Raw genomic sequence first — 57,671 nt, forward strand, 5'->3', positions numbered from 1 at the left:
GTAACAGACACCATTATAGTTGATCATAGTTTGGTGTTGGGCGACATCCTGTCGACCGCGCAAACACAAAACCCTAATATTGTTCTGGCACAGATCAATAAACGCATTGCTGATATCGGCTTAAAGCAGGCGCAGGCAACCCGTTACCCGGTAGTAAGTCTGGGCGGCGGTTATACGTGGAGCAATAGTAAAACGCCGGCCGGTTTTACCCATACACAAGACACCAGGGGTTTTAATTATGGTTTGACGGCCTCTGTAAACATATTTAATGGTTTTAACCAAAGCCGTATTGAGCGTAACGCGAAAATACAAATCGACAATGCCGAAATTGGAGTTAAAAAAACCCGGCTAAGCGTTGAAAGCCAGGTAAATAACCTGTATGTAAGCTACCTGTCGGGATTGGATCTGATTAAATTAGGGCAATCAAATGTGGTAATAGCCAAAAAGAATCTGGACATATCGTTAGAAAAATATAAAATCGGGACTATCACACCATTGGAGATCAGAGAGGCGCAGCGCAACTATCTGGATGCGCAATCTACCTTCTTTGCCGCTCAGTATCAGTCGAAAGTGGCCGAGGTGACGCTTAAACAAATTACCAATAATTTGAATATCCAATAATGCAGATAAAATTTATTTATTTACATTTGAGGTGTAAATGACTGGATCTTATCATACATGCCTATTAGTGGACGATAATTATATCGATAATTTCGTCACGCGCAGGCTATTGGAAAGCAGCAAGTTTGCAGAGAATATAGTGGTTACCGAGTCGCCTACAGAAGCTATAAGCATGCTTGAAAGCGGAACCATAAAGCCAAACGTTATTTTTCTGGATATAAGGATGCCGCTGATGAGTGGATTTGAGTTTTTAGATGCTTTCGATAAACTTGATATTGACAAGAAGGGTATAAAAGTTTTTCTGCTCTCATCTTCATTTGACCCTACTGATATCCGCAGATCATCAGATAATAAATACATTACGCAGTTTATACACAAACCGCTAACACATAAAATACTCGAAGAACTACCATGATCTTAGTTGCCGATAGCGGATCGACAAAAACAGATTGGTTGCTTAAGCAGCCCGGCCACGAGGCACAGGCTTTCAGAACTCCGGGATTAAACCCCTACTTTTTAACTGATAAAGAGATTGTACGGATACTGCAGGATCAGGCTACAGATTTGATTGCTTACGGCCCGGAGGTAAAAGAGATCTATTTTTTTGGCGCCGGCTGTTCAAGCCCGGACAGGCATGAGATTATCAGCAATGCGTTGAGCCAGCTTTTTACTAAAGCATATATCAGTGTCGACAGCGATTTACTGGCATCTGCATACGCAACCTGCGGGCATGAAAAAGGCCTTTGCTGCATTTTAGGTACCGGCTCAAATATTTCATTTTTTGATGGCGAAGAAATACATACCGGTAAGCATGGTTTAGGTTATATTTTGGGCGATCAGGGCGCGGGTACCTGGTACGGCAAGACGTTGATTACAGATTATCTGTATGGCAACATGCCTGAAGAGGTTAACACCCTTTTTAAAAATACTTACCCAATAACCAAAGAAGAGGTTATCAGAAATGTCTATCAAAAGCCATCGCCTAATTCATACCTCGCATCTTTTGCCAGGTTCCTGAATGTTATTCGTAAAACAGAATATGGCAGCAACCTGATAAAACGCGGCTTGCAGGAATTTATTGATACCAACATCAAATCATACCCTGAATATCACGAATTTAAAAGCCATTTTGTAGGGTCAATAGCTTTTGTGTTTAGTAAAGAGCTGCATGAGCTGGCTGCTACGCAGGATATTCATATCGGTAAGATCATTAAACAGCCCATTAATGATTTGCTGGAATTTATTTTGAAGCGTGAAGGAATAGAGAAGTAATATCACCATCGTTTTATTTCTACTATCCTGTCATCCTGAGCAAAGCGAAGGATCTTATCAAACTGACAGGCTCGCATTATCATTATCGCGCGAATAAGATTCTTCGCTTTGCCCAGGATGACAAATCGGTTAGGCAGTATTTTTTCTCCTAAACCTCACAATTACCCCCAAAAACAAAATCCCTAATACAGCTAAAAAGCTGGTGGTTTTAGGGATATAGTCGCCGTGATCTACGTAAAAAGTAATATCCGAGTTCAGGTTAATGTTTTGTTTCAGGGCCGTGCGCGTCCACCATTTGGTTTGCTGTACAATATCGCCGCGCTCGTTTATAAAGGCCGATATACCGGTGTTGGCCGACCGGCATACCCACCTGCGTGTTTCAATAGCGCGTAATTTAGCATAATCCAGGTGCTGATCTTTACCCGAAGTATTTTCCCACCAGCCATCATTAGTGATAATGGCAATGAACTGCGCACCATTGCGTACTGATTGAGCCACCCACTCACCCCAGATAGATTCATAGCAGATAACCGGCGCAGCCCCTATACCGCTGGCCGCATAAAGCTCTGTAGGATGCTCCTGCCCCCCGTAAGCGCCAACGGCGCCTCCCAGGTGTTCAAACACCGGTTTCAGGAATGACAAGGCATTACCAAATGGCAGCGACTCGGCGCCGGGAACCAGCTTCGACTTGTGGTAAAACTGCACTTCGGCCGAGTTTTCAATGTTTACGGCACTGTTAAAATGGTCCATAAACTGGCTGCTGCCGGGTATCGCATCGGCAGTTTTTGTTTCACGGATGTTATAGAGCTTAGTGGTTTCGGCACCGGTGATGACATTGCCGTTTTTGTACTTTGACAAAAAGCGCTGCACCTGTAAAAAATAATTGCTGCTGCGAATACGATCCTCATCCACATAATCAGGGATAGCAGTTTCCGGCCAGATAAAAAACTCCGTATTAGTTTGCGCCAACGAGTCGGACAGTTTGGTCAGAATAGCTATTTGCTCAGGAGCCGGGATATCACCTTCTTTAGCATAAGGGTCTATATTGGGCTGCACCACCACAATATTTGAAGGATTGACAGCCTCGGTGTAGTGACTATAGCGATATAAGGAATAGCCAATCGGCAGCACAATCACTGCGGCAAGCACGCCTGTAAGTTTTAATCTTAATTGTTTATGCTGTGCTTCGCGCAATCCCACATAAATTAAAAACACCAGGATATTGCTTAGCCATATCCAAACAGTGCCGCCATAAACACCGGTATACTCATACCATTGTACCCATTGGTGCGTTGTAGCAAAGCCGTTACCCAGCGTCATCCAGGGGAAAGCAAGGTCCCAGCTTTGGTGCAGGTATTCATAACCTATCCAAAAACAAACAAGAGCAAAGAGTGCCCGGGGGCGACTGCTAACTATGCGCATCCTGAAATATAACCAGCACGCTGATGACATCAGCAGCGGCCCCAACGAATAAGGGATCAAACTAATAGGGATAGCGGTAACGTCACCAATAATTTTGAGCGCGTTATACACCCAGTAAATGCTGAGCACATTCCAAATAAAGAAGCCTAAAAAAGTTGTCCAGAATACATTTTTACCTTTATGTTTTGAGGGCGATTGAATGATATTCTCTATCACCAGTAACATCGGCACCAAACCAAAAAATAAAAACCAGGCAGTATAATGCATCGGCGGCCAGGCCAGCCAAAGTAATAAGCCTGAGAATATGGATAGGAGGATGTTTTTTTTCATTGTGTTATTTAATAAAATGGGTGTCACCCTGAGGCTCTCGAAGGGTGAGCGCGGGCATTGCCGTACGTTCGTTTTGCCTTACGCTCATGCTTCGAGGGCCTCAGCATGACAGGCCTTTAATTGTTTATTTACCTAAGCTTACCAAACATGTCATCGTTAAACGCCTGCGATTTGCCTTTTGGTATGGTGAGTGACTGCCAGCCCGAAGACCGCATTTTGCCGATAAAAACAATTTGGCCGATGTGACAAGGGTAATGCGCCAATTGGCGATTAATAGCGTCAACGACAGTATGGCGCTCACCGCGGATGTAAACCGGTTTGTCCCAATCTTCAGGTGTAATAGCGTCAAGCGCGTCGAAAAGGCATTGCCACCCGGCGTCCCATTTTTCAATTAGCTCGGATCGCGTATTAATTATCGCCTCAAATTCCTGATCGCGTTGGCGCCATTCCTTTTCGCCGTCAGTAGTTAAAAAGTCGGTCCATCGCGATAGCATGTTGCCCCAAAGATGCTGTACGATCATAGCTACGCTATTGCTTTCGTCGTTATATTGCCAAAAAAGGTCGTTATCCTGCAATTGGGCCATGGTCTTTTCGCCTAATGATTTATAATAGAGAAACTGTTTTTTGGCGCTTTTCAAAAAATCATCCATCATTAATTCTCCTTCCCGGCTACGCAGATTACAAATTCGCCCTTTACGGGATGCGTTTCAAAATAGGTTTTCACTTCGGCGACGGTGCCGCGTACCGTTTCCTCGAACATTTTAGTCAGCTCGCGCGATACTGAGAGTTTCCTGTCTGCTCCAAAATAAGTGATCATTTCGTCCAGTGTTTTTAACAAACGGTGAGGCGACTCATAGAGTATAATTGTCCGCTCTTCCTCAGCTAAAAACTTATAGCGGGTTTGGCGGCCTTTTTTTAAGGGTAAAAATCCTTCATAACAAAACTTATCTGTCGGGAAACCTGAATTAACCAGCGCCGGTACAAAGGCCGTAGCGCCCGGCAGGCACTCGACGGCAATGTCGTGCTTTAGCGCTTCACGTACCAGGTAAAAGCCCGGATCAGATATGGCCGGTGTGCCCGCGTCTGATATCAGAGCGATCTGCTTGCCTTCAAGCAAAAACTTCACAATCTCGTTTGATGACTGATGCTCATTATGTTGATGATGGGCAAATACCTTTTTCTGGATGTCGAAATGTTTGAGCAGCGGCGCCGAGGTGCGGGTGTCTTCGGCCAGGATCAGATCGGCCTCTTTTAAGACGCGGATGGCCCTGAAGGTCATATCCTCCAGGTTGCCTATGGGTGTGGGTACTAAATATAGTTTGCCGGGCTGCGTCATATGGTTAATGGTTCATGGTTAATAGTATGTACTGTATTTTTTCACAATTTGGCCATGAACAATGAACCACAAACTATGAACTAATTATATCTTTGTCGAAAAAATAAAATAATGCTGCAAGTTAGTTATATCCGCGAAAACAGGGAACAGGTTTTAGAGCGTTTGGCTGTAAAAAATTTTAAACAGCCAGAGTTGGTTGACGAAATCCTGCAATTGGACGACAGCCGCCGCCAAACACAGGTAAAGTTGGATAATACATCTGCAGAAGCAAACTCGGCCGCCAAACAAATAGGCGAACTAATGCGCACCGGCAAAAAAGACGAAGCCGAAACCATAAAAGCTAAAACCGGTGTCTGGAAAGAGGACATCAAAAAATACAACGAGGATTTGACCGCTATAGAGGCTGATCTTTATCAAAAACTGGTGCTGCTACCTAATCTGCCACATGCATCTGTCCCTAAAGGCAAAACGCCCGAAGAAAACGAGGTGGTGCTTGAAAACGGCACCAAGCCTGAACTGCCTGCAGATGCCCTGCCCCACTGGGAGCTGGCTGCCAAATATAAACTGATTGACTTTGAGTTAGGGGTTAAGATCACAGGGGCGGGTTTCCCGGTATATACCGGCAAAGGCGCCAAGCTGCAACGTGCGTTAATTAATTTCTTTATTGATGAGGCTGAAAAAGCCGGTTACAAAGAAGTGGGTGTACCCTTGGTAGTTAATGAGGCGTCGGGCTTTGGCACCGGGCAGCTACCGGATAAAGAGGGGCAGATGTATTTTGTAAATGAAGATAACCTGTATCTGATACCAACCGCCGAGGTGCCGATAACCAACCTGTACCGCGACGTTATTTTGAAGGCCGATGAGTTGCCGGTTAAAAACTGCGGGCACACCCCATGTTTCCGCCGCGAAGCTGGCTCATACGGCGCCCATGTGCGTGGGTTGAACCGCTTACACCAGTTTGATAAGGTAGAGATTGTTCAGATTGTTAATCCTGAAACTTCATATGACGCGCTGGAGCAAATGAGTCTGCATGTCCAGGGACTGCTGCAAAAGCTGGGGCTGCCCTATCGGGTATTACGGTTGTGCGGCGGAGACATGGGCTTTACCTCAGCGCTGACCTATGATATGGAAACCTGGAGCGCGGCACAACAACGTTGGTTAGAGGTATCGTCAGTGTCAAATTTTGAGACTTACCAGGCTAACCGCTTAAAGCTACGTTTCCGTAATGCCGAAGGTAAAACGCAACTGGCCCATACACTGAACGGCAGCGCATTAGCTTTACCGCGTATAGTAGCCACCCTACTGGAGAACAACCAAACCGAAAAAGGTATTAAAGTACCTGAAGTGTTGGTGCCTTATATTGGTTTTGAGTGGATAGATTAATTGGCGACGTCAATTAAGCTGCTGCTTACCCCGTCAAACACATAGCCGAGCAGCTTGCCAGCTATGTTTGCTTTTGGCTTTTTAGCTGTATTGCCGTAAATGAAGTGTTGTACGCCAAGCGCGGTAAGCAACCCGTCAACTTTGGTGTGCGGGCGCGATTTGTAACAATAGATCTTAATCTTGCTGTAAAACGGGTTGACGGTTAAGCGTCGAAGAACCTTTTCTGTTTCACCCGAAAGAAAGTCGTGATCTAAAACAATAGCGTAAGGCTGTAACTCATGAATGGAAGGAAAGATACGGTTCAGATTAGTAACTTTCACCACATTTTTAGTAGTGGGTAAAGTGATACTGGAGGTAGTTCGGGTGACTACCAGCAACGGCTTGGAAAGGTTTCGCATTATTAAATTAATTACGGACGTTTCTTTATACGAAAGTTAAAATTAAAAGTTACACCATTTATCGTTCATTGTTGCTCATCTATCACCAAGCTTTAAATAACATATATTTGTGCCTATGGAAACCATTAACTGGAGCGATTTTGAAAAGGTTGAACTGCGCGTAGGCACTGTGCTTGAGGCTTTAGATTTTCCTGAGGCGCGCCGCCCGGCTTTTAAGGTAAAAGTTGATTTCGGCGAGTTTGGCACCAAATGGTCAAGCGCGCAGATCACTAAACACTATACAAAGGACGAACTGATTGGCAGACAGATTGTTGGTGTGATCAATTTTCCTAAAAAGCAAATTGCTAATTTTATGTCTGAGTTTCTGGTAACGGGTTTTGCCGACGAAAACGGCGATATTGTGCTGGCCGCCGTTGACAAACCGGTGCCCAATGGTAGTAAGTTGATATGAATGTAGGTGAGTATATATTCGGTCCGCAATTAATAGGTGCAGTATCTTGCTTGCATCTGGATAAAACATTTAATAATAAGAATGAGATACGTTAATTTCGGCGATGAGTCGGCGCTTTCGCCTGATGATTTCTTTATGGATCAGGCGCTGCACGAAGCCCGCCTGGCTTATGGCGAAGACGAGATACCTATCGGCGCTGTAGTAGTTTGCCAGGGAAAAATTATTGGCCGCGGACATAACTTAACAGAGCGGCTAAACGACGTATCGGCACACGCCGAAATGCAGGCCTTAACCGCTGCTGCTAATTTTATGGGAGGCAAGTATCTTAAAGACTGCACCCTTTATGTTACCCTCGAGCCTTGCGTAATGTGCGCTGGAGCCTCATACTGGTTCCAGATTGGTAAAATTGTATTCGGTGCTTATGATACCCGTATGGGCTTTGGGCGCCTCAACCAAAAAATCACGCATCCTAAGACCATCGTTACCGGCGGAATCCGTGAGAATGAGTGCGCCGAGCTAATGCGCAGCTTTTTTAAAAATAAGCGGTAAGCGCAAAGTGTTTGTTTCACCTGAATGTGAAACAAAATGAAACAAGTGAAACACTTTTTTGGATTAGTATATTGATATTCAATTCAATACAAAAACCGGGTGAAACAAAATGAAACAAAATAAAACAAGAGCGCTGACAATATGTTGCCACCAGATAATTTTATAATTTATATTGTCATCTCGAACGTAGTGAGAAATCTATACACAAGACATTCACACAGAGCTTAGCATATGTATAGATTTCTCCCGTTGGTCGAAATGACAAATTCGATAATAACATCGCCATCCTATGTTTACAGATCACATTAAGGAAGCCACATTAAAAAATCACCAGCAAACAGAAAAAGTGCTTATTGGTAAAATGAAGGCCATGCGCTCTCAGCAGGACTATATCAATCTGTTAAATTTATTTTACGGTTACTTTGGTGCACTTGAGCTACATATAGAACGCTACATTAACGCTTCGAACCTGGCCGATTATGAAGATAGGCGCAAAACATCTGCGATAGCTGACGATATTACAGCTCTTGGCGCTATTATCCCTGCGCTGGCTGCCGATGACAAATTGCCGGTGATTGACAATTACCTGAAAGCTTTCGGGGCGCTATATGTAATAGAAGGGTCGACACTGGGCGGTAAAATCATCAGTAAAATGATACAGCAGCATCTGCATGTTGAGGATGGGCGCGGACTGTCATTTTTTAACAGCTACGGTAAACACACCGAGCAGATGTGGGCCGGTTTTAAAGAAATTTTAAACGATGTTGCCATGAGCCCTGAAGATGAAGAGATCATTACAAGGGCGGCTAATCAAACCTTTGCTAAGTTTGAAGCCTGGTTAGCTAACTAAATATGCCTATCGTATAGCGATGTCGCTGGTATTGGGTCATAGCTTAAATTTCATCCCGGATTAGCGTAAAAATAAAAGCCCCCGGTTACAATCAACCAGGGGCTTTCAATTTCAAATCCAATCAATTATTGGCTGTCAGGAACACTTGCTATACGATATACAACATTACCATTAACATCCGTGGTTTCTTCCAGATAAATATCTTCGGCAGTAACGTAATATTTTTTACCATTCAATGTAACCCGGCGCGCATTTTCAGGCAATTGCTCTACGATGTCGCCTACACGTGGCACCTGGTTAACAGCGCCATTGTCGTCGCCGGTCTGACCATCGCTTTTGTCGGTATTCAATACGCCGTCTTTACCGGCAACTACATAAACTTTATCACCTTTGTCATTAATAATGATTTTGTAATAAACACCGCCAGCTTCAAAAAATTGCTGATTGTCAATCATGATAGCCTTAGCGTTACGTGGCAACGACGGTACTGAGGCACCAACCGGCGGGGCCGTTACTACATACCCGTCATCATACGGACGATAAAATACACCATCATAATAATAAAATAAGGCAGAACCCATATAAAATGGGTAGTAGCCAAATGGCAATGCGTTATAATAAAACCCTAACGACGGATAAAAACCATATCCATAGCCGCCTCTGTAGCCTAAACCTAAACCCAGGCTTACATTATTACGATAACCACCAAAACTTACACCAGTGCGAAAACCGCCACCGCCTACGCTTCCGCCACCACGGCTAAAGGTAGCTCCACCACCGCCGCCGCCACCTGAGTGAGCGCCACCGCGCTGTGCGTCGGCATTTAAAACAACCATTGCAGAAAGCGTTCCGCCCAGCATTAGTGCAGATGCATATTTATTAAACCTTTTCATATTATTATGACGTAAAAAAATATAACTCAATTTATGGCTATGTAGTATGCGGCGTAAAACTTTTACTAACATAACATTAGTTAGACAAATTCAAGTTCAAAGGGTTTAATTAGCCTTCAAAAATATTTGATGTTTTTCCGTTATTTTTTAATTAGCTGAAAAGGAAAGATCAACCTGAAATTACTGCCTACATTTTTAACCGAATCAACCTCAATTTTGATGTCGTGAAACGTAGCAATTGACTTAACAATGGGCAAACCCAAACCAAAGCTATCCTGTTGCATTGACTGCCTAACCTTTTTAAACCTATTGAAAATCAAAGGCATATCTTCAACACTGATACCAGTACCTGTATCTGTAATATTAACAATCAGGCTGCCGCTTTCCAGCTCGGTAGTGATAACTATCTCGCCGTCGGGTTTATTATACTTGATGGCATTGTTTACCAGATTAAAAAATAAATTAAACAGCAGGAAACGGTTTACATTAATTAAAACAACATCTTCAGGCACCAAAATATCAAAAGTTAAATTCTTATCAGTCAGGCGTACACTAATCTCGTCGTAAACTTCCTGCAATAATTGGTTGATAGATATTTGGTCTTCTTTTAAAAACTGCTCGTTTTCAATCTGCGATATCAACAACAATGTTTTGGTGATGCTTTTGAGGCGGTTCAAAATTTTCTGCATTTCCAGCAGGCGCACCTTCAAATCATCAGCCACGTCTTCACGATCAAACATGTTTTCGATTTTTGATTGAAGAATGGATATCGGCGTCATCAACTCGTGCGAGGCATTGGAGATAAATTCGCGCTCCTTCTGGAAGGCTGCCTCAATAGTTTCAATCATTTTATGAATGCTGATATCCAGATACTGAAAATCGGACGTTGAAGTTTTAACTTCTTTGTATGAACCAAAATTGGGGAACTTCTGCCCTATTAGCTTGGTTTTAATAATATGCCCAAGTGGGTTAAGCACCCGGTTGGTATAAAACAAATCGGCCAGGATAGTGAGCAGTATCATCCCTATTAGCACCACAAAAGCAATGTTTTGCAGGGGCGCGCTGGTATCATCCAACGTGGCTACGCTTTTACCTATTTCAAGCAGATATTTATGGTTTCCTACGTTAAAAGTATGGCTCAGTATCCGGTACTCGATGGTATCCTGCTCAACCAGGCGGCGCTCATTTTTAATTGTATCAATTTTATGGCCGGGTATGGTATCTGTTTCAATTGTAAGATACTCCTCTTTAAGGGGCAGGTAATAGCTGCCATAAGTTTCGCCATCAGGTATATAGTTTTTGATACCCTGGGTTTTAACTATCTGCAGAAACTTTTTTTGCTGCTTGATAAGGTTGTTATCTACATAGTTGCGGCTTATACGCTTAATAAGCACGGGCACCAGCAATACAAACAAAACCACGATCACCAGTTTTGAGATGGCATTAAACAGCGTAAGTTTTGTTTTTAGTTTCAATGTGCTAAGTGTTCATTTTTATTTTATAGCCCAGCCCCCGCACCGTTTCCAGCCAGTCGGGTGCTGAATAAACGTTTAGTTTCTTGCGTATGTTTTTGATATGCGCGTCTATGTAGTTTGAGTCGTAATCGTCATTGATAACACTGCCCCAAATGTGCTCGCTTAGCTGGGTGCGGCTCAACGTGCGGTTTTTGTTGAGGATGAGGTAAGCTATCAGATCGAATTCTTTCTTAGTAATGGTGCTCACCGTATCTCCCTGGCAGCTGATGACCCTATCTGTAAGGTTAATCAGAAAATCGCCAAGCTCAACTATATTTTGTTTAAGCCCGAATTTGCGGCGCATAATAGCCTGCATGCGGCTTTGCAGCTCTAACAGCGAGAATGGTTTCGGCAAATAATCGTCTGCCCCCAAATCCAGGCCACGTACCCTGTCATTTATCTCGGCGCGTGCCGTGAGGATAATACAAGCTGCATCCGGGTTGTTTTTTTTTGCTTCTTTTAGCAAATCAAGTCCCTCGTAGTCGGGCAAGCCCAAATCAATCAGTATAAAATCATACAGGCTGGTAGCAATTCTCTCTGACGCTGATGCACCGTTGTAGCAAACATCGGTTACGTAATTATTATTGCCCAGAAAAATTTCAAGCTCATGTGCCAATGCTTCTTCATCCTCAATTATTAAAACATTCATAGCTTAATAGAAAATGTAGAAAAATGATGCGTTTATAAATGATTCATGCTTGTTCTCTAAAGCACCTTCAACATTAACCGGTATTGAATACTTATAGGCCAGCTCAAACGTATAATGCGGGCGGTTATAAGCTATAGGTATTTTAAAGCTATAATTAAGCACGTTAAGCCGGCCATTATTAAAACCAGTGGATTGGCCTGATCCAAACTTATATATATTAATAGCAGCCAACCTTTCCTGGTGGTCTACGGAATAGCGCTGCACAAAGTTTTGCGTACCTACGATAAAACTAAAGCCGGGGTTGAAGGACAGGTAGTCCTTATCGTCAAAAATATTGCCCTTGGTTTCAAAATATTTAGAATGGGTAACGGTCATGAAAAAATCGCTCGATTTACCAAACAGATAATCCAGCGTAACAGTTGATTTCACCGGGCCCCAGTCGTAAGAGTTTTTCCAGTTTACGTCGTTTGAGGTAGCCGATTCAATGATACGTTCTTCTTTATTAAATATAAAACGATTATAAGATACCGCACCCGAAAATTGCCTGGTTGGATGATACAGGTAACCGCCGCCCAGATCAACCTCATCAACCGAAGTATTGTAGCCGATTAAGCGTAACGCCGAACCATATGCAAAAAAACCACTTTTAAAATTATACACTACATCTGCAGAAAAATAGGGATAAGTAATTGGGCCCACCCTACCAAAAAACATGGCATCGCTACCATAATTAACACCTACTGATATAGAACGCTTTCGAACAATGGTGTCTGTATCTCTTACCGTTAACGGGGCAGGGCGAAAAATAAAAGCATGCCGCAGCAGTTCCGCAGCGCTTGCGGGGCTACATACAGCAATTAAAATTAGTATACGCAGGTACTTCATTTGATCGGCTTGTTTTGTTTAGGTTAATTACCATTTCGTCTCGGAATTTCAGGCGGTCTGTCCAAACCTTCAGGCCGGCGTTCGCGCTTAGGTTTCGCTTTTTCATCCCCAATCTTTTCGGGCTTGACCTGGCGCTTTGCCTTTGATATTTCCTTGATCTTTTTTTCCTCTTCTGCCTTTTGTTTTTTGGTAGTATCTAAAGCCAAAACATATCGCATACCACCGCCATAAGCCAGTGAACGGCGGCCCGTACTGGTTTCAGCAAATGATAAGCTAATTGCAAATATCAATAACAATGTAATATATGCAAGCCGCTTTAGCATTGGCGACATGAATTTGGTAAATATTTTTCCAAAAGTCAGTTAATTGCAGGCAGGTGCCGTAGCACCCGCCTAATTTATGGTAATGGACTTAAACTTTATAATTTTTGAGGATTTTTAGCACACCAAGAGGTGCATCCAATTGAAAGGCATTAAAATTCATCAGCGTTTTGCCGCCAATAAATAATCTATATTAAGCGATGACAATACCTTTTGACGGGTATATACGGTTATGATCGTCAATGATGACACAACCTATCTGGTTCAATTGATTAATGAGGTAAATACCTGCGTTAACACCAATAGTCATCACTGGCGTCGCCATAGCATCGGCAAACTCGGCAGTGGGGCTTATAATACTTACGCTTTTAGTCTGGCTCACTGCAAAACCGTTAACTGGCCGGGCAACATTAAGTTTTTTGTCATTAATAATTGCATAGTTCCCGGTGTTTACAGAAGTAGCTATAGCCATATTGCTTATTTCAAGATCGGCAAAAGGTTCATTAGCCTGGCGCGGGTCGGCAGTTGCAACCGTCCAGGGCTCCATATCGGGTTGCAGGCCCCAGGTTAGCAGGTCGCCACCGGCATTGATTACCCCATGGCTTACACCTTCTAATTGCAAGATATATTTTGCACGGTCGGCTGCATATCCTTTGCTGTTAGCAGCAAAACTTATACGCATACCTTTTTCTTTAAGGAAAACAGTGGTTGCTTTAGCATCTAACACTACATCTTTATAATTGATGGTTGTGTAAGTTAGCGTCGCTATATCTTCGTTATCTAAAGCTTTATCATTGTTGTAGTAGGTGATATCAAATGACCCGTAAGTTAGCTCAGAAATTTGCAGTGAACGCTCTATAAGTTTAAAAATCTCAGCGCCAACCTTTACAGGTTTTACCCCGGCATTACGGTTAATGGTATTTACTGCGTTGTCTTCGCCAAAGGTACTTAACAGCTTCTCTACACGATTAATTTCGGCAATGGCGCTGTCTATGCGCTCATGGGCCCAAATCGGATCGTTCCCCACCACACTGATTTCGAACTTATTACCCATCAGCATCACTTCACGTCTGTAGATGGTTGAGTTATTAGTTACTACCTTTTTTAGAGCCAGCATAATCCAGTCTTTTAAATTCAAGAACTAAATTATAGCGGCTTTATGAAAACAAGATGAAAACCGGGGTGACAGAAATTTAAAAAAATGTTAAATGTAAGCTGTTTCAGGAAATTAGCTGCTGTAAGTAACCGTCAGCATGAATAAAAAAAACTAAATCAGCATATGGTAAATTCACCAAAACATAAGCACCAATCTGCGCAGGTTATAAAACAAAAATGCAGATATGCTAATGATTCAACTCATCTGCATACCTGCATCAATTTTTTATTAGAGACAAAACAGCATCTGCACATTTGCACATCTGCCTATTTGCACATTTATGCTACACTTCCTTCTTTCAGCTTTTCTGCATTCTCTGCAAATTGCAAAGCTTCCATAATTTCCTGAATGTTGCCATTCATCACGTCTGCAAGATTGTATATGGTTAAACCAATACGGTGCTCTGTTAAACGCCCCTGCGGGTAGTTGTAAGTACGCACTTTGGCCGAACGGTCGCCGGTGGCTACCATAGTTTTACGTTTTTTAGAAGCTTCTTCCAAGTGTTTTTGCAGCTCAAGCTCATAAACGCGCGAGCGTAACACCTGTAAGGCTTTGTCAAAGTTTTTTAATTGCGATTTCTGATCCTGGCACTGTGCAACCACACCTGTAGGGATGTGTGTTAAACGCACCGCGGAATAAGTAGTATTTACTGATTGCCCGCCCGGCCCTGATGCACAGAACAGATCCTTACGGATATCGGCAGGATTTAACTGAATATCAAACTCGTCAACCTCAGGCAAAACCACAATAGATGCTGCCGATGTATGTACACGGCCCTGTGTTTCAGTTTCAGGAACACGTTGCACACGGTGCACACCTGATTCATATTTCAGCGTACCGTAAGCATCCTCAGCGTTCACGTTAAAAACAATCTCTTTATATCCGCCTGCTGTGCCTTCAGTATAGTCCACCAGTTCGGTTTTCCAACCGCGCTTTTCGCAATAACGCATGTACATCCGGTAAAGGTCGCCGGCAAAAATAGCAGCTTCATCGCCCCCGGTTCCACCCCGTATTTCAACTATCGCGTTCTTAGAATCTTCAGGATCCTTTGGAATCAGCATCAAACGTATCTGCTCCTCTTTCTCCTCTTGCTGAACCAGCAGTTCATCGAGCTCGGTCTTAGCCATCTCGCGAAACTCCTCGTCTTTCTCGGTAGCCAATATTTGCTTGTTAGTGTCAATATTGCTGACGATGTTACGATATATATGGTATTCATCAACAATCTTTGCCAGATCTTTATACTCTTTATTCAGTTGGGCAAAACGCTTCATATCAGCCATGGCATCAGGGCTGCTCAATTCTCCCTCTACTGTTTTCCAGCGTTGATATATTAATTCTAATTTTTCTAACATAGCCTGAATTCCTTCTAATCGGCCACTAATATGCCCGATTTTAAAAATCCCACAAAAGTACGCTTTTTTAGCCGCAAACCATAACGCAAGCCTGTTTAACCTAAAAGGTTTATGATAGGATGACAAATAATTCGTCCGAAGCACTTATTGTATTTGCAAGCATGACAAGCGTAAAAAACAAAGATAGTTTGCGACTGCTTGCAAATGAAAGAGCAACCCCGCTTAACTTTTCGGCTCGAAATATTCCAGCTTTAAATTTTCGCCATCAAACACCGCATACGTATAATAGCTATACCATTCGCCTAAATTAATATACCGGCTTTTTTCATCCAGTTGTATATCTAATGGTAAATGACGATGGCCGAAGATCAAATAGTCGAAATATTTTCGGGTAAGCAATTCTCTGCAATAAACTACCAGCCATTCCTGTTCGACAGATTTACGGGTTTCATTGGATAAACCTGATTTACGACTGTGTCTTGACCAATAATTAGCTATACCTACGCCCAAATTTGGATGCACCCGGGCAAATAACCATTGACAAAACTTACTACGAAAAACTTTTTTTAACGCTTTATAAAAAGCATCCCCCGGGCCCAATCCGTCGCCATGATGAAGGTAAAACTTTTTACCGCTGCGTTCAATCTCAAGTTCATTGCTGATAATTGTGGCGTTCAGCTCGACGGTAAAGTAATCAAACATCCACATGTCGTGGTTACCTTTAAACAGGTAAAGTTTTACGCCATTGTCTACCAAATCGGCAAGTTTACCTAAGAACCTGATGTACCCACGAGGAACCACGGTTTTATATTCAAACCAAAAGTCAAAAACGTCCCCAATTAAAAACAGCTCGGCAGCATCGTCTTTTATAGCGTCAAGCCAGCGCACTATACGGTCCTCGCGCTCGCGGCTGATTTGATAACTACCTCCGCCTAAATGAAAATCAGAAGCAAAATAAATTTTTGTACCTGTGGACATACTGCGTCAAAAATACATTTTTATCACTAACCAGTATCAACAAAAAGAAGCCCTTCAGTGCTGAAGGGCTTCTTTTGTATTAATGATTTAATTTATATTAACGACGATCATCATCATGACCATGGCCGTGTCCATGACCCCGGCCGCGATCATGGCCTTCATTACCGTGGCCTTTATCTTTATACCAACCGTTATGGTTACCGTTGTCATGGCCATTCCAATGGTTACGGTATTTATCTTCGCGGCTATCTCGAATCAGCACCTGATCACGACGACCTCTGTAACCTCTGTATTTAGCACGATAAGTAGTAGCACGTAACCATGGCGATGGCTCATTAATGACTACTTTATAACTGTTATAAGGGTCAAAACGATATCTTGATGGTAAAACTGCCGCGCGCACCCACCGGCCCGACTCTAAATAAACATACTGATGGTTGGGTACATCATAGTAAGTATCAATATCGGGCATATAGTAATATTCTGCGTGATCATATCCTACCGGGCCCCAATCAGGTTGGCTACCAATGTTTAAACCTAAACTGATATGAATTTGGGCTTCGGCTCTGAATGCTAAGCAGCTAATTAAAACCACTGCTGTTAAAAGGATCTTTTTCATAAATTTTAGTATTTGTGTTTGTTGTTGTGAGACGTTCAATTAAGATGATAGTTTAATTTTTTGATTATATTAAAAAACACCGACGTTACCTGAACAAACACACTCACCGAAAGTTTTGATATTATAAAACGATTATATTGACTATATTCAACTAAAAATCAAAATCTTATGCATTTATCTAAGTTCACATTCGTAATTGCATTTTGTTTAATTACCTTAAACTTAAAAGCGCAATTAAAACTTCAGGTATTTTTTGCCGGACACGTTGATTCTCTGAAAGGAACTGTTATTATTTACGGAGATAATCGATTAGACGTTGCGAAAATCAACAAAAAAGACATCGTTACGATGCAACCAAAAGCAAACGACCCATATTATAAAAACAAAAAGGGTATATATCTTGTAGGCGTTAAACCCGGAAGTAAGATTACTATCGGCAATAAAGAAATAATTTTAGGGCCTATCGCAGTAATGGGCGATTGCAGCTGCTGCAGCACCCCACCCTATACCTGTTATGGAAAACGTGCGCATTGCGAAACGATGAGCGGCTGTCATCCTGTTGAAAATTGCAAAGCTTGTATAAACTACTTATAACCTTTATTAAAAAGCTTTTAAAGCAAAAAGCCGCTTAATAGCGGCTTTTTGCTACAGCTTACAGCACTGCAATATTTTATTCTTTTGTGGTTTCTTCCTTTTTGTCGCCAACCGCAGCCAGTACTGGTTTACCTATAACTTTGTAATTTCCATCGCCTTTTAAAATAGCTGCCAGTTGTTGTTTATCCTGCATGGTTTTTACCGCCTGGGCCAGCTCTTTATCGTATTTAAAAAAAGCTTCATAACGTCCTTTTTCAAAATAATAACGGCCGACAATCTCATTCTCTAATGTCTGTTTTATCTCTTCTTTATGCAGCTGCAAGTCGTTTTTCTTATTAGCGGCCATTTTGTTTTTCAGCGCTTCATATTCGGCTTGTATCTGGCTAAATTGTTTTTCTTTGGTAGCTTCTTGTTTCAGTGCTGCCAAAACCTTTTCTGAAGTAGTATTATAAGTGTAATTTTTATCGGCCAGGTATTTCACAAAGTCATCATACTCGGCATCAGTTAAAGCAAAATCTTTAGGGTCGGCAATTTTGGGATGCGACAAACGATATTTGGTAGCATAATCAAAAATGTAAAATTTACTGATAAGCGTTTGTGTAATATTAGCAAACAGATCGCGCTTAATAAAAATATCCGGGTAAATACCGCTGCCGTCGTATACTGACCGGCCGTCTTTAGTTTTAAACTCGTGTAATAACGAATCGGCTACTTTTAGTACCGTGCCATCATCTTTGCGGTGAGTATAGTCAAGCTCCTGGATACAACGGCCCGACGGAATATAATATTTAGCGATGGTGATTTTTACCAAACTGTTATAGGGTAGCGGGAATGTCTGCTGCACCAGGCCCTTACCATAACTACGCTGACCAATGATAATAGCGCGGTCCAGATCTTGCAGCGAGCCGGCAACAATTTCTGAAGCCGAGGCTGAACGGGAGTTAACCAATACTACCAGCGGCATATCGCCAGCCAGCGGAGCAGCTATAGTTTTATAGGTAAAGTTTTTTTCTTTTACTTTTCCTTTTTGCGATACCACCTCAACATCCTTAGGCACAAACAGATTAACTATTTTAACCGCTTCCTGTAAAATACCGCCGCCGTTTGAGCGAAGGTCGAGTATCATACCATTAGGATTGTTTTTTTTCAAGGCAATAAGCGCATCTGTAACCTCTTGGGCAGAGTTTTCCAAAAAGCGATCAAGCTTAATGTAGCCCATATTGCCGGCCACCATGCCATAATAAGAAACATTGGGCTGTTTTATTTCGTCGCGGATCAGGGTTTTCTCTACGGGTTTATCTTCGCCATCGCGTTTAAAAACCATTTTAACACCGGCGCCTTTTGAGCCTTTTAACAATGAGCTAACCTGCTCGCTGTTTTTGCCATCAAGCGTAATATCGTTGATTTTTAACACCTGGTCGCCAGGACGAACGTCTGCCTTCTGGGCCGGGAAGCCCTCAAATACGTTTGATACGTAAACTTTATTATCGCGTGCAAAAACGCCGGCCCCAATACCACCATATTGGGTGCTTACATAATGTAGCTTATAGTCTTCTATTTCAGATTCAGGTACAAACTCGGTGTATGGGTCAAGCCCCTCAAGCATAGCATCGGCACCGGTTTTTAAAAACTTAGCCGAGTTAATATCGTCAACATAATTAATATTAACTTCTTTATATAAGGATGCAAAAACTTCAAGGTTTTTGGATATCTGAAACAAATCATCGCTAAAACTCCAAATACCTGTGGCGAGCACAATTATACCTGCCGATATCAACAAACCTCTATACTTAACTGCTACACCCTTTTTCATCGAATAGATTTTCTTACTTTAAATATAAAGCTACAAAACTGTCAGTAAAATAATTAACTTATTTTACAGGCGATTATTGTCGATATTGACTAAAGCTTTTTTAAGTGTGAAAACCACGTACTCGCGATTTCTGTTTACAAGGTGCATCAAATTGGTAATCAAAGCTTCCTCCTGCCCCTCGGTATAATTTAATTGTGCATCGGTTAAATGATTGTACTTGCGCTGTAATTTAATTTTTACGCGCTCCCAGTCTTTGCTGCTGATGCTTATTTCTGCCATAGTAAAATAGTTTGCGGCAAAAATATAAAAATTATCAAGCATAGCCGAGCCAAAAAAATTGGTACGGCGATTGTTACGCCCATTTAACGGCACCCCTTAAACAAAAAAATGCCGATTATTAATTAAACATCTACATTATGAAAAAGTACTTATTAAGCGCAATGCTTGTTATAGCGGCCACAATTGGGGCTAAAGCGCAATTTAGCCTGGGTGTAAAAGGAGGCGTTAACTATTCCAGAATAAACTCAGACAATTTTCACGACAAATCAGTAGCCGGCTATCAGGCTGGCTTATTTGCCCGCTTTGGTGGCCCATTTTATGTACAACCCGAGCTTTATGTGAGTAGTACAGGCGGCAAATTTGACGCAAGCCAAAACGGTACCGATTACAGCGCCAAAGTTAAATTTACCAACCTTAATGTACCGCTGTTATTTGGTGGTTCATTTGGCGACAAAGACTTGAATTTCAGAATTATGGCCGGCCCTATTTATACTTATGTTATGGACAAAAACCAAAGTTTCTCCAATAACTTTACCGGTGCTTTCAATGATTTTGGTCATTACAGCAACAGCACTTTGGGCTACCAGGCCGGCGCAGGTGTTGATATCGGCCCTATCACTGCCGACTTACGTTACGAAGGTAATTTAACCAAAATTAGTCAAGACTACGGCCAACGCCAAAACCTGTGGGCATTGAGTGTGGGCTTTAAATTCTTTTAATACGTTAGGCGCATAACAGCGTATTAAGTAAGCGGCCATTATGTAACAATAATGGTCGCTTTTTTTGTTTTGAGGCGACATGTTGAATTTTTGGCTAAAATTGTATCATAAATATCACCCTTGCCTCTAATTCATGAGATTACGATTTACATTATCACTATTGTTTTTATCGGCGTTTTTTATGGCTGCCAATGCTCAGCCTGTTGACACGGCAAAAAACGCGGGCCAATTAGACACCTTAAAAATTGTTTATTTCGGGTCGTCAGTACCTTACGGCATTGGGGCTACCAAAAATTTCGGCTACACTTCAATGTTTACCAAAATACTGCAACAGCGTGCAGCCACAGGGGTGGGTAAAAATTGGACTACCGTAAACAAATCAATAGGTGGCGACAATACCATCAAACTTATGAAACGATGGCACCGCGACTTTGTATCTCAACATAGTAAATATGTGTTCATCGCATTATCGCTGGGCAATGAATTTGTTCATGAAAAAGGTTTGAGTATGTATGAGCAGTTTAAGGCTAACCTGCCTAAACTTATTACCATGGCCCGTGATAGCGGCTATGTGCCCGTAATCACCAACTGCTACACCCGTAACGACTTTAATGAAAGAGACTACTACTACACCAAACAAATGGACTTGTGGATACACACGCTGGATGTACCCTCTGTAAACCTATTAGGAAGTATTGATGATGGCAGCGGTAAATGGGCGGCAGGGTATTGGTATAATGATGGGCACCCCAATGATATGGGTCATCGTGAGCTATCGTATGCTATCGTCCCCTCGCTGTTTGACGCATTGAGTAATGGCAAGGCCCAACCAAAATGGATCGACGGTTCATCTGCAGAAATTGGCAAAGATAATAAGGGGGCTATCGTCTTTAAACCGGATAACATGGTACATTCATTTACCACTACCATCGCTGTAAAAGCCGACGGTAAGGGTCAGATCATGCAATTAAAGGATAGTTTAGACCACCTGGGTTTAATTACTATTAGCGATAAAGGTGTTGTTAAATACACCTCGCCGGTAAAAGATCAGATAATAGGTAATATTAAAATATCAGACCGTAAATGGCACAAAATTACGCTCACCCATTTTTATGCCCGCAGCGAAACAGCCTTATACTGCGACAGCCTCTTTCAGGGACATATTGACGAGCGACTGGTAATAAAAGAGCTCTCACTGGGCGGTAAGAAAGACAGTAATATAGAAGCCAAGAACTGGCTGTTTTACCGCGCTGGGATGAATATAGATGAAGTAAGGGCCTTGAATGAAAACACGCTGCTAAAATCAAGCCTTGAACTATATGCCCCGCTGGATGAAAAACATGTGTCATTAAAAGACGAACTGGCTAACATGGCACAAAGTACTGATATGCTGAGCAGGATGATGCAATAAAAGCAATATACACAGCCCTGCAGCCGCACATGGCCTCTATCATTTTTCCTGCTTTCGCCTGAATCTGTCCAGCTGACAGGCCACCGCTCGTTTTTGTCAGAGATTTTTTTTTCCTTTTTCGAGCGAGCAGAAATCGTTAAATCCTGTAATCCTCAAATCAAGGTTCAGACAGTCGCGTAAGCGATATGTTTGCTACTGTTCCAGATTCATCATTCAAAATTTCATGATTTGATATTCCAAAAGTTTTGATCGATTTCTAAACAGGTAAAAATAAGTAAGGCCCTCTGATGGGCAGGGGCCTTTACTAACCAATTATAAACCTAAATTATGAGAAGAGGCTGTAGGAGAAGGGGTCGAACCTTCACGGAGTGGTTATTCTTATTGCTAAGAGTTTCCCAGATTCTCCGCCACCGGGACAAGGAGGTGTGTCTGCCAAAAGTTTCACCATCCTACAGGATTGTATTAAGTCTTTAGTTCTGAGTCTGAAGTCTTGAGTCTTTTATCGACTCTGAACTTGAGACTCTGGACTTTCAGGCTCAATAGCTGTTGGGGAAGGATTCGAACCTCCACAGAGTAGTTAGTCAGTCTTGCGACTGATTTCCTATGATCTCTACCACCGGGACAAGGAGGTGTGTCTGCCAAAAATTTCACCACCCAACAGTGTTGTTGTTAATTGTTTTAAAGAACTTGTTAAGCTTCTTAGGTCCGTTTGCTTGTTACAAACATAATAGACTTATCAATTCCTTGCAAATATTTCAATAAAATAATTTTATTTTTATTTAAATTATAATTATACTTGTATTACAATACAGAAATTTAAATTTATGTCGCACAGAAAAGCTCAAAATTTAGAAATTGATAATCTTGACATCCAGATATTGTCAATATTAATGAAAAACGCTACCACCCCTTACACCGAAATTGCGAAAGAGTTAATCGTTTCAGGCGGAACTATCCATGTGCGGATGAAAAAATTAGAGGAAATGGGTGTAATTAAAGGCGCCAGTCTGGAGGTCGATCCGCAAAAACTGGGCTATGATATTACCGCATTTTTGGGGATATTCCTGGAGAAAGGATCGCAATACAACGACGCTGTTAAACAACTAAAAGCTGTAAAAGAGATTGTGGAGCTACATTATACCACCGGTAGCTACAGTATCTTCGCTAAAATTATTTGCCATGACACCGCTCACCTTCGCGAGGTATTGAACGAGCAAATTCAAGGTGTAAAAGGCATTCAACGTACCGAAACATTTATATCATTAGAAGAAAGCATAAGGAGACAAATCACTTTGGAGTAACTTTTACTTAACACTTTATTATAATGAAAGCCCGGCGTGTTTACGACGGGCTTTTTTGTTTATCGGCTATATCAGTTAGAACAAAATATCATTTCGACCAACGGGAGAAATCCATACATCCGTTGATATGCTGGTGTATAGATCTCTCGCTATGCTCGAGATGACATATTGTAGAATTGGATTGCAATTACTAAGACGTAAAGGCTACCAGCGCCTGCTCTATCCTATTAATAGTTTCATCCTTACCTAACAGTGCTGCGATATCAAACACATGCGGGCCAAACTTACCCCCCACCAGCATAATGCGGAATGGCAGCATTACGTCGCCAATTTTAAAACCCTTCTCTTCGGTCAGGGCTTTGAAGGCAGTTTCAGTATCGGCTGCAATCAGGGTTGGCGTTGCTTTTAGCTGTTCGATGAATGATTTGAAAAACGCTGTTTTCTCTTCCGTCCATTTTGGTGTTACGGCGTTGAGGTCGTATGCTGCCGGGATATGGAAGAAATATGATGATTGCTGATAGAAGTCAGGCAACAACACGCAACGATCTTTTATCAGATCGATGATAGTTAACAAGCGAGCATCGTCTGTTACATTAATACCTTTACCTGATAGTATTTCTTTAACTTTTGGTTGCAGGCTTTCGGCAGTTGCCTTTTTGATCCACTCTGCGTTGTACCATTTGGCTTTTTCGAAATCGAATCTCGCGCCCGATTTATTGATACGCTCGACAGAGAATTTCTCCACCAGTTCTTCCAGCGTAAATATCTCCTGGCCCGAGCCATCGTTCCAGCCCAACAGCGCCAGGAAGTTTACAAAAGCCTCCGGCAGGAAACCCATCCCATTGAAGCCCTGCGTTCCGTCCCAATCCAAAGCAAACACCGGGAAGCCCAGGCGGGCGCCATCGCGCTTGCTAAGTTTGCCGTGGCCATCGGGTTTCAATATCAGTGGCAAGTGAGCCCATTGTGGCATATCGGCTTTCCAGCCCAGGTACTCCCACAATAATAAATGTATAGGGGCTGATGGTAACCACTCCTCGCCCCGAAAGGCATGGGTAATCTTCATCAGATAATCATCAACCACAACCGCCAGATGGTAAGTCGGCATACCATCGGCCTTTAATAGAACTTTATCGTCAACTGTATTAGTTTCAAAAGTAACACGGCCACGAATCATATCAGTAAAACCAACACTTTGGTCGGCCGGTATTTTTATGCGGATAACATGCGGGGTATGATCGGCCAATAATTGGTCTACCTCATGCTGCGGTAATGACAGCGAGTTACGCAGTCCGTCGCGATATACCTGACCATATTGAAAATTGGGGATGTCTTTACGATATTTCTCCAGCTCTTCGGCGGTGTCAAAAGCATAGTAAGCGTGTCCCTGCATTACCAATTGCTCGGCATACTGGCGGTACAGGCTTTTGCGTTCGCTTTGGCGGTACGGAGCGTATTGACCAGGGTTAACCGGGCTTTCGTCAGGAGTAATGCCGCACCAGTTCAGGCAGTCAATAATGTATTGCTCGGCACCCTCAACGTAGCGGTTTTGGTCGGTATCCTCAATCCGTAACACAAACTCGCCGCCGTTTTGCTTAGCAAACAGGTAATTGAACAATGCGGTACGCACACCGCCTAAGTGCAAGCCACCGGTTGGGCTTGGTGCAAATCTTACTCTAACTCTTTTATCTGACATTTGCGGCAAAGATAGTATTAACGAGCAGAAAGCTAAAAGCAGAAAGGTTAAAGCTTTGTCATGTTTAAGACAGCGCTTAAATGCCAAGCTAAAAGACTAAAAATTTTAATTCCATTTAGCCTGCTTTCTGCTTTAGTCTTTCAGCATTTAGCTTATATTACTTTAAGCTTTAGACTTTCAGCGCAAAAAATGCGTTATTTGAGGCTGAGATGATTAATACCTACGAGAATAAACGGTTCTGGAAATACATTTTGCTTGCTTTTGCATTGGTTATAGCCGCCGGGTCGCTTATTTATACTAATTACCTGGTGCGAAATATTGCCCGTGCAGAGCGTACCCGCGCGCAGTTATGGGCACTGAGCATCAGGCAAAGCTTAACGTCAGACGATAATGATTTCCTTCCTTATGTATTAACCGTTAGGGACAGCCTGGCAGTACCGGCTATTGTAACTGACGAAAAAGGCGATATCAAGACCGTTCGCGGCTTAGATACCACCAAAACATATATTGATCTTCCTCCTGATATGCCCACTAATGGCAAAGCGCCGAAATACGACCCCGCATATTTTAAAGGCGAACTGGAGATCATGAAATCGCAGCATGAGCCTATTATTATTAATCTGCCGGGCCTGGGGCATGGTAATAATCTGGTCTATTACAAAGACTCGTCATTGCTAACGCAGTTAAAAATGTTCCCTTATGTGCAGCTTTCGGTAATTGCCGTGTTCCTAACCTTGGCTTACAGCACTTTTAACTCGTCGCGAAAATCTGAGCAAAACCAGGTTTGGGTGGGTTTGGCTAAGGAGACAGCACATCAACTGGGTACACCAATATCCTCGCTTATGGCCTGGCTTGAATTGCTGAAAGATAAATTTAACGCGGAGGAAGATCCGCTGGTGCTCGAAATGGAGAACGACGTGAAACGCCTGGAAATAGTGGCCGACCGTTTCTCAAAAATCGGTGCAAAACCAAAGCTGGAAGAACACTATGTCTATGACGTAGTGAAAGATTTTGTTGACTATTTTAAAGTGCGCGTAAGTGCAGCTATTAACTTTGAAGTAACCGGCGATAAAAATTTGGTTGCAGGACTTAACATCCCGCTGTTTGATTGGGTTATTGAAAACCTGCTTAAAAATGCAGTAAATGCTATTGAGGGTAAGGGTAGCATCAGGATAAATATTTCTGATAACAAAACAAAGGATTTAGTTTACATTGATGTTACAGACACTGGTAAAGGCATACCACGCTCTAAATTTGCTACCGTTTTTCAACCCGGTTATACTACGCGTAAGCGCGGCTGGGGTTTGGGCTTGTCGCTTACTAAACGTATTATGGAAAGTTACCATAACGGAAAGGTTTTTGTGCGCGACTCAGAAATAGGCAAGGGTACTACCTTTAGGATTATATTAAAAAGTATTAACGACCATGCATAAACCAGAACCGGCTGCTTACGAACACTATTATCGCGCGTATATTGAACTGGTTGATCAGGAACCTATTTTAGAAAAATTGGAAAGCCTGAAAAATTCAACATTTAAACTGCTGAGCAATTTGACGGATGAGCAAGCTAACCACGCTTATGCCCCGGGCAAATGGACGGTTAAGCAGCTTGCCGGCCACTTAATTGACGCTGAGCGCACATTTGCCTATCGTGCGTTTGCCTTTTCGCGCGGCCAGGCAGAACTGCCGGGCTTTGAAGAAAATATATATGTAGAACGTGCAAACTCAAACGACCGCCCGATACAAGATCTGGCGGCCGAACTTAAAACCCTGCGCGAAGCTAACTTGTACATGCTGCGCGCTATGACGCCCCAACAAATCGAAACTCACGGTATAGCTAACGGCCACCCCATACAGGTTAATACCATAGTTTATCAAATGGCCGGCCATGAGGTACATCACCTTAATTTATTGAGAGACCGTTACGGTATATACTAAAAAAGGCGCTCCTACCAACGGAGCGCCTTTTTAGGTATTAGGTAAATTTATTCGCCTGCCTGTCTCCTGTTTTCTTTAGTTTGGATATGATAGGCAAGATATAGTCCGGCACCGCCAAAAATCGCTATTAAAGAAAAGTAAATAGCCGGGAAATCGTCGTTATTTCTCGCAAATGGCAGCGTATTATCTAAAATGTACGCTATAAACAGCCCCAGGCCCGCCCCTATTAACAGAAGCCCCCAGGTAAGTATATTATTATGATTAATTTTCTTGTATTCGCCTGTACGCGGGTCCATGCCACGCTCTATCATGGCCATGCGTTCGCGGTTGCGCAGATAAAAGATACCGAATATCATAGCAAACATCCCGGTACATACTACCATGGGTATCATTACGGCTAATTGTTGTTGATCCATTTTTATTTAATTTTTAGTTAGTCAAAATTGTTGATACGTCTGTTACATCGATGTATTTGCAGGTTATGACTACTCTATTTTAAATGAGGTTACAGGTAATTTTGATTTTTTTATTTCGAGATTAATATTACAAAAATGCTATCATTCTGAGCGATAGCGAAGAATCTTATATTATAGAAAAGCCATGCGTTCATATCGCGCGCATAAGATTCTTCGCTTTCGCTCAGAATGACAGGCTTGGAAAAACGGGGTGACAAAGGAGTAAATTAATTATCTTTACATATCATGTAACCTAATCCTGGTTTGTGTAGTCAGAGGGCTAGTAACAATGCAGAGCAAGCTCACAGATATAGAACTGATCACCAAAATTATGGCGGGCGATCAGTCGGCTTACGCCGACCTGGTGAAACGGCACCAGCGTTTTGTGTTTACGCTGGCTCTTCGTTTTACTAAAAACCGCGAAGATGCTGAAGAAGTTGCGCAGGATTGTTTTATTAAAGCCTACCGGTCGCTGCATTCTTTTAAGAAAGAGTCCAAGTTTAGCACCTGGTTATATACTATAGTGTATACAACAGCCATGACGTCGTTACGCAAAAAGCGATTGGATACAGCGTCTATCGATGACGAGGGTACACATATACAGTTGGCGCAAGTCTCATCAGGTTATGAAGTTAATAACGCAGAGAACCGGTCCAGGTCGTTTTACCTTAACCAGGCCATTGAACAATTATCCGGGGATGATGCAGCTATCATCACCTTGTTTTATAAAGGAGAGCAATCTATCGAGGAGATAGCGCAAACACTAAATATTGAAACTAATAGCGTAAAAGTAAGATTATTCAGAGCGCGCCAGCGTTTAAAAGAAAAGCTGGAGCGTAATTTAAAACACGAAGTTAAAGAACTGATATGAGCAGCATTGAAGAAAAACTTTGGAACTATATTGACGGCACCTGCACGGCCGCCGACCGCGAGACTATAGAAAAACAAATAGCTGTTGACGACACCTTGCGCCTAAAATATGAAGAGCTACTGGCCATAAACTATGACATAGTGGCACATATTGAATTAGACGAGCCGCCTATGGCTTTCACTTATAATGTAATGGAGGTTATTGGTAAAGAATATGCCATTGAACATCCGCTCAAAACAAGGGTAAATAAAACGTTGATGGGTGCCATAGGGGGCTTCTTTACATTGAGTTTATTAGCAATCGCGATTATTTTTTTGGGAAACATACATTGGTCGGCCAATGTGTCAGCTGTTCAAAATACAACACAATTGCCCAACTTTAAAAACCTATTGTCAGGTAATGCGCTGAAGGCATTTTTATTTTTTGATACCGTGTTAATGTTGTTCCTGGTAGGCGAGTTTATGCGAAAACGCATTTCTTATAAACAATCGTAATTTATATTATACACTTTGATTTCTAAAAAGGACAATCGATTGTGTCAAACTGATGTCACTTCAGTATAAAAATTATATTTTTTAAAAAGTGTAGTAAAAGACCGGCAATATTGGTATAGTGTTTGCGTTAATGATTACAAGCTGGCAAACTTGCCAGTTTAATTGTGATAAGGTTTAGGTTGAATGCCCCCAAGAAGCAAGTTCGAAGGGGCATTTATTTTTTATACACTTTTCACCTTTTCACGTATCAATGGATTGACCAATAGCCCTAATAAAATTACCAGCAAACACCCTATTGGATTTAGCCATAAATAAGCCACCCAACCAAAATAACCCATTATACAAATTATAATTTCTGACACTACTGCAGCTATAAAAACTGCGGTGCCGCTTACTTTTTTTACATAAAACGCCACCACAAACACACCCAAAATAGTTCCGTAGATGTAAGAACCCAGTTGGTTTACGGCTTCCAGTAAATTCCCCATTTTGCCCGCGTAAAGTGCCATAGCAATACAAACCACCCCCCAAAAAATTGTAGCTAATCTTGAAACGAGTAAATATTTTTTATCAGAAGCCTCAGGGTTTACGCTGCGCTTATAAATATCCACTACCGTGGTTGAGGCCAGTGAATTTAAGGCGCTGGCTGTTGAGCCCATAGAGGCCAGGAACACTATCGCTATTAACAAGCCAATCAATCCCCGTGGCAAATAATGCGTCACAAAATTAAGGAACACATAATTGGTGTCGTCGGTATCGGCCTGTAAATTATTTTTTTTCATGAGGCCAATGCCTTCCTTACGGATATCAATAGTTGCGGCGTCGGCTTGTTTTAGGTTGGTTTGCGCTTGCGCGATGCGAGTTTGGTCGTGGCTGTCGAAGGCGGTCATTAACTCCCCTGCTTTTATTTTGCGTTGCTCAAAAGCATCAGCATATCTATTTTCCAGCGATTTATATTGGCCGGCATATTGGCTTTTTTGAACCTGCTTAACCTCGTACTGATTAAAAAACATAGGCGGTCGGTTAAACTGATAAAATGCAAAAACCAGGATACCGATTAAAAGGATACAAAATTGCATGGGTATTTTGATCAAACCATTCATGATCAAACCCATACGGCTCTGCCCTACCGAGCTGCCCGTCAAATACCGCCCTACCTGGCTTTGGTCTGTACCGAAATAGGAAAGCTGCAGAAAAAAGCCCCCGATAATACCGCTCCAGATGTTATAACGGTTAGACGGATCAAACTTCCAGTCGATGACGTTCATTTTGCCCATTTTGCCAGCCAGCTTCACGGCATGCATAAAACCTACATGATGCGGCAGCAACACCACTACTAAAACCCCGGCGGCAGACATTCCTAAAAAAATAATGCTCATTTGCAGCAGTTGGGTGTATGATACGGCTTTGGTACCGCCCAATACCGTATAAAAGGTAACCAATGCACCAATAAATATCGTAGTATAGGCGGTGTTAATATTCAGGATGATAGACAAGATGATAGCCGGCGCATAAATAGCAATGCCCGTAGACAGGCCGCGCTGCACCAGGAAAAGAGTGGCGGTCAAGGCACGCGTCTTTAAGTCAAACCGCTGCTCAAGAAACTCATAAGCAGTATAAACCTTCAGCTTATGAAATATGGGCACAAAGGTGATGCAAAGTACAATCATCGCCGGCGGCAAACCAAAATAAAACTGTACAAAGCGCATCCCGTCGCCGTAGGCCTGGCCCGGAGCTGAAAGAAAAGTAATGGCGCTGGCCTGTGTAGCCATTACCGAAAAGCCGATATGGTACCAGGATAAAGAGCGGCTGCCCACCAAATACTGGTCGATATTTTTATTGCTGCCGCTTTTCCAGAGCCCGTATACCACAATAAGCAGAATGGTAGCGGCAAGAACGATCCAGTCGGTTAAGCTCATTTAAAATAACTTGTAATGAGCGAAAAGATTATAATTAAAAAAACCAGCCATACGGCTACTATGCCGTAAAACTGGTTCCAGTTTTTTATAAATGAAGGTAGCTCAGAATCAGGCCTCTTCACTGCTCTTAGCCAATACATTTACAAAGAAGGCCGCAGTCAAAAATCCTAAAATAGCACCAACAATAACCCATTTAAAACCAACGCCTATAACAGCGCCAACAAAAATGCCGCTCAAAATAGCTACCAGGTAATAAATGTAGTTTAAGTCTTTATCTGATTGTGGGTGTTTGCTCATGATCTTTTTATGTTCAGTGACTGCAAAAGTAATTGATTATATAATGCATAGCAATAGGTTCGTGAAATATTGTGGCCGCATGGTTGATACAATTGTTCTTAAGTACATCATTAATTAATAGCGATAGTTAATTATGGTAATATTTTCTCTGCCAGCTCTGTCCAATTGCTCAAATCTTAGTCGTCATTAAAACAATACTTAAACACTATTGTTATTTTGATTAAATCAATCGATTGATTAATTTTTTATACTTGAATATCAATGAGTTACAAATTTAACACAAAAATAATTTTTAAATAATCAATCGATTGATTAATTTTGTGGTGTTAAAAGATTATGGACAAAGATAAAATTGATAAGAAGGACCACATTCTGGATGTAGCAGAGCGCGTATTTTCAGAAAAAGGCTTTGACGGCGCATCAACCCGATTGATATCAGGTGAGGCCGGCGTAAATATGGCCATGCTCAACTATTATTTCGGCTCGAAAGAAGGTTTGTTCCTGGCAGTGTTTCAACGTAAGATCGCGTCTTTTCAAAATATTCTGCAAAACCTGGGCAATGATGAAACTATAAGCGCCTGGGCCAAAATGGAACAATATATTGAAATGTATGGCGATAAGGTGGTGAATAACAACTGTTTCCAAAAACTTTTATACCAGGAAATGGGTATGAATAGAGGGAACGATCTGTCAGACAAACTGCGCGACATGTTATTAAAAAACGTTACCGAGCTTACTAAAATACTGAATGAAGGTGTAGCCAGCGGCGAGTTTAAAAAAGATATCGACATAGCCATGGTAATAGCTACCCTTTACGGGACGAAAAATTATATCATTAACACGCCTATGATGGCAGAGCCTTTACTGGGTTACGACATCACCGACGAAAAAATGATAGAAACCAGATTGAAGCCGCAGATTAAAAGCTTCATGAAAACTCTATTAAAAGCATACCTAATCAACTAAGCAACTATGAATATACAATTTAATACATCTCACAAACTACATCTTTGCAAGATCCCGGTTTTAGCCATCGTGTTATCGATATTGCTGATGTCGTTGGTTTCAAAAAGAGCATCGGCTCAGGACAGACCAATTACATTGGACGAGGCTATTAAGCTTGGTATTGCAAACAGTAAGAACTTAAAACTTGCACAATCAAAAATTGACGAAGCGGTTTCGCAGTATAACCAGGTTAAAGACAACGTATTGCCAACCGGTTCAGTAAGTCTGGCTTACAATCGTGCCGAGATTCCGTACAACCATCTTAATTTTGGTAAAGACGGCATTAACCTGCCAAGCAGTGCTAACGCCTACTTAGGTATTGCCTCACTGAATGAAACTATCTTTGCAGGTGGTAAACTCAGGTATGCGCAGCAATCAAACCAGATATTAACAGATATTTCTCGTTTAGATGCTGATAAAGACCGCGACCAGATTACTTACGAGATCATTAGTGCTTATTATAACCTGTACAAGGTATTACAAAGCCAAAAGGTAATTAAGCAAAATCTGGAGACTATTGATGCGCAGATACACCAGTCGCAGCGCTTTTTTGAGCAGGGTTTGGTTACCAAAAATGACGTATTGCGTTTTCAATTGCAACGTTCAAATGTCGAGCTGACCGGCATTGACCTGGAAAACAACCGCAAGGTGATTAATTTTGACCTGAACATTTTGTTGGGCCTGCCTGAAACCACGCAACTGTCAATCGCAGAAATAAATGGTAGCAATACAGAATTAGCGCCGCTTAACAACTACATTGAAACCGCGCTGGCTAATCGTCAGGAAATTAAGCAGCTTGATCTTCGCGACAAATATGCCGAAACCAACATTAAAAACATCAATGCTAATATCAAACCAACTTTGGCAGCATCGTTAGGTGGTTATTATGTTGACGTTTCAGGCAACCCGATACCTAAGGTTGGTAACTTTATTACACCGGTAACTATTGGCTTAACCGCTTCATGGAAATTCAGCAACCTGTGGACCAATAAAAACAAAGTATCTGAGGCACGCATTCAGCGAGATGAGGTAGCTATAAACAAAGGTATCGCCATTGACAATATTAAAAACGAGGTGAACCAAAACTACCACGCTTACCAAACGGCTTTAGATAAAATCAGGCTGTTGCAAACATCAATTGAGCAAGCAGGCGAAAACAATAACATTTTAGCATCTAAATACAAAAGCAATATCGCATCAGCTACTGACAGAGCGGATGCCGAGACCCTACTCTACCAGGCACAAATTAATTTGGAATTGGCTAAAGCCGATGCCGGATTAGCGTACTACACCCTACTGAAATCAACCGGAAAACTTAACAAATAACACTACAACACTTACATAAAATGGCAAAGCAAGACACAAACGAAACACCAGCAAAAAAACCTAACAAAGTACTTCCTATTATATTAGGCGTACTGCTTTTAGGCGGCTTAATTTTTGGTGTAAAAGAATACATATACTACGGCAAACACGTTGATACTGACGACGCTCAGGTTGACGGCGACATTAGCCCGGTAGTAGCACGCGTAGGCGGCTATGTTGACAGCATTTACTTTGAAGATAACCAGCATGTTAACAAAGACCAGGTACTGGTTAAAATTGACCCACGCGACTATAAAGTAAAATTAGAACAGGCATTAGCAGCGCAGGTTGGCGCCAACGCGAGCACCAGCGTTACACAGTCGCAAATATCAAGCACTGCTTCAAACTCTGCAGTGGCAAGGGCGGGCGTTGTATCGGCTCAGGCCCGTTTAGACAAAGTTCAAAAAGACTACCAGCGTTATGCTAACCTGGTGAAAGACGGTTCTATTACCCAACAACAGTTTGATCAGGCTAAATCTGACCTGGAAGTTGCTCAGGCTAACCTGGCCGCAGCGAAAGACCAATATCAGGCAGCTTTACAACAGGTAGGTACTACCCGCGACCAGTTAAAGGTGAGCAACACCGGTGTTAACCAGCGCCAGGTTGATGTTGACTACGCCAAACTGCAACTAAGCTATACTGACGTAAAGGCTCCTGCAAGCGGTGTTGCATCTAAAAAGAATGTACAGTTGGGCCAATTGGTACAGGCAGGTCAAACCCTGTTTTCAATTGTTAATGACAACAGTATTTATATAACAGCTAATTTTAAAGAAACTCAGTTAGAGAAAATTAAAAACGGTTTGAAAGTTAATGTGGAGGTTGATGCTTACCCTGATCTGAAAGTTGAGGGCACAGTTTACAACTTCTCTCCTGCTACCGGCGCTAAATTTTCATTACTACCTCCGGATAACGCAACCGGTAACTTTGTAAAAGTAGTACAACGGGTACCTGTTAAAATTAAGATCAACGCTTCAAAAGACGTTTTAGATAAACTGCGCCCGGGTATGAGCGTAAACGTATCGGTTATAACTCAGGACTAATTTAGTCTTTGAGTCCTGAGTCTCGAGCCTGGGAGTCTGAAGTCTTTGGTAAAACTTATGTTTTCTCGAGACTTTGGACTCAAGACTCCCGACTAAAAGAGACTATCCTAAAATAAAACATTAATTAAAATGGCTGAAACTGGCTTTAAAAAATGGATCATTACAATCACGGTTATCGTAGCTTCATTACTGGAGCTTATTGATACCACGATTGTAAACGTATCCCTGCCAACCATACAAGGTAATCTGGGCGCCACCCTCACTGACGTGGCCTGGGTAGTTACCGGTTATGCGGTGGCAAACGTAATTATATTGCCCATGTCGGGCTGGTTAGGCAGCCGGTTTGGGCGTAAACAATATTTCATAGCATCTATCATTATTTTTACCATAGCCTCGTTTTTATGCGGTAACGCCACAGGCTTAAGCGAATTGGTGGTATTTCGTATTCTGCAAGGTTTGGCAGGTGGTGGTTTGATTTCAACCTCACAGGCTATCCTGGTTGAAACCTGGCCGCGTGAGCAAATAGGTACTGCAACAGCACTTTTTGGCTTAGGCGCCGTTGTTGGTCCTACCGTAGGCCCTACCATTGGCGGTTACATTACCGATCACTTTTCATGGCGCTGGATATTTTATGTAAACATTCCGGTAGGTGCATTAGCGGCCTTCTTTGCTTACACTTTTGTTAGAGAAACGCCTAAGGAGGCTAAGGGTAAGCCTATAGATTGGTGGGGCATTTTACTACTGGCTATTGCCGTAGGTAGTTTGCAAACCATTCTGGAAAAAGGCGAGGACGAAGATTGGTTTGCCAAAACCTACATCCTGGTGCTTACCATCACCGCAATATTGGGTGTGTTGCTGTTCATATGGCGAGAATTGAGCATTGATTACCCGATAGTAAACTTTGGTATCCTGCGTCACCGTAGTTTTTCGGTGGGTATGTTTACCTCGTTTGTTTTGGGTTTTGGTTTATATGGTTCAGTATTTGTGTTCCCGGTGTTTTGTCAAAACCTGCTTGGGTTTTCGGCCCAGCAAACGGGCGAGCTGCTGTTCCCGGGCGGTATGTGCACCATTGTGATGATGCCTTTTATCGGCAAGATGCTTAACAAAGGTATTCCGGCGCAATTTATGGCCACGGCGGGCATGTTCTTGTTCTTTGTGTTTACTACCATGCTGAGCAACTCAACGCTGGGTACGGGCCAAAAAGATGTGTTGATACCGCTGCTAATCCGTGGTGTAGGTATGGCTTTATTGTTCGTACCGCTAACCACATTGGCTATCGCCGACCTTAAAGGCCCGGAACTAGGCCAGGGTACCGGTTTAAATAATATGATGCGTCAATTAGGCGGTTCGTTCGGTATTGCGGTATTAACTACCATTATACATATTCGTACAGCTACGCACCGCAACAATTTGCTGAATTATATCAACCCTTACAATAATGCCTTTAATGAGCGGCTTCATATGTTGGAGCAAGCGTTTTTGGCTAAAGGTAAATCAGCTATTGATGCCTTGCATATGGCCTATGCTGCAATTGAAGGTACCGTTACCCGCCAATCGTTATTATTAACTTATGATGACGCCTACTATATATCGGGCCTGGTGATGCTATTTTCGATACCGTTGCTTTATCTGCAGCCATTTAAAAAGAATGTAAAAGCGCCAACTGACGTGCACTAAAAAACAAAAGCCGTCCCTCAATGAGGGGCGGCTTTCTTTTCACAAAAAAAATTAACAATTAAAATTTTGGTATTGCACCTTCGCTTGCAGCAACCAGCACTATAAAAGTGCATCCGGCAATACCTGTTTAAATCTTAGCCATAAATTTAGGAGTTTTTGATTAACAAAACCTAACTTAATTTACCTTAAATGAAAATTAAATGAATTTTTATTCATTTAATTAAAAAAACAATCGTCTTAAAAGCACAGTAAGGCAGTTTTCGAAACATCAAAAAATCACTAAGCTTAGTGGTTTTTTTATATTTGGCAAATGGTAATAATACACGAGCTGCAATTATGGTGGCAACAGCAATCCCTCTGGGAGATTATTGGCGTTATTAGTGGCTTGCTATGCGTGTATCTTGCCGCCAAAAATATTATCTGGAACTGGCCCTTTGCTATCATCAGCGTAACCATTTACATCTTCATTTTTTACGAAAAGCATTTGTTTGCCGACATGGGCCTGCAGGTATATTTTTTAGCGACAAACATTTACGGCTGGTACTTTTGGAGCAAGACACCACCGGCCAAAGAGAAAACTCCGGTTAAGCTTATTGTTAAAAAAGAAATTGTCATATCGGTGATTGCTATAGCTCTGTTTACTTTGTTCCTGGGCTCAGTACTCAAATATACCACGGCTTCGTTCCCTTACCTGGATAGCTTTTGCGCTGCCTGTAGTTTAGTAGCGCAGGTGCTGCTGGCCCGTAAGGTAGTTGAGAACTGGCTAATCTGGATTTTTGTTGATATTATTTACGTTGCTATTTATATCTTAAAAGGCCTGAACGCAACTGCAGTAATGTACGCCATTTATATTCCAATAGCTTTGCTGGGCTATCTCGACTGGCGAAAAGACTGGCGAAAAGACTGGCGCAAACAAAACAACCTAATCCCCGACAAATAAATGAACCAACCCGTAAAAATAGCCGTTGTAGGGCCTGAATCGACAGGTAAATCAACAATGTCTGCTTATCTGGCCAATCATTACCAAACGGTATGGGTGCCTGAGTATGCCAGGGGCTATTGCGAAAAGCTAACCGGGCCCCCTACCTGGCAGGACGAGATCAATATGTTTTACGGGCAGGTGGAACTGGAAAAATCAATGCTGCCGCAAGCCAATAAGATCCTGATCTGCGATACCACTTTTATCACAGTAAAGATCTGGAGCGATGAGATTTTTGGCAAATCGCCCCAGGAGGTTTTGGACGCCCTGCCCCAGCATAAATACGACTTATACCTTTTATTAAACATTGACCTCCCCTGGCAGGATGACCCGCTGCGCGACTTTCCGCACATGCGCGAGCATTTTATGCAGGTATGGCACCATGAACTGAAAGCTTTGGATGCTAATTATGTAGTAATTAGCGGCACCGGGGATGACCGATATGAAAGCGCGGTGAAGGTTATAGATCAGTTTTTAGCAAAGCATTAACACTGTAAATTACTATCACATTCTCCCCACAACGTCGTTGCGAGCCACGAAGCAATCTCTACACTGCTTGGCGGTCATCTCGCTCGTATAGCGCTCAGTGCCGAAGGCTTTGTTCTATGTGTTAATACAAAGAACCAAAAATCAAGTCATCTCCTAACAGCCCTGCAGCCGCACTAAGCTAGCATTGTTTTACCCGCTTTCGTCCAAAGCTGCGCGTCTGACGCCCCACTGCTCTTTTGCTTTTCAGCTTCTCCCGCAAAATCCTAAAAATCAAGGTTAAGACATTTGCGTTAGGGATTGTAGCGGATACCGGCCCTGAGCATAAGGCCTTGCAGGCGTATGAGCGAAAAGCACGGCCCGTAGGGAAACGCCCATATATCCATTAGCGTTATTACCAATTATTCGATACAACATTTTATCTTCATATCATTCTATTACCCAACTACCTTTTACACAAATCCTTAAATTCACATTTATTTCACAAAATTTTCATTTAGGTGCAACGTACGCCAAATAACGCTGTCTTATACTCTGAAAGCTAAACAAAACTTGGATACCTTATTCGTCGATAAACACTACCATTTGGTAGTTGAATGCAAGCAGGGCAGCAAAAAGGCTTGCTTTGAGCTGTACAAATTGTACGCTAAAGCGATGCTGAACGTCGCCTTCAGGATTGTGGGCAATGTTGCCGAGGCTGAGGACGTGATACAGGAATCATTTTTAGATGCTTTTAAACGTATACACGACTTTAGACAGGAAACCACTTTCGGTTTATGGCTGAAACAGATCGTGGTGAGCCGGTCGATAAATTTATTACGCAAACGTAAGGTTGAGCTGGTTGAGTTAGGTGACGATGCCGATAACCTGGCCGACGAGGAACAGTATGACGACCAGGAAACACATTATAAAGTGGCACAAATAAAAGAAGCCATGAACGAACTGCCCGAGGGTTATAAACAAGTGATATCGCTTTACTTGATTGAAGGTTATGATCACGAAGAGATCGGGCAAATATTAAACATAACAGAAAACACGTCGCGCACACAATTTTTAAGAGCGAAAAGAAAACTGAGCGAGATTTTAAGCAGAAAGGGAATAACACAATGAGCAAGCGATTAGAGGATTTTATAAAAGATAACCGCGAAGAGTTTAATGATATTGAACCACGCGCCAACCTTTGGGGGCGCATTGAGGCTGAGCTGCCTGAACATTTTAAAGAGAAAAAAAAAGAAGTTAAGACTTTTTCTTTAGCGTTTGTATTGCGCGTTGCCGCTTTGGTAGTAATGGCTATGGGCACAGGTTTCTTTGTTTATCTGAACAGAAAGCCCGCCACCGTTAACCTGGCGGCTATTAACCCCGAATACGCACAGCAGCAAATCAAATATGCATCGCTGGTAGCAGAGAGGCGTAACGAGCTTAAAAGCGTGGCCAAGACAGATCCGCAACTATACCATGAATTTAGCAGCGAGATTGCCAAAATGGATTCTACCTACAGAAAATTAAATAAAGACTTATTAACTAGCCCCAATCAGGAAGCTGTGCTGCGTGCAATGATCCGGAACTTGCAGGTACAATCAGAAGTACTGAACCAACAACTTAATGTTATTGAACAGTTTAACGAATTTAAAAATCAACAAAAAAATGAGATCAAAAGTATATAAAACCGCTTTTGCAACCCTTGTAGCCATTGCGGCTTTTGGCGCTGCCTATGCACAAAGCATTGCGCCGGTACCAGCCGTGCCGCCAGCAGCACCAGCGCCTGCTGTTGGAGTGGTAACTACAGACACTTATATACCATCCACCGGGCAGTATTATGCTGTGGCACCAACTTATAGCTATGGCGGTGGTAATGTTTATGTGCTGGGCCGTGGCGATAGCGTTTACCGCAACAAAATGCGCAAGTTGCAAGAACAAATGCGTGCGCTGAGCAAAGAGATGTCGCAACTTAGCGCCGAAGAAAGCAAAAAGAATAACCAGTTGTTTCAGGAAAAGTTGGAAATATTACGCAAAAATAACAGCGCACGTTTTGATTCGCTCATCAGCAGAAACTTTAGCCGCACATTTGCCTACCGTTTTGATAACAGCCAGGCTAATGCCAACCTTGAGAAACAGGTACAAAGCGGCGAGGTGAAAGAAAAGGCAAAGACCTTTAGCAAGAGTTATTCGCTGGATAATAATGACATGATCCAGATTGACAATAACTACGGTAAGGTAAGCGTAAACACCTGGAACAAAAAAGAGGTTAAGGTTGATGTCGACATTAAAGCTTATGCCCTTGAAGACGACGATGCGCAAAAACTGCTTGACCAAACTACCATTAACAGCGGCAAAGACGGCAACACGGTATCTTTTAAAACAGATATTAACCGGGAAAGCAACAGTTGGTGGGGTACCATGACACAAAATGGCAAAACGGTAAAAATGCGTAAGGTAGTGATTAACTATACCGTTTACATGCCAGCCAAAGCGGCCCTGACTTTGAACAATAAATATGGAGCGGTAATTTTACCAGATCTGGATGGAAAGTTAAACATCAAAACCAGCTACGGTGGCCTGGTGGCCAAAACACTAAGCAACGCCGATAACGTGATAGTGGTTAACTATGGCGATGCCAATATAGGCAGCGTTACCGGCAGCCAGGTAAATGTGGCTTATGGCAGTTTGGCTTTAGATGAAGCTGACAACCTGAACGCTACCGTAAAATACAGTCCGGTAAAAATTGGCAAGCTCAACTCATCGGGCGTTATTGATTTGAAATATGGTGGCGGTTTGGTGATCAATGACCTGGGCAAGGGCCTCAAAACCCTGAGCATAAACTCAAGCTATGCGCCGGTTAAATTAAGCTCGGTAAGCAATACCAATGCCGATTTTGATGTAACTACCCATTACGGCGATTTTATTTACGATAACTCTGCCAGCATAACCAGCAAAACACCCGATAATCAGCGTGGATATACGTCAACCAAAAATTACAAGGGCCACGTAGGCAAAGGCAGTGCCGACAAAACCATCACCATAAAATCAAACTACAGCAATATTAAGTTTGACTAAGTGCCGACCCTATTAAACAAAAAAGCCATTGCGTTTGCAATGGCTTTTTTGTTTTTATTTTTTCTCAGAACAAACCGTTATAATCATTTTACAATAGCCACATAACCTGAAAGTTTTGAACCGGTATCATTACCAAGGCTGATCACATAATAGTAACTCCCGAAAGGTAAAGGCTGGTTATTATAAGTACCATTCCAGGGATGGCCATATCCGTGTGAGTAATACAATTGCTCACCGTTTCTGTTGTAAATCTTAACAGTACAATTAGGATAGTTTTTTAAATATTTAATATCCCATAAATCGTTAATACCATCACCATTAGGGGTAAAAGTATTAGGTATTAAAGCCGCGCCCTCTGTATCGCCATTATTATTTTGCACAGAACAATCTTTGACATTGATCAGTACAGAGCTCTGTGCGCTTTTACCTGCGCTATGAATGGTCACATTTACGGTATGATTGCCAGCTGTGGCAAATATATAGTTGGGCGCGCTTCCTTCAATTGCTCCTTCAACACCGTCAACGGTCCATGTTTCAGAATCGATATCGTATGGCGCGCTTAAGTTTAGTTTAGTAATTTCCTGAGCGCACGTGCCTGTAAAGCTTATAACAGGATTGCTAAGCGGCGGGAAATTTACTTTACGGATACGATAGTTCTGATAGCAATCACCTATAAACATATCGCCGTTAGGATTAAACACCACTGTTGATGGATTCATACTGGCATTAATGGGATCGCCGCCATCACCGCTAAACCCTGGCTTTCCATTACCGGCAACTGTGGTGATAATACCGGTAGAAACATTCACCTTGAAAACCCTATAAGATAAAGTATTGTTAGTACCGGCACAGATATAAACATTACCTTCAGCATCTAACGTCAACCACATCGGAGCATATACCTGTGCAGCCGTTGCAGGGCCACCATTGCCATTGAATCCCTCTTGCCCATTTCCTGCTATGGTGTTGATTATGCCAGTCTGCGCATCAATTTTTCGAACACGACTATTAACAAAATCAGCAAAAATAATATCACCTTGCTTATTTATTACCAAACTTGAAGGTGCGTATAGCTTTGCATCTACAGCGGGCCCTCCATCACCACTAAATCCGGCGTAACCAGGCGGTTCGCTACTGCTATCTTAGTTATTATACCAGTTTGAGCGTCAATGCGACGAATACAGTTATTATTAAAATCTGTAAAAAACAGGTTGTCATTTTTGTCAAATGCAATAGCATAAGGTTCAAATAATAATGCATCTTTAGCGGGGCCGCCATTACCTGTGTAGCCATTTAACTGTCCACCTGCCCCGGCAATAGTATTAATAATGCCCGTTACAGCATCAACCCTACGAATACAATTATTCCAATAGTCAGCTATATACAGATTATCGTGTGAGTCAAAGGCAATACCGCGGGGCTCATTAAGCCGGGCCGATGTAGCCGGGCCTCCATCGCCGCTAAAACCTTGATGACTGTTACCGGCAACAGTAGTAAGAATACCGGTTTTAGCATCAATTTTTCGGACGGTATAATAAGCTGAGCCTTGAGAAATATAAATATTACCTTTTGAATCAGATGCCAAGTAAAGCGGTGCTATTTGCGCCTGCAAAGCGGGGCCGCCGTCGCCACTATAAAATGGATTACCGTTATTACCGAAACCGTCATAGCCATTTCCAGCATAGGTAGTTATTATTTGCGCTTTTATAAAGCCACAAATAAACATAAGTATTAAGATAAGAGTTGCTTTAGTTTTAATCATAAACTATTGCGGACAAGATAAGGTTTAGCAAAAAAGAATTATTGGACCTAAAACACCCTGCACAACAACCCTTTCAAATACTCTCCCTCGGGAAAAGAAGAGCGTACCGGATGGTCCTCCGGCTGGCAAAACTGGCCGATAAACTGCACCTGCTTGCTTGCATCCAAAGCGGCCCAGGCCAGCACTTGTTTAAAGGTTTCCAAATCCATAGCGCCTGAGCAGGAAAAGGTAGCCAGCAGGCCGCCCTTGTTGAGCAGCAGCATACCAATACGATTCAGATCTTTATAAGCGCGCGATGCCCTGTCTAAAGCCGAACGCGACGGCGCATATTTTGGCGGATCAAGCACAATAATGTCAAACGTTTCGCCGGTTTCTTTAAAAGCGCGCAGTTGTTTATTGACATCCGATTGTATGGCGCGATGTTTTGAAGCATCCAGTTTATTGAGTTTGATATTTTCTTTCAGGGTTTCAATGGCCAGAGCCGAACTGTCGACACTGGTTACCGAGGTGGCGCCATTGTAAAGCGCGTTCAGTGTAAAGCCGCCGGTATAGCTAAAGCAGTCCAATACTTTTTTGCCTTTGGCGTGGGCGGCTACAATGCGCCGGTTATCGCGCTGGTCGCAGTAAAAACCAGATTTTTGGCCTTCGGCGATATTAATATTATAACGCACGCCGTTTTCGGTTACCTCCACCGATTCAGGAGGATTATCGCCAAACAAAACCACATTTTCGGTGTCCATACCCTCATGCTGGCGCGACGAGGCATCGCTTTTATCGAAGATACTTTTAGGGTTGAGCAGTTTGCGCAATTCGTCAATCACTACCGGCATCATCCTTTCCATGCCGGAGGTTAAAACCTGCACCGCCAGATGATCGGCATAACGGTCGACGATGAGGCCCGGCAGGTAATCGGCTTCGCTAAAAATTAAGCGGCAGGTATTGGTCTCGCCGGTACTTAAAATATTTTTGCGGCCATCAACAGCCTCGGCAACCCTGGTGCGAAACCATGTTTCATCCACGGCTTTGTTTTCATCCCACTCCAGCAGTCGCAGCGCTACGCGCGATTGATCGTTATAAAAACCATAAGCCATAAAATCGCCCCCGGCATTTACCAGTCGCACGATATCGCCATTGGCCGGTTTGCCTTTCACCCGGTCAATGGCCCCCGAAAAAACCCACGGATGGCGCTGATGAACTGCTTTTTCTTTGCCTTTTTTTAGTATAACATCAATCATGAAGCAAAGGTAGTAAGGTTTTTGGATAATGAGCATGTGGGGGACTCACCCGGTCTGCGCGGCCCTAAAACAAAAAACCCGGCTCATTGCCGGGTTTTTCATTATCTAATTTCAGATAGCTTATTCTTCTACCGAAAATGTATTGTTGAATTTTGTACCATCAGGATAGTAACCGCTTATGGTCATTAAGCCATTTTTCAAGTTGGTTACCGCCTTGTCAATATCGTTAGTATTATTGATAGGCATTTTGTTAATGCTGGTAATCACAGTACCGGTAGGTAGTTCGGCTTCATCAATGATACCACCTTCGCGCACCTGGGTTACCATCACACCATTGTTTACATGGAACTTAGCTTTTTGATTTGCATTTAATGGCATAAAGCTTGCGCCCAACTTGTTATACAACTCGCTTGATGATCTTGAAGCAGCAGTGCGTACCGGAGCTGTTTCAGGTTTTAAAGTCACTGTAACATTTTTTTCAGCGTTGCCACGAGCTATGGTAAGGTTTATTTTGTCGCCGGGTTGTAAGCGGGCAACACGTTCCTGCAAATCAGACGACTCATAAACCGTATTACCCTCAACTTTGGTAATAATATCGCCTTCTTTCAATCCAGCGGCTTCGCCTGCACTATTAGGTAATACGCCGGTTACGTACAAACCGTTGGTTTTATCAGTATTGATACCTTGAGTTTTGTCGGTTTCGCTTAAGTCGGCAAAAGTAACGCCAATCATACCGCGTTTAACTGCACCGTATTTTTTAATATCGTTCAATACTTTTTTTGCCAGGTTGATAGGAATCGCAAAACCGTAACCTTCGTATGAACCGGTGTGTGAAGCTATGGCAGAATTAATACCAATCAGCTCGCCACGGGTATTTACCAGGGCACCGCCGCTGTTACCCGGGTTAATAGCCGCATCTGTTTGAATAAATGATTCAATACCGGCTCTGGCTTTTGGCTGACCTGAATTACGGGTTGGACCGAAAGGGTTATCGTCATCGTTATTATCCTGCCCAATTATACCAATACCCCGGCCTTTGGCGCTTACAATACCAGCTGTAACTGTTGAAGTAAGGTTGAAAGGATTACCAACAGCCAACACCCATTCGCCTACTCTGGCATCGTCAGAGTTACCTAATTTCACAATAGGCAGGTTATCCGCGTCGATCTTGATCAACGCCAGGTCGGTATTAGGGTCGGTACCTATTACCTTAGCTTTAAAACGACGGTGATCATTAGTAGTAATCTCAATTTTGTCGGCTTTAGCCACCACGTGATTGTTGGTTACGATATATCCATCGGGCGAAATAATTACGCCAGAACCTGATGCCATCTGTGGCTGACTGCGCTGTGGCATACGCTGGCCAAACATGTCGCCAAACATCCGTTGTAATTGATCCTCACGTGGATCTGACGTGTTTGATGAGTAAGTAGTACGTATATATACCACTGCCGGGGTAACGGCAGCAGCAGCCTGGGTCAAATCAACCTCGCCGGCAGACGACGTAATGTTAGGCGTCATGTGATTACTTGCAAAGTATACCTGTTGCTTATCATCAAAACTCATATTATCAGCATACTTATTTTCAATCACTTTATAGGTACCAAGCGCCATGGCGCCGCCTACAAAAGCAGTTAATAATGTTAAACCAATTTTTTTCATCTCTATATCCTTTTATTAATCTGTTTGATAATTGCTAAATTTGTTATTCAAATTTAATACCATATAGACGGTAGAAACAACTGTAAGTTATATGGTTTTATGTTAAAAAATGTTAAAGTTAAATCTACGCTTAGTTTACACTGTTTGGCCGCGCGTTTGTTAACATTGCATATTGTAAATATACAGCATCGTGAAAATACATTTCTACAAATACCAGGGCGCAGGCAATGACTTTATTATGGTGGATAATCGGGACAACACCATAAATCATAGTAATCCAAATATAATCAGCTCGTTATGTGATCGCCGCTTTGGTATAGGAGGGGATGGTATGATGTTCCTTCAACAAAAAGAGGGATACGATTTTGAGATGGTTTATTACAATGCCGATGGTAAACCAAGCAGCATGTGTGGTAACGGTGGCCGTTGTATTGTGGCTTTTGCCAAATTTTTGGGTATAATAGACACAGAAACAGATTTTCTGGCAGTTGACGGCCCTCATCATGCCAAAATTTCAGAAAGCGGCGACTGGGTGAGCCTGCAAATGATTGATGTAGATACTATTACCCGCGATAACGCGGCGTACGTTTTAAATACCGGCTCGCCGCACTACGTAACTTTCGCTAACAATCTGGCCAGTAAAAATGTATATGCTGACGGTCACGCCATCCGCAATAATGATACCTACAAAGCCAACGGCATCAACGTAAACTTTGTTGAACCTGCCGAAAAAGGCGGCTACTTTGTGCGCACATTTGAACGCGGCGTTGAGGACGAAACCTTTGCCTGCGGCACCGGTGTTACCGCCGTAGCTTTAGCCATGGCCAAACATCACAACCAAACCGGCAGCAACAACACACCAATTAAAGTTTTAGGCGGTGATATGAATATCCGCTTTAACTATAACGGTAATAGCTTTACCGATATTTTCCTTGAAGGCCCTGCTAAACAGGTTTTTGAGGGTGATGTGATAATTAGTGATTAGAGACTGGAGATCAGCGATTAATTTTTTGCAGCCTTTTGTCATGCTGAGGCTACAAAGCATTTGCCGGGCGACTTTAACACTTGTTATACATGGCTAGTAGATTCTTCGCTACGCTCAGAATGCCAAATTCTTAATAAAATACGTTATTAACATCATCTGCTGTTAATAATTATTTAACGGCATTCGTTTCCAATTCAAACATTTTCTGTTTAGGTTTGAATTTTTTCTTCATCGTAGCTTCAGTTAATTTTTTACCTGAAGCATCTATGTTACGCGTTGATAGTTCAAAACCCTGCCAAATTATTTATGCCGTCGCCCGACATGAGTATCTAGGCTATGTCATTGAACCTCACGTAGTTCAGCTAAACCCCAACGGCGAGTTTTCATTAACCCATCAGCGTCTTTTCTCAAACACTGCTACCGAGTTTTCAAGCTGTATGGATGAAACCGACACCAGGCTTATTAAGCTCCTGGAAGAAATGGAGCAGGGTAATGTCATTAAAAAGTTTTATAAAAAGCCCATTCGTCCGTCTGAGTTTTTTGCCAAGATATTTACCGATCAGCTGTTCGAAACCATCCGCCCAAAAATTGAAAAGCGCATGGCAGAGGCGCTGAACCTGCTGGGCGACCGCCCGGTTTACCTCATGAGCAAAGAGGGCTACCCTGCCGAGCGTAAACTTAAAATAGCCGAAGAGCAGGCGTCGGTACTGTTCCATTTTCGGCGCAATGAGGAAGAGATACGCTATTTCCCTACCATAAAGTACCAGGGCATGCGCATTGAGTTCATGTTCAAAAATGCCGAGATCATTTGTAATCATCCGGCCTGGATGCTAATGGACGATACGCTTTACCATTTTGAAAAAGAGATAGAGGGTAAAAAGCTGCTCCCGTTTTTGAATAAGCGCTATATTGCCATCCCTAAATCGTCAGAGCACTCTTATTTTGAAAAGTTTGTAGCGCCACTTATCGAAAAGCAAAACGTTTACGCCGAAGGCTTCACTATTGATACCGAAAAGCACGAGGCCGTGCCCATGCTTAAACCTATCTATGTAGAAGGCGGCACCTCACAACTGCAGCTATATTTTAAATATGCCGGTTATATTTTCCCTTACGGGGATGGCAGACATATCTCGGTACGCATGGAGCGCAATGGCGATAACTACACCTTCCACCGCATAAAACGCTCAGTAGCCTGGGAAAAAAGCAAACTTGCACAGTTAGAAAGCTGGGGGTTAAAAACGGCATCATCACTTTTTCAAAACCTTGAAGTGGACAATATAGAGGATGATAGCAACCAGGCGCATTCCATTTTTGAGTGGCTCAACCAGCATCACGACGTACTGAAGCGCGAAGGCTTTGACATTGAGCAGCCTGAAGGCCAGAAACGCTACGTATTTGGCACCAGCAAGATCGACCTGGAGGTTAAAGAAGATAACGACTGGTTTGATATCAATGCCTTTGTTTATTTTGGCCCGTATAAAATTCCTTTTATCCAGTTAAAAAATCATATCCTTAACCATAAAAAGGAATTCACCCTGCCATCGGGCGAAATTGCGGTAATCCCGGAGCAGTGGTTCTCGCAATATGGTAATCTATTGCACTTTAGCGAGCCGGGCGACCAGATCAAACTGCGCCGCCATCATCTGGGCCTAGTGAACGACCTTGCCGACGGCGAGATGGCCGAGGTAACTATGAACCGAAAATTGCAAAAGCTAATGGATTTTGACCAGTTGGAAGATGTAGAACAACCGAAGCATTTTTCAGGCAGTTTAAGACCATATCAGCAGGCGGGTTATAATTGGTTCCACTTTTTGAAGCACTTTCATTTTGGCGGCTGTTTAGCCGATGATATGGGTTTGGGTAAAACCATACAAACGCTGGCCCTGTTGCAAAAACATAAAGAGGTAACTGAGGCTGAAGGGGGCAAAAGCACATCGTTGGTTATTATGCCAACGTCGCTTATTTACAACTGGCTCAACGAGGCAAAAAAGTTTGCGCCAAAGTTACGGCTAATGGTGCATACCGGCACTTTCCGTTATAAATCGGCAGAGGTATTTGCCAATTACGACGTGGTAATTACTACCTATGGCATCACGCGTATTGATGTTGAGCTGTTTAAAAATTATTTTTTTGATTATGTAATTTTGGACGAAAGCCAGAATATTAAAAATCCATCTTCAAAATCATACCAATCGGTTAAACAATTAAAATCTCGTTTTAAACTGATATTGAGCGGTACGCCGGTTGAGAACTCAGTAAATGACCTATGGACACAGATGTCATTCATCAATCCGGGCCTGCTGGGTTCGCAGCAGTATTTTGTTAACGAGTTTGTGACGCCTATCGAAAAAAAGAAAGACGAAGAAAAGGCGCGTAAGCTGCAGGCTTTGATCAAACCTTTTGTGCTGCGCCGTACCAAAGAGCAAGTGGCAACCGAGCTTCCGCCAAAAACAGAAAACTTGTTTTACTGCCAGATGAGCGAAGAACAGGCTTCAGTTTATGAAGAAGTGAAGTCTGAATACCGTAATGAGTTACTGCGCAGTCTGGAAGATGGCACCTTTGCCAAAACACAGATACAGGTTTTGCAGGGCCTGACCAAATTACGTCAGATTGCCAATCACCCTTACATGATAGACCAAAACTATGAGGGCGATTCGGGTAAATTCGAGAACGTTACGCATACCCTGAGCACCGTTTTGGATGGCGGCCACAAGGTATTGATATTTTCACAATTTGTAAAGCAACTGGGCATATACCGCAATTATTTCGAAGAGCAGAAAATCCCCTATGTTTACCTTGACGGGGCCACTCAAAACCGCGGCGACGTAGTAAAACAGTTTCAGGAAGACAAGAATACGCGCGTGTTCCTGATTTCGATAAAAGCCGGCGGCGTAGGCCTTAACCTAACCGAAGCCGATTATGTGTTTATACTCGACCCGTGGTGGAACCCGGCTGTTGAACAGCAGGCTATTGACCGCACCCACCGCATTGGCCAAACCAAAAATGTGTTTATTTATAAGTTTATTACCAAGGATACGGTGGAGGAAAAGATACTGGCGCTGCAACAACGTAAATTAAGCATGTCACGTGCTTTGATTACTACTGAGGAGAGCTTTATCAAGTCGCTTTCTGCTGATGATATCAAGGAGATTTTGGGGTAGAAAATTATATAGGATTATTGTCATCCTGAGCGTAGCGAAGGATCTTATGCGCTTTGATAAGATCCTTCGCTACGCTCAGGATGACAATTCTATAAAATACAAAGGCTTCTTTCAAACACGCAACTGCCTTTACTGTTATTACCCACAATGAGCAAGCACATATTACTAACCGGCGGCACAGGCTTGATTGGCCGTAAGCTGACCGATCTTTTAATAAGCAAAGGTTACCAGGTTAATCACTTAAGTCGTAAGCAAGGTACTAATCCAGAGGTTAGTACTTTTTTGTGGGACGTAAATAAAGGACAGATCGATGAACGCTGCATCGATGGCGTCGATACCATAGTACATTTGGCAGGGGCCAACGTGGCCGACGGGCGGTGGACAGACAAACGCAAAAAAGAGATTATTGAAAGCCGTACCAAATCTATAGGCTTAATTTATAAGCTACTCAAGGCCAAACCGCAACATACCGTTAAATCAGTCATATCGGCATCAGCAGTTGGTTATTATGGCGACCGGGGCGATAACTTATTAACTGAAACCAGCGCGCCGGGTACAGACTTTCTGGCCAATGTCTGCCTGCAATGGGAGCATGCTGTTGACGCAGGCTCGAGCCTTGGTTTACGTTTAGCAAAATTACGTACCGGTGTTGTGCTTGACGCAAAGGGCGGAGCTTTAGCCGCCATAGCCAAACCCGTAAAATTTGGTTTGGGCTCTCCCTTGGGTACCGGCAAACAATGGGTATCATGGATACATGAGGATGATGTCACGGAGATGTATCTGTATGCAATAGAAAACGAAAGGATTACCGGCGATTATAATATGGTTGCGCCAAACCCGGTAACCAACAGGCAGCTTACTAAGGCGGTAGCCAAAGAGCTGCACCGCCCTTTATGGTTGCCACGCGTCCCGGGCTTTGCTTTAGAATTAGCACTCGGCGAAATGGCGAGCATGGTACTAAGCAGCCAAAAGGCGTCGGCACAAAAAATTGAAGACACCGGTTTTAAATTTAAATATCCTACCTTAACCTGGGCTTTGAAGGAGATTTATAGATAAGCCCCATCCAACCCTCCCCGGCAGGGAGGGCTTCAATCATTTAAACAAGTCTCACCTGCCGGGGGAGATTTAGAGGGGGCTAATGCAACAAAAAATTACCATATTCTGGTTCCGTCGCGATTTGCGGTTGGACGACAACACCGGGCTTTACCACGCCCTTAAAAGCGGCAACCCGGTGTTGTGCCTGTTTATTTTTGACCCGGCAATATTAGGTAAGCTGGATGATAAGCACGACACCCGCGTAACTTTTATTTACGACACCATTAAAGCCTTACAACAGGAACTGGAAGAGCATAGCAGCAGTTTGCTCGTAATTTATGACGATGTTGAGAAAGCCTGGCACAAGGTTTTAAAAGATCATGATGTGACCGCTGTGTATACTAATCACGATTACGAGCCCTATGCCAAAACCCGCGACGAGGCCATAGCCAAATTTTTAAAAAAGAACGATATCGAATTTAAAACTTATAAAGATCAGGTAATATTTGAAAAAAGTGAGGTAACCAAAGACGATGGTAAACCTTACACCGTATTTACGCCTTACAGCAAAAAATGGAAACAAAAACTTAATGATTTTTACCTGAAATCATATCCCACAAAAAAATACCTCAAAAATCTGCTCGAAATAAATCCTTTGCCCATCCCTGATTTAAAAGAAATGGGCTTTGAGCGTAGTGAACAGGAAATTCCGGCCAAAAGTTATAAAACCGTTATTGATCACTATGCTGAAACACGCGATTACCCGGCTATCAAAGGCACGTCACATATTGGCATACATTTACGCTTTGGCACGCTAAGCGTTCGCAAAGTAGCGACTGACGCTAACGAAGCTCATGAAAAAACTTGGCTTAATGAGTTGATTTGGCGAGAATTTTATTCCATGATCCTGTATCATTTCCCAGAGACGGTTACACACGCTTTCAAGCCCGAGTTTGACCGGATAAAATGGATTAACGACGAAAAGCAATTTAAAGCCTGGTGCAACGGCCAAACCGGCTATCCTTTAGTTGACGCCGGTATGCGCGAGCTAAATGCTACGGGTTTTATGCATAATCGTATACGTATGTTAACCGCTAGTTTTTTAACTAAAGATTTGCTGATAGACTGGCGGTGGGGCGAGCACTATTTTGCTTCTAAACTTTTAGATTACGAAATGGCAAGCAATGTTGGCGGCTGGCAATGGGCAGCAGGTTCAGGCACAGATGCCGCGCCTTATTTCAGAATATTTAGTCCGGATGCACAAACCAAACGTTTTGATCCGGATTTGAAATACATAAAAAAATGGGTTCCGGAATATGCTGACTTCAGCAAATATCCAAAACCCATCGTAGATCATGCTTTTGCACGCGAACGCTGTTTAAAAGCCTTTAAACAAGCGCTTGACAGTTAATTAATCAGGGCGATACGCTAAGAACGCGTACATCATATCTGACTACGCTGTTTGGCGGAATACTGGTAGTTTGTTTACCGTAAGCCAAACGCGACGGAAATAAGAATGTCATTAAAGCACCGGCTCTGCCATATTTCTTTAAACCCATTTGTACACCCGGTATCAAATCAGGTATATCAAACCCGGTACCGTTGGCAGAGTTATACTGGCTGGCTATATAACCATTAAGTAACGTAGTAGTGTAAGTTACAATCACTGTACTTTGATAAGTAATCGGAACGGTGCCTGGCCCTGCTTCAGTGATTGAATACCAGTACCCCGCAGGATCTTTTTGCATGCTGGTTAAACTGTTTGTATTGATATAGTTTTTAATCACCATATCGTCATAAGCTTCCTGTGCAACAGTATCGCCAATCAGGTGCACATAGTAATCCAGACTTTGGTTTCCGGCGATACGTCCGCTGGTATTTGAAATACTGCCCGAACCGGCGCCTGAAACGCCATAAGCTAATTTTGACGGAACGATAATACGGGCGATTGCTCCATTACGTTTAACAATATTATGAATTGCCTGCTGTAAGCCTACCACGTCTAAACCCAATGGCGAAGTCGTTGTAGAGATATGGCCCAAATAACCATCATAGTGGTTGGAAATAGTATCCAGTGAGCTGTATTTACCATCTACACTTTTCACGGTAAAAACCATAGACACATTGCTGGTATATTGCAAAGCCGTATCACGGCCGGGATTTATCAGCTGATAATAAATACCCGAAGTATCGCGGGTAAAACCAGTAAGGCTATTTGAAGACATGTAAGCTTTTATCTGGTCTTCATCGTACTGGGTGATTGTTGGTGAATATTGATCACGACGGCAGGCCACCATGGCTAATAAACCAAAAAATAAAAGCGTATAAGTGTATCGTCTCATTTGTTTTATACTGCCTCATTGCGGGGCAGTTTTTTTTAATTAATAATGTCGTATAACGTAATTTCAAAGTCAAGTACTGCATTAGCAGGCAAGCCTCCTTTTAGTCCGTACTGCGTACCTACTAAAGGCTGTGCATTAGGCCCATATGCATAACGCGACGGAATAAACAATCGTATTTTACCACCTTTTTGCCCATAGGGAATTCCCAGCTGCCAACCCAATATCACCTGCGACAACACAAATGTCGGGTGAAAATCCTGACCTTTCGACGGATCGTCTGACCGTGCGAAAACCTGCTCGCTAAGGTCTTTATTAATCACCTTCCCTACATAGCCAACCGACACCTGCGTTGAGGCGGTAAACAAGTCGGTACCTGTACCTGGCTGTTCGATAATGTAATACACCCCCGATGTATCAGCCTTTGTTGCCTGCAGCGAATTAGCTTTCAGATAACTCTGCACCAGTTCATCGTCTTTTCCGGCTTGTGCTTCATAAGCTGCTCTGCTACCCAGTAAATCTTTTTTACAGGAGGTTAAACCGGCTAATAAAAACAATATGATTACTAAAGCCCTGTACATTACTTTTCCAGGGGGCAAATTTATTCTTTTAAAATTCAAAAACGGCAGGTTAACACTTTTTAACATTTAAAAATCTGTTGCGTATGATTCTCGTAACGTCAAAAATTATTTTTCAGTGTTTTCCGGCTTGTAATTTAATGTAAGCTGATTGATCTTTTTCAGCATATCGTTAAGGTATTGTCTGTCGGCTTCTTTAATGTGGCTGTTCAGATAATTATTGAACTGCTTAACCGTTACACGCGCCAGGTGGCGTTTCTCCTTCCCAAGCGGCGTAAGATATATTTTAACCGAACGCTTGTCTCCTTTATTTGATTCGCGGTATATGAGCCCCGTCTCTTCCAACTGATTGAGCATGCGCGAAAGACTGGTAGATTTTAGTCCCAGCAACGCGGCTGCTTGCGATACGGTAGTTCCCTCCTCTTCGTCAATATTGATGAGCAGATACCCTATAGATTGCGTAATTCCAAAATCGGCAACAATAGCATTATAGCGGTTTGCCATTGTTTGCCAAACTATTTTTAAATAGTAATCGATGGTTTCCTGAGGGGGGGGATTTGACGGCATCTGAGAAAAATAAATACTGTTTGGATACACAAGTGTAAGTAAATTTTATGAAATACGGTTTAATCCCAATTGCTGCGTGCCTGTTAAACCAATCGATTTTTTATGGGTCAATGCCATAAAAATAAATTTACTCCGTTATACTAACATGAAAAACACAACTCACACTCTACTTATTGCAGTCGCTTTATTATTTTTTGCCAGCCGCTCAAAAGCACAGGATTACACCGTTGCCGCCGGCTTAAAGTTTGGCGGATACGAAAACGGCATTTCGGGTAAGTATTTTATGGACAAAAATATCTCGTTAGAGGGTATTTTAGGGCTCAGGCAGCATGGAGCGGTTTTTAGCGGGCTTTATGAAATTAATCAGGAAGCGTTTAATGTGCCTGAGTTAAAATTTTACTATGGCTTTGGCGCTCACATCGGCTCGGTAGGCGCAGGCCAGTATAAAACATTTAATGGCGATTACCGATATTACAACGACTCCCAATTATTCTTAGGTGTCGATGGCGTCGTCGGCCTGGAGTATATCATTCCTCAATCTCCAATAGCCGTGAGCCTTGACCTTAACCCGCGTATAGAGCTGGCCGCCGGGCCGTTTGTTGATTTGGCGCCGGGCCTTGGGATAAAGTATGTATTTAAGTAAACTATTATTAACCCTTTTATAATTAAAAAGAACAAAAAAACCGCATAAAGCGGTTTTTTTGTTTTGTATCGATACTATCGCACTATCAAAATCTTTTTACCATAAACTTTAGTTCCCAATTTTGTCCGCAGCACATAAGTACCCGGTGCAAGATTAGCTACGTTGATAGTAGTACTGAAATTACCAGCAGCTATTGCTTGTGTTTTGGTATAAGCGACAGCTCCTTTACTGTTAATCAGCGACAGCGTCAAATTATCGGGCGCGGTAGCTTTAAATAACACGTTCAGAAACTTGTCGGCGGGGTCAGGGAAAGAAACAAGCCCTATATCAGTATCCTTACCCGGATGAAGAGCTATCAAAGCATAAGCATAATTGTCAGACTGTACCATGCAACCGGTATTTAAGGTAGCAATTACATAGTAGGCACCGCTTTGCTGCGCAGCAAATGTTTGGCCGGTTGCTCCCTGTATAGGCTTACCATCCAGATACCACTGGTTGCCGGTTGTAAAACTCGACGTTAAAGTAACTCCGGTTTGTGTAATTACCGGCTTAGCCACATTAACTGCCACCCTGCTACCCGAGGTACAGCCGGCACTTTTAATTTTCATGTCATACAGGTAATAATAAAATCCTTTGTAATAAGCGGTATCAGTACCAGTAGTTGGAGTAGCGTCATTACCTGTAATTTTGAAAATACCCGATGCATTAAACGGATATCCACTTACGCCAATATTGCTTCTGTATAGCGTAACATTAGCATCATAAACGGGGGTTATTGTGTAATTGCCGGCATGAGGCAATAAAAGATTCAAAGTATATACACGCCCCTGATCATTAGGATCGTCGGCGGTAGCGCCCGCAGCGGGGGTGGTCCTGGTGGCCGTTGTGTTAATAGATACAGTTGAGGTTATCTGCCCGTTGTCATCTGTAACATTAAACTGAACAACGCCCGGGTTACCAATATACAAACGTGCGCTTTGAATTATAGACGGCACTGCGGTGTAAACTTTTATTGACGGGGTGAATTGATTATAGCTTCCGCCCGAAAAAATGTTTTTAGTAGCTGGGCCTACTGATGCACTAAAGTCGTTTAGCCCGGCATAAAAAGTATTGTTTACAGGCACCTGGTTTGAAATTGCCGGGGTGCCATAAGCAATCGGTTGCGTATCATTAGCATTTTTATACCAAAACAAGGTACCATCGCCTGTGCCTGACAATTGGTATGCTTTCAGGTTAGTACAATAAATCGCACTCAAAGCAGCAGGCTCGCCCGGTGTAGAAATCACCGTGGTTGCAGTTATTGCATTATTACCAGCAATCGGGTCATTCGGGTAAGCTGTTGAAGCAGTTATAGTATAAGTTGTACCGGCCAAAAAATTAAAAGTACCGCTCAACGTAAAATTATCTTCTTGCAGCGGGGCGAGTGTAGCGGCATAGATATCGGTAAAGTTTGTTACGGTGTTATCGGGCGCTTTAACAGACACCGTAACCGAAATATTGGAAATTGGCCCGCCACCATAATTTTTTAGTGTGACAGTAATATTATTAACACCGTTACAGGTACCTGAAGCAGCAGGGCTAACAATTGCTTTCAATCCGGCATCGCTTTGTGATTGTATGAAGTTAACACGATAATCCTGCGTCTCACCTTTACCATAAGTACCGCATGGGGTGATTACTGATGCATCGCTGGTTTCAGTCATCACTACCCGCATCAGGCTATAATTTCCCGGCAGTACCGTAACCGGCACCGTTATGAAAGTGTTATAAGTGCCGGTAGCATTGATAACCCCTGTTGTAGCTACCAACTCATCGGCATCAAACAAGCCATTGCCGTTCCAATCAATAAATACCTTGGCTATTTTATTAAAATTAGCACCGCAGGTGCCCAAAGTTAAACTTAATGGATAGGTTTTACCTTGTTCAAGTTGCGCCGTCAGGTTGGTATAATCGCTGTAAGAAGTACAACCCGGGCCAGGCGTATTATTAATATTAGCCACAGTGAGGTTATTAATGCGCGAATCTGCTGAAGATACGGGAGCTGACGCACAATAGACAGCACCGCCCATGCCGGTAACAATGAGCGAATAAGGTTGCGCACCTGATTGCAAAACGCCTTTATGGGTAACTGTTATGGTATATGTTTTCCCGGGAGTAGCAGTACCGATGTATACTTGTTCGATGTTATCCACCACATTATCGCCTTTTGACGCGGGTGCACCGGGATTTGACACATCTAAAACCCATGGCATGTAGGTGCTGGTACCGTCGCTTACGCGGATATCAAGATCGTTCACCAGTTTTGGCGTACGGTTATTGACTACGCCATCTGTTGTCGCGGGGCCCTGTGGGTCTGTCCATGAAATAGTTGCAATCAGCGGGCCGTTACCTGATGCAATCACTGTCTGGGTTTGGGTTTGGCCCTGGGCAAGCGCATTTTCTTTAATTAATGACTTAAGGTTATTATCAGTTATAGCCTGGGTTGCAGCAACCATATTTAGCAATCCCCAACCATAAATATAATCCGGTCCAACATTCCCGGCATCAATGGCAGTATGACAGGCAAGGCCTTTCAACGTAGCCGCTTTCATGAAAGCGCCGCTGTTTTTTTTAGCATAATACTCCTGCAACAAAAGTAAGGAGCCGGTAACATTGGGGGCCGAAAACGAAGTACCGTCTTCTGAGCTGTACGCTTGAGGGCCATTACTGGAGGTGGACAATATATTTACGCCATCGCCCACTATATCGGGTTTTATACGGCCATCATCAGTAGGCCCAAAGCTGCTAAAGGAGGCTACTTTTATATCAGCACTACTTGACGGCCCGTTTGGCAAGGGATTTACCGCGCCCACAGTCAGGATATTTTTTGCAGTGCCAGTAGTGGCAATAACATCATAACCATTATTACTGCTTATAGTTGCAGGGCGGGGCCCCTTATTTATAATAGTCGGGTTAGTACGGCTTGTGTAGCCATAATAAGTGGAACCAACCGCCGGGCCCGGGTATCCGTGACTGTTACCGGCCGATTCAACGATCAGGTAATACGGTGCGTTATACGCAATTTTATCCCAGGCCGCCGTACGGCTATCGTAAAAGCCAAATGTGTAATCGACGGTATCTCCCGGCAAACCGTACCATTCCCATCGGTTTTGGACATCGTTGTAATCCCAACCTGCAACATCGCCATACGAGTGATTAGAAATTAAGAGACCAGACGCAGCCCGACTCATTTCAGCCACGTCGTTATTAAAATCATAAGATATTAATGTACTCATATCGAAAGCCATGCCCCTAGAGGGAGCATAAATACCTTTAGCGAGTAAAGTACCCGCAACA

General features: G+C 42.7%; 56 protein-coding genes and 1 tRNA gene (2 of these 57 running past the window's edge). 29 read left to right on the forward strand and 28 right to left on the reverse strand.

The features are described from left to right. From ACFS5N_RS17840 to ACFS5N_RS17850, 3 genes are all read left to right on the forward strand, one after another. Window positions 1-621, forward strand: partial view of a TolC family protein gene (locus tag ACFS5N_RS17840; RefSeq protein WP_377188863.1) — the 3' portion only. 708 nt of this gene lie to the left of the window's left edge; the window shows 621 of its 1,329 coding nt (coding positions 709-1,329); the start codon falls outside the window, past its left edge; it ends in the stop codon at window positions 619-621. Window positions 622-688: 67 nt separating this feature from the next. Further along, entirely contained in the window at window positions 689-1,036 is a 348-nt protein-coding gene (locus tag ACFS5N_RS17845; RefSeq protein ID WP_377188866.1) for a response regulator, read from the forward strand. Continuing rightward, window positions 1,033-1,893 (forward strand): N-acetylglucosamine kinase, encoded by an 861-nt coding sequence (locus tag ACFS5N_RS17850; RefSeq protein WP_377188869.1) that lies wholly within the window; start codon window positions 1,033-1,035, stop codon window positions 1,891-1,893. The genes ACFS5N_RS17845 and ACFS5N_RS17850 overlap by 4 nt, the downstream gene beginning before the upstream one ends. A gap of 129 nt (window positions 1,894-2,022) precedes the next feature. Here ACFS5N_RS17850 and lnt read toward each other — a convergent pair whose 3' ends face one another. The 3 genes from lnt to rsmI form a co-directional block, all read right to left on the reverse strand. Beyond that, on the reverse strand, window positions 2,023-3,645 hold the full coding sequence (lnt, locus tag ACFS5N_RS17855; protein WP_377188871.1) for an apolipoprotein N-acyltransferase: 1,623 nt from the start codon (window positions 3,643-3,645) through the stop codon (window positions 2,023-2,025). Between the two features lie 128 nt (window positions 3,646-3,773). Further along, window positions 3,774-4,298 carry a DUF1572 family protein gene (locus tag ACFS5N_RS17860; RefSeq protein ID WP_377188874.1) on the reverse strand — a complete coding sequence of 175 codons (525 nt, stop codon included), beginning with the start codon at window positions 4,296-4,298 and terminating at the stop codon, window positions 3,774-3,776. Beyond that, entirely contained in the window at window positions 4,298-4,981 is a 684-nt protein-coding gene (gene rsmI / locus ACFS5N_RS17865; RefSeq protein WP_377188876.1) for a 16S rRNA (cytidine(1402)-2'-O)-methyltransferase, read from the reverse strand. The genes ACFS5N_RS17860 and rsmI overlap by 1 nt, the downstream gene beginning before the upstream one ends. Before the next feature lie 111 nt (window positions 4,982-5,092). Here rsmI and serS point away from each other — a divergent pair, with 111 nt between their 5' ends. Continuing rightward, on the forward strand, window positions 5,093-6,364 hold the full coding sequence (gene serS, locus ACFS5N_RS17870; RefSeq protein WP_377188878.1) for a serine--tRNA ligase: 1,272 nt from the start codon (window positions 5,093-5,095) through the stop codon (window positions 6,362-6,364). Here serS and ACFS5N_RS17875 read toward each other — a convergent pair. Beyond that, a complete protein-coding gene (locus tag ACFS5N_RS17875; RefSeq protein WP_377188881.1) occupies window positions 6,361-6,762 on the reverse strand; it encodes a hypothetical protein in 402 nt (133 codons plus the stop codon). The two genes, serS and ACFS5N_RS17875, sit on opposite strands and share 4 nt — an antisense overlap. Window positions 6,763-6,877: 115 nt before the next feature. Here ACFS5N_RS17875 and ACFS5N_RS17880 point away from each other — a divergent pair, with 115 nt between their 5' ends. The 3 genes from ACFS5N_RS17880 (at window position 6,878) to ACFS5N_RS17890 (ending at window position 8,612) form a co-directional block, all read left to right on the forward strand. Further along, window positions 6,878-7,213, forward strand: a complete 336-nt coding sequence (locus tag ACFS5N_RS17880; RefSeq protein ID WP_377188884.1) for a tRNA-binding protein — start codon at window positions 6,878-6,880, stop codon at window positions 7,211-7,213. An 81-nt stretch (window positions 7,214-7,294) separates the two neighbouring features. Continuing rightward, window positions 7,295-7,762, forward strand: a complete 468-nt coding sequence (locus tag ACFS5N_RS17885) for a nucleoside deaminase (protein ID WP_377188887.1) — start codon at window positions 7,295-7,297, stop codon at window positions 7,760-7,762. A gap of 289 nt (window positions 7,763-8,051) precedes the next feature. After that, the gene (locus ACFS5N_RS17890; protein WP_377188890.1) at window positions 8,052-8,612 is read left to right on the forward strand and encodes a biliverdin-producing heme oxygenase; all 561 of its coding nucleotides are present in this window, start codon (window positions 8,052-8,054) and stop codon (window positions 8,610-8,612) included. A 125-nt stretch (window positions 8,613-8,737) separates the two neighbouring features. On the opposite strand, the gene ACFS5N_RS17895 is transcribed toward ACFS5N_RS17890, so the two are convergent. From ACFS5N_RS17895 to ACFS5N_RS17935, 9 genes are all read right to left on the reverse strand, one after another. Further along, window positions 8,738-9,505 (reverse strand): DUF6515 family protein, encoded by a 768-nt coding sequence (locus ACFS5N_RS17895; protein ID WP_377188892.1) that lies wholly within the window; start codon window positions 9,503-9,505, stop codon window positions 8,738-8,740. Between the two features lie 140 nt (window positions 9,506-9,645). Further along, a complete protein-coding gene (locus ACFS5N_RS17900) occupies window positions 9,646-10,980 on the reverse strand; it encodes a sensor histidine kinase (RefSeq protein WP_377188895.1) in 1,335 nt (444 codons plus the stop codon). Window positions 10,981-10,984: 4 nt separating this feature from the next. Beyond that, window positions 10,985-11,668, reverse strand: a complete 684-nt coding sequence (locus ACFS5N_RS17905) for a response regulator transcription factor (protein WP_377188898.1) — start codon at window positions 11,666-11,668, stop codon at window positions 10,985-10,987. A gap of 3 nt (window positions 11,669-11,671) precedes the next feature. Continuing rightward, the gene (locus ACFS5N_RS17910; RefSeq protein ID WP_377188901.1) at window positions 11,672-12,553 is read right to left on the reverse strand and encodes a hypothetical protein; all 882 of its coding nucleotides are present in this window, start codon (window positions 12,551-12,553) and stop codon (window positions 11,672-11,674) included. Window positions 12,554-12,576: 23 nt separating this feature from the next. Beyond that, window positions 12,577-12,843: a hypothetical protein gene (locus tag ACFS5N_RS17915; protein ID WP_377188904.1), complete on the reverse strand. Its 267-nt coding sequence runs from the start codon at window positions 12,841-12,843 to the stop codon at window positions 12,577-12,579. A 223-nt stretch (window positions 12,844-13,066) separates the two neighbouring features. Further along, window positions 13,067-14,011 (reverse strand): FAD:protein FMN transferase, encoded by a 945-nt coding sequence (locus ACFS5N_RS17920; RefSeq protein WP_377188910.1) that lies wholly within the window; start codon window positions 14,009-14,011, stop codon window positions 13,067-13,069. Between the two features lie 296 nt (window positions 14,012-14,307). Further along, on the reverse strand, window positions 14,308-15,381 hold the full coding sequence (gene prfA / locus ACFS5N_RS17925; protein WP_377188913.1) for a peptide chain release factor 1: 1,074 nt from the start codon (window positions 15,379-15,381) through the stop codon (window positions 14,308-14,310). Between the two features lie 222 nt (window positions 15,382-15,603). Next, entirely contained in the window at window positions 15,604-16,359 is a 756-nt protein-coding gene (locus ACFS5N_RS17930) for a UDP-2,3-diacylglucosamine diphosphatase (protein WP_377188916.1), read from the reverse strand. Between the two features lie 97 nt (window positions 16,360-16,456). Then, window positions 16,457-16,978: a hypothetical protein gene (locus tag ACFS5N_RS17935; protein ID WP_377188919.1), complete on the reverse strand. Its 522-nt coding sequence runs from the start codon at window positions 16,976-16,978 to the stop codon at window positions 16,457-16,459. Window positions 16,979-17,146: 168 nt separating this feature from the next. Here ACFS5N_RS17935 and ACFS5N_RS17940 point away from each other — a divergent pair, with 168 nt between their 5' ends. Further along, entirely contained in the window at window positions 17,147-17,572 is a 426-nt protein-coding gene (locus ACFS5N_RS17940) for a hypothetical protein (protein WP_377188922.1), read from the forward strand. Between the two features lie 76 nt (window positions 17,573-17,648). On the opposite strand, the gene ACFS5N_RS17945 is transcribed toward ACFS5N_RS17940, so the two are convergent. Then, window positions 17,649-19,385 carry a S41 family peptidase gene (locus ACFS5N_RS17945; RefSeq protein WP_377188925.1) on the reverse strand — a complete coding sequence of 579 codons (1,737 nt, stop codon included), beginning with the start codon at window positions 19,383-19,385 and terminating at the stop codon, window positions 17,649-17,651. 63 nt (window positions 19,386-19,448) lie between these two features. Beyond that, the gene (locus ACFS5N_RS17950) at window positions 19,449-19,664 is read right to left on the reverse strand and encodes a hypothetical protein (protein ID WP_377188928.1); all 216 of its coding nucleotides are present in this window, start codon (window positions 19,662-19,664) and stop codon (window positions 19,449-19,451) included. Window positions 19,665-19,801: 137 nt separating this feature from the next. Between ACFS5N_RS17950 and ACFS5N_RS17955 the strand changes: the two genes are divergently transcribed. After that, entirely contained in the window at window positions 19,802-20,383 is a 582-nt protein-coding gene (locus ACFS5N_RS17955; RefSeq protein ID WP_377188930.1) for a porin family protein, read from the forward strand. A gap of 133 nt (window positions 20,384-20,516) precedes the next feature. Then, window positions 20,517-21,794 (forward strand): SGNH/GDSL hydrolase family protein, encoded by a 1,278-nt coding sequence (locus ACFS5N_RS17960; RefSeq protein WP_377188933.1) that lies wholly within the window; start codon window positions 20,517-20,519, stop codon window positions 21,792-21,794. 543 nt (window positions 21,795-22,337) lie between these two features. On the opposite strand, the gene ACFS5N_RS17965 is transcribed toward ACFS5N_RS17960, so the two are convergent. Then, window positions 22,338-22,454 (reverse strand) — tRNA-Asp (locus ACFS5N_RS17965). Window positions 22,455-22,618: 164 nt separating this feature from the next. Here ACFS5N_RS17965 and ACFS5N_RS17970 point away from each other — a divergent pair. Continuing rightward, on the forward strand, window positions 22,619-23,095 hold the full coding sequence (locus ACFS5N_RS17970; protein ID WP_144248404.1) for an Lrp/AsnC ligand binding domain-containing protein: 477 nt from the start codon (window positions 22,619-22,621) through the stop codon (window positions 23,093-23,095). Window positions 23,096-23,285: 190 nt separating this feature from the next. Here the strand turns inward: ACFS5N_RS17970 and gltX are convergent, their stop codons facing one another. Beyond that, window positions 23,286-24,788 (reverse strand): glutamate--tRNA ligase, encoded by a 1,503-nt coding sequence (gene gltX / locus ACFS5N_RS17975; RefSeq protein WP_377188937.1) that lies wholly within the window; start codon window positions 24,786-24,788, stop codon window positions 23,286-23,288. 212 nt (window positions 24,789-25,000) lie between these two features. On the opposite strand from gltX, the gene ACFS5N_RS17980 reads away from it, so the two are divergent. Further along, window positions 25,001-26,221 carry a sensor histidine kinase gene (locus ACFS5N_RS17980; RefSeq protein WP_377189883.1) on the forward strand — a complete coding sequence of 407 codons (1,221 nt, stop codon included), beginning with the start codon at window positions 25,001-25,003 and terminating at the stop codon, window positions 26,219-26,221. After that, the gene (locus ACFS5N_RS17985) at window positions 26,214-26,726 is read left to right on the forward strand and encodes a DinB family protein (protein ID WP_377188940.1); all 513 of its coding nucleotides are present in this window, start codon (window positions 26,214-26,216) and stop codon (window positions 26,724-26,726) included. The genes ACFS5N_RS17980 and ACFS5N_RS17985 overlap by 8 nt, the downstream gene beginning before the upstream one ends. Before the next feature lie 47 nt (window positions 26,727-26,773). Here ACFS5N_RS17985 and ACFS5N_RS17990 read toward each other — a convergent pair whose 3' ends face one another. Further along, on the reverse strand, window positions 26,774-27,142 hold the full coding sequence (locus ACFS5N_RS17990) for a DUF6249 domain-containing protein (RefSeq protein WP_377188943.1): 369 nt from the start codon (window positions 27,140-27,142) through the stop codon (window positions 26,774-26,776). 328 nt (window positions 27,143-27,470) lie between these two features. On the opposite strand from ACFS5N_RS17990, the gene ACFS5N_RS17995 reads away from it, so the two are divergent. Continuing rightward, window positions 27,471-28,052: an RNA polymerase sigma factor gene (locus tag ACFS5N_RS17995; protein WP_377188946.1), complete on the forward strand. Its 582-nt coding sequence runs from the start codon at window positions 27,471-27,473 to the stop codon at window positions 28,050-28,052. Then, window positions 28,049-28,546 carry a hypothetical protein gene (locus tag ACFS5N_RS18000; protein WP_377188949.1) on the forward strand — a complete coding sequence of 166 codons (498 nt, stop codon included), beginning with the start codon at window positions 28,049-28,051 and terminating at the stop codon, window positions 28,544-28,546. The genes ACFS5N_RS17995 and ACFS5N_RS18000 overlap by 4 nt, the downstream gene beginning before the upstream one ends. A 221-nt stretch (window positions 28,547-28,767) precedes the next feature. On the opposite strand, the gene ACFS5N_RS18005 is transcribed toward ACFS5N_RS18000, so the two are convergent. Beyond that, window positions 28,768-30,465: a sodium:solute symporter gene (locus ACFS5N_RS18005; RefSeq protein ID WP_377188952.1), complete on the reverse strand. Its 1,698-nt coding sequence runs from the start codon at window positions 30,463-30,465 to the stop codon at window positions 28,768-28,770. Window positions 30,466-30,573: 108 nt separating this feature from the next. Continuing rightward, window positions 30,574-30,762, reverse strand: coding sequence for a hypothetical protein (locus ACFS5N_RS18010; RefSeq protein ID WP_377188955.1), 189 nt, complete (start codon window positions 30,760-30,762; stop codon window positions 30,574-30,576). A gap of 336 nt (window positions 30,763-31,098) precedes the next feature. Here ACFS5N_RS18010 and ACFS5N_RS18015 point away from each other — a divergent pair, with 336 nt between their 5' ends. From ACFS5N_RS18015 to ACFS5N_RS18055, 9 genes are all read left to right on the forward strand, one after another. Then, a complete protein-coding gene (locus ACFS5N_RS18015; protein WP_377188958.1) occupies window positions 31,099-31,728 on the forward strand; it encodes a TetR/AcrR family transcriptional regulator in 630 nt (209 codons plus the stop codon). A 6-nt stretch (window positions 31,729-31,734) separates the two neighbouring features. Continuing rightward, on the forward strand, window positions 31,735-33,093 hold the full coding sequence (locus ACFS5N_RS18020; protein WP_377188961.1) for a TolC family protein: 1,359 nt from the start codon (window positions 31,735-31,737) through the stop codon (window positions 33,091-33,093). A 20-nt stretch (window positions 33,094-33,113) separates the two neighbouring features. Then, complete coding sequence (locus tag ACFS5N_RS18025; protein WP_377188964.1) at window positions 33,114-34,172, forward strand: HlyD family secretion protein; 1,059 nt, start codon at window positions 33,114-33,116, stop codon at window positions 34,170-34,172. 129 nt (window positions 34,173-34,301) lie between these two features. Then, window positions 34,302-35,849, forward strand: coding sequence for a DHA2 family efflux MFS transporter permease subunit (locus tag ACFS5N_RS18030; RefSeq protein ID WP_377188967.1), 1,548 nt, complete (start codon window positions 34,302-34,304; stop codon window positions 35,847-35,849). A gap of 310 nt (window positions 35,850-36,159) precedes the next feature. Continuing rightward, a complete protein-coding gene (gene pnuC, locus ACFS5N_RS18035) occupies window positions 36,160-36,789 on the forward strand; it encodes a nicotinamide riboside transporter PnuC (protein ID WP_377188970.1) in 630 nt (209 codons plus the stop codon). Next, window positions 36,790-37,317 carry an AAA family ATPase gene (locus ACFS5N_RS18040; RefSeq protein WP_377188973.1) on the forward strand — a complete coding sequence of 176 codons (528 nt, stop codon included), beginning with the start codon at window positions 36,790-36,792 and terminating at the stop codon, window positions 37,315-37,317. A 549-nt stretch (window positions 37,318-37,866) separates the two neighbouring features. Beyond that, a complete protein-coding gene (locus ACFS5N_RS18045; protein ID WP_377188976.1) occupies window positions 37,867-38,424 on the forward strand; it encodes an RNA polymerase sigma factor in 558 nt (185 codons plus the stop codon). Continuing rightward, window positions 38,421-38,978: a hypothetical protein gene (locus ACFS5N_RS18050; RefSeq protein WP_377188979.1), complete on the forward strand. Its 558-nt coding sequence runs from the start codon at window positions 38,421-38,423 to the stop codon at window positions 38,976-38,978. The genes ACFS5N_RS18045 and ACFS5N_RS18050 overlap by 4 nt, the downstream gene beginning before the upstream one ends. Then, window positions 38,959-40,368, forward strand: coding sequence for a hypothetical protein (locus ACFS5N_RS18055; RefSeq protein WP_377188982.1), 1,410 nt, complete (start codon window positions 38,959-38,961; stop codon window positions 40,366-40,368). The genes ACFS5N_RS18050 and ACFS5N_RS18055 overlap by 20 nt, the downstream gene beginning before the upstream one ends. Before the next feature lie 83 nt (window positions 40,369-40,451). Here ACFS5N_RS18055 and ACFS5N_RS18060 read toward each other — a convergent pair whose 3' ends face one another. The 4 genes from ACFS5N_RS18060 to ACFS5N_RS18075 form a co-directional block, all read right to left on the reverse strand. Beyond that, a complete protein-coding gene (locus tag ACFS5N_RS18060) occupies window positions 40,452-41,423 on the reverse strand; it encodes a T9SS type B sorting domain-containing protein (protein ID WP_377188985.1) in 972 nt (323 codons plus the stop codon). Between the two features lie 26 nt (window positions 41,424-41,449). Beyond that, a complete protein-coding gene (locus ACFS5N_RS18065; protein WP_377188987.1) occupies window positions 41,450-42,094 on the reverse strand; it encodes an NHL domain-containing protein in 645 nt (214 codons plus the stop codon). 83 nt (window positions 42,095-42,177) lie between these two features. Then, complete coding sequence (locus tag ACFS5N_RS18070) at window positions 42,178-43,365, reverse strand: class I SAM-dependent rRNA methyltransferase (protein ID WP_377188990.1); 1,188 nt, start codon at window positions 43,363-43,365, stop codon at window positions 42,178-42,180. A 120-nt stretch (window positions 43,366-43,485) separates the two neighbouring features. Continuing rightward, window positions 43,486-45,027: a Do family serine endopeptidase gene (locus ACFS5N_RS18075; RefSeq protein WP_377188993.1), complete on the reverse strand. Its 1,542-nt coding sequence runs from the start codon at window positions 45,025-45,027 to the stop codon at window positions 43,486-43,488. A gap of 190 nt (window positions 45,028-45,217) precedes the next feature. Here ACFS5N_RS18075 and dapF point away from each other — a divergent pair, with 190 nt between their 5' ends. The 4 genes from dapF to ACFS5N_RS18095 all read left to right on the forward strand — a co-directional run bounded on the left by dapF (window position 45,218) and on the right by ACFS5N_RS18095 (window position 51,619). Then, on the forward strand, window positions 45,218-46,012 hold the full coding sequence (dapF, locus tag ACFS5N_RS18080) for a diaminopimelate epimerase (RefSeq protein ID WP_377188996.1): 795 nt from the start codon (window positions 45,218-45,220) through the stop codon (window positions 46,010-46,012). A 266-nt stretch (window positions 46,013-46,278) separates the two neighbouring features. Further along, complete coding sequence (locus ACFS5N_RS18085; protein ID WP_377188999.1) at window positions 46,279-49,173, forward strand: DEAD/DEAH box helicase; 2,895 nt, start codon at window positions 46,279-46,281, stop codon at window positions 49,171-49,173. A 147-nt stretch (window positions 49,174-49,320) separates the two neighbouring features. Further along, window positions 49,321-50,229 (forward strand): TIGR01777 family oxidoreductase, encoded by a 909-nt coding sequence (locus ACFS5N_RS18090; RefSeq protein ID WP_377189002.1) that lies wholly within the window; start codon window positions 49,321-49,323, stop codon window positions 50,227-50,229. 82 nt (window positions 50,230-50,311) lie between these two features. Beyond that, window positions 50,312-51,619, forward strand: coding sequence for a cryptochrome/photolyase family protein (locus tag ACFS5N_RS18095; protein WP_377189005.1), 1,308 nt, complete (start codon window positions 50,312-50,314; stop codon window positions 51,617-51,619). A 4-nt stretch (window positions 51,620-51,623) separates the two neighbouring features. Here ACFS5N_RS18095 and ACFS5N_RS18100 read toward each other — a convergent pair whose 3' ends face one another. The 3 genes from ACFS5N_RS18100 to ACFS5N_RS18110 form a co-directional block, all read right to left on the reverse strand. Next, on the reverse strand, window positions 51,624-52,550 hold the full coding sequence (locus tag ACFS5N_RS18100) for an FKBP-type peptidyl-prolyl cis-trans isomerase (RefSeq protein ID WP_377189008.1): 927 nt from the start codon (window positions 52,548-52,550) through the stop codon (window positions 51,624-51,626). Window positions 52,551-52,585: 35 nt separating this feature from the next. Beyond that, the gene (locus ACFS5N_RS18105) at window positions 52,586-53,128 is read right to left on the reverse strand and encodes an FKBP-type peptidyl-prolyl cis-trans isomerase (protein ID WP_377189011.1); all 543 of its coding nucleotides are present in this window, start codon (window positions 53,126-53,128) and stop codon (window positions 52,586-52,588) included. A gap of 105 nt (window positions 53,129-53,233) precedes the next feature. Beyond that, window positions 53,234-53,629 carry a MarR family winged helix-turn-helix transcriptional regulator gene (locus ACFS5N_RS18110; protein ID WP_377189014.1) on the reverse strand — a complete coding sequence of 132 codons (396 nt, stop codon included), beginning with the start codon at window positions 53,627-53,629 and terminating at the stop codon, window positions 53,234-53,236. A gap of 208 nt (window positions 53,630-53,837) precedes the next feature. Here ACFS5N_RS18110 and ACFS5N_RS18115 point away from each other — a divergent pair, with 208 nt between their 5' ends. Next, entirely contained in the window at window positions 53,838-54,335 is a 498-nt protein-coding gene (locus ACFS5N_RS18115) for a hypothetical protein (protein ID WP_377189017.1), read from the forward strand. A 74-nt stretch (window positions 54,336-54,409) separates the two neighbouring features. On the opposite strand, the gene ACFS5N_RS18120 is transcribed toward ACFS5N_RS18115, so the two are convergent. Then, a protein-coding gene (locus tag ACFS5N_RS18120) for a S8 family serine peptidase (protein WP_377189020.1) crosses the window boundary here: on the reverse strand, window positions 54,410-57,671 show its 3' portion. Its footprint extends 479 nt past the window's final position; the window shows 3,262 of its 3,741 coding nt (coding positions 480-3,741); its start codon lies beyond the right edge, outside the window — the gene reads right to left on this strand; its stop codon occupies window positions 54,410-54,412.

The sequence above is a fragment of the Mucilaginibacter ximonensis genome (assembly GCF_042686265.1).
In the GTDB taxonomy this organism is placed as follows: Bacteria; Bacteroidota; Bacteroidia; order Sphingobacteriales; family Sphingobacteriaceae; genus Mucilaginibacter; species Mucilaginibacter ximonensis.

What these genes read in the sequence shown, in the direction of transcription:
- ACFS5N_RS18090 (WP_377189002.1), top strand. Translation starts at nt 49,321, where the DNA reads ATGAGCAAGCACATATTACTAACCGGCGGCACAGGCTTGATTGGCCGT.
- ACFS5N_RS17985 (WP_377188940.1), top strand. Translation starts at nt 26,214, where the DNA reads ATGCATAAACCAGAACCGGCTGCTTACGAACACTATTATCGCGCGTAT.
- gltX (WP_377188937.1), bottom strand. Translation starts at nt 24,788, where the DNA reads ATGTCAGATAAAAGAGTTAGAGTAAGATTTGCACCAAGCCCAACCGGT.
- ACFS5N_RS18100 (WP_377189008.1), bottom strand. Translation starts at nt 52,550, where the DNA reads ATGAGACGATACACTTATACGCTTTTATTTTTTGGTTTATTAGCCATG.
- ACFS5N_RS18085 (WP_377188999.1), top strand. Translation starts at nt 46,279, where the DNA reads ATGTTACGCGTTGATAGTTCAAAACCCTGCCAAATTATTTATGCCGTC.
- ACFS5N_RS17875 (WP_377188881.1), bottom strand. Translation starts at nt 6,762, where the DNA reads ATGCGAAACCTTTCCAAGCCGTTGCTGGTAGTCACCCGAACTACCTCC.
- ACFS5N_RS18040 (WP_377188973.1), top strand. Translation starts at nt 36,790, where the DNA reads ATGAACCAACCCGTAAAAATAGCCGTTGTAGGGCCTGAATCGACAGGT.
- ACFS5N_RS17850 (WP_377188869.1), top strand. Translation starts at nt 1,033, where the DNA reads ATGATCTTAGTTGCCGATAGCGGATCGACAAAAACAGATTGGTTGCTT.
- ACFS5N_RS18065 (WP_377188987.1), bottom strand. Translation starts at nt 42,094, where the DNA reads ATGTTTATTTGTGGCTTTATAAAAGCGCAAATAATAACTACCTATGCT.
- lnt (WP_377188871.1), bottom strand. Translation starts at nt 3,645, where the DNA reads ATGAAAAAAAACATCCTCCTATCCATATTCTCAGGCTTATTACTTTGG.
- ACFS5N_RS17905 (WP_377188898.1), bottom strand. Translation starts at nt 11,668, where the DNA reads ATGAATGTTTTAATAATTGAGGATGAAGAAGCATTGGCACATGAGCTT.
- ACFS5N_RS18055 (WP_377188982.1), top strand. Translation starts at nt 38,959, where the DNA reads ATGAGATCAAAAGTATATAAAACCGCTTTTGCAACCCTTGTAGCCATT.
- rsmI (WP_377188876.1), bottom strand. Translation starts at nt 4,981, where the DNA reads ATGACGCAGCCCGGCAAACTATATTTAGTACCCACACCCATAGGCAAC.
- serS (WP_377188878.1), top strand. Translation starts at nt 5,093, where the DNA reads ATGCTGCAAGTTAGTTATATCCGCGAAAACAGGGAACAGGTTTTAGAG.
- ACFS5N_RS18095 (WP_377189005.1), top strand. Translation starts at nt 50,312, where the DNA reads ATGCAACAAAAAATTACCATATTCTGGTTCCGTCGCGATTTGCGGTTG.
- ACFS5N_RS17955 (WP_377188930.1), top strand. Translation starts at nt 19,802, where the DNA reads ATGAAAAAGTACTTATTAAGCGCAATGCTTGTTATAGCGGCCACAATT.
- ACFS5N_RS17945 (WP_377188925.1), bottom strand. Translation starts at nt 19,385, where the DNA reads ATGAAAAAGGGTGTAGCAGTTAAGTATAGAGGTTTGTTGATATCGGCA.
- ACFS5N_RS18110 (WP_377189014.1), bottom strand. Translation starts at nt 53,629, where the DNA reads ATGGCAAACCGCTATAATGCTATTGTTGCCGATTTTGGAATTACGCAA.
- ACFS5N_RS18005 (WP_377188952.1), bottom strand. Translation starts at nt 30,465, where the DNA reads ATGAGCTTAACCGACTGGATCGTTCTTGCCGCTACCATTCTGCTTATT.
- ACFS5N_RS17930 (WP_377188916.1), bottom strand. Translation starts at nt 16,359, where the DNA reads ATGTCCACAGGTACAAAAATTTATTTTGCTTCTGATTTTCATTTAGGC.
- ACFS5N_RS17890 (WP_377188890.1), top strand. Translation starts at nt 8,052, where the DNA reads ATGTTTACAGATCACATTAAGGAAGCCACATTAAAAAATCACCAGCAA.
- ACFS5N_RS18020 (WP_377188961.1), top strand. Translation starts at nt 31,735, where the DNA reads ATGAATATACAATTTAATACATCTCACAAACTACATCTTTGCAAGATC.
- ACFS5N_RS17950 (WP_377188928.1), bottom strand. Translation starts at nt 19,664, where the DNA reads ATGGCAGAAATAAGCATCAGCAGCAAAGACTGGGAGCGCGTAAAAATT.
- ACFS5N_RS18010 (WP_377188955.1), bottom strand. Translation starts at nt 30,762, where the DNA reads ATGAGCAAACACCCACAATCAGATAAAGACTTAAACTACATTTATTAC.
- ACFS5N_RS18015 (WP_377188958.1), top strand. Translation starts at nt 31,099, where the DNA reads ATGGACAAAGATAAAATTGATAAGAAGGACCACATTCTGGATGTAGCA.
- ACFS5N_RS18070 (WP_377188990.1), bottom strand. Translation starts at nt 43,365, where the DNA reads ATGATTGATGTTATACTAAAAAAAGGCAAAGAAAAAGCAGTTCATCAG.
- ACFS5N_RS17910 (WP_377188901.1), bottom strand. Translation starts at nt 12,553, where the DNA reads ATGAAGTACCTGCGTATACTAATTTTAATTGCTGTATGTAGCCCCGCA.
- ACFS5N_RS17860 (WP_377188874.1), bottom strand. Translation starts at nt 4,298, where the DNA reads ATGATGGATGATTTTTTGAAAAGCGCCAAAAAACAGTTTCTCTATTAT.
- ACFS5N_RS18115 (WP_377189017.1), top strand. Translation starts at nt 53,838, where the DNA reads ATGAAAAACACAACTCACACTCTACTTATTGCAGTCGCTTTATTATTT.
- ACFS5N_RS18075 (WP_377188993.1), bottom strand. Translation starts at nt 45,027, where the DNA reads ATGAAAAAAATTGGTTTAACATTATTAACTGCTTTTGTAGGCGGCGCC.
- prfA (WP_377188913.1), bottom strand. Translation starts at nt 15,381, where the DNA reads ATGTTAGAAAAATTAGAATTAATATATCAACGCTGGAAAACAGTAGAG.
- ACFS5N_RS17895 (WP_377188892.1), bottom strand. Translation starts at nt 9,505, where the DNA reads ATGAAAAGGTTTAATAAATATGCATCTGCACTAATGCTGGGCGGAACG.
- ACFS5N_RS18030 (WP_377188967.1), top strand. Translation starts at nt 34,302, where the DNA reads ATGGCTGAAACTGGCTTTAAAAAATGGATCATTACAATCACGGTTATC.
- ACFS5N_RS17960 (WP_377188933.1), top strand. Translation starts at nt 20,517, where the DNA reads ATGAGATTACGATTTACATTATCACTATTGTTTTTATCGGCGTTTTTT.
- ACFS5N_RS17995 (WP_377188946.1), top strand. Translation starts at nt 27,471, where the DNA reads ATGCAGAGCAAGCTCACAGATATAGAACTGATCACCAAAATTATGGCG.
- pnuC (WP_377188970.1), top strand. Translation starts at nt 36,160, where the DNA reads ATGGTAATAATACACGAGCTGCAATTATGGTGGCAACAGCAATCCCTC.
- ACFS5N_RS17935 (WP_377188919.1), bottom strand. Translation starts at nt 16,978, where the DNA reads ATGAAAAAGATCCTTTTAACAGCAGTGGTTTTAATTAGCTGCTTAGCA.
- ACFS5N_RS17990 (WP_377188943.1), bottom strand. Translation starts at nt 27,142, where the DNA reads ATGGATCAACAACAATTAGCCGTAATGATACCCATGGTAGTATGTACC.
- ACFS5N_RS18000 (WP_377188949.1), top strand. Translation starts at nt 28,049, where the DNA reads ATGAGCAGCATTGAAGAAAAACTTTGGAACTATATTGACGGCACCTGC.
- ACFS5N_RS18050 (WP_377188979.1), top strand. Translation starts at nt 38,421, where the DNA reads ATGAGCAAGCGATTAGAGGATTTTATAAAAGATAACCGCGAAGAGTTT.
- ACFS5N_RS17885 (WP_377188887.1), top strand. Translation starts at nt 7,295, where the DNA reads ATGAGATACGTTAATTTCGGCGATGAGTCGGCGCTTTCGCCTGATGAT.
- ACFS5N_RS17880 (WP_377188884.1), top strand. Translation starts at nt 6,878, where the DNA reads ATGGAAACCATTAACTGGAGCGATTTTGAAAAGGTTGAACTGCGCGTA.
- ACFS5N_RS17940 (WP_377188922.1), top strand. Translation starts at nt 17,147, where the DNA reads ATGCATTTATCTAAGTTCACATTCGTAATTGCATTTTGTTTAATTACC.
- ACFS5N_RS18025 (WP_377188964.1), top strand. Translation starts at nt 33,114, where the DNA reads ATGGCAAAGCAAGACACAAACGAAACACCAGCAAAAAAACCTAACAAA.
- ACFS5N_RS18105 (WP_377189011.1), bottom strand. Translation starts at nt 53,128, where the DNA reads ATGTACAGGGCTTTAGTAATCATATTGTTTTTATTAGCCGGTTTAACC.
- ACFS5N_RS17970 (WP_144248404.1), top strand. Translation starts at nt 22,619, where the DNA reads ATGTCGCACAGAAAAGCTCAAAATTTAGAAATTGATAATCTTGACATC.